A 54,841-nucleotide genomic window follows, 5' to 3' on the forward strand; every position below is an offset into this window, starting at 1 on the left:
CCATTGAGGCGATTGCCTCCTAATAGTCCACCGGATTACAGGTGGCCTTCTCAAACACCATCTCCCTGGGCGCGGCCAAAGCAGCGATCATCGACGAATACGACTGCCTCTTCCGTAGATCCGAATAATGCATGGAGATCCGGTGTGCAGCCCGTACCGGTTCAATCGCCGGATGCCACGCATAAATGACACGGCGGCGTTCCGCATTCCATCCGGTTCGCCACCAGAAGCGCTGGCCATCGCACCACACCACCACGCCGACCCACACCGACACGAGCGCGAGCCCGTAACCGTGGTGCACATCGGCGACCACCCCATGCCGTTCCAACGCCTGCCGAAGCATTTCAGCGGCATGATACGGATTAATCCTGATCACCATTGGGGAGCTCATCCGGCCACCCGCTCGAACCGCACCGAGCCTGCCGGGTCGAGGTGCGCCCGGAAGACCTCGCACCGAGACGCCTCGTCTGGCACCGCCCCAGGACCGTAGACGCTGTGCGTGATCCGGCCCCGAACGGACGCGCCTACCGGCATGCCGCGCATCGCCTTGCGCAGCTCGTCCATCGCGGTGGCCTGGAACGGGCTCGACCCGCACGCCCCCAGCTCCTCACCTCGCCCGGCGCTAACCCGGACCTCCCACTCGAACACCTCGCCTGCCGAACAGGCCCGCTCAGGCCCCTCGCAGCGAAGGCACTCGATGACGGCGGACGAGGCCATGCCGAGCACGACCGCCGCCGCATTCCCGCGCCGGGTGACGATCTTCCATCCCCGCCCGTCGCATTCTGTGCACCTGACTGGAGTTGTCATGCGGCAGAGCATGATCTGGCCAACCGTTTATACATATCCCACGGTTATATGTAGCCAAGGCATATAGAGTCCGCAGCAAAGCAGTGCACCACCTCGGAGCCAAAATCCGGAGGTTCACATGCGCCCGAGCGCTTTCGATCTTATCGAAATACCAGAAGCCATCTGGGATCGCGACGAAAGCCGGGAAATCCTCAAGAAACGCGACATCGCCGGACTATTCCGGCTCGCGGTCAAATACGCCGGAGCAAGTCAAGTCCGCATCGGAACAGCAACCGGCCTCTCCCAGCCTCGCGTCAACAAGATCCTCAACGGCACCGCCGGCCCCATCCAAGAACTGGCCGTATTCGAGCGCATAGCCACCGGCCTCGGCCTGCCCGACCACGCCCGCATGCTCCTCGGCCTCGCCCCACTCGACATCGCATCACCCACAGGCGACATCGACGACGAGCACCAGGAGCAGACCGACGAACTCACCGCCCGCCTGGACGCCGCCGCAGCCGTCGACGACACCATGGTCATGATCCTGCGAACGGACACCAACAACCTCCGCCTCCAGGACCGCCGACTCGGCAGCATCGCCATCGCCGACAAGATGCACGCCCAGATGGCCCAGATCGAACGAGCCCACCGCCACGCGGTACGGCCACGCATCCGAGCCCAACTCGCCCATCTCATTGCCGAAACAGCGTCACTGGCCGGATGGCAGGCCATCAACACCGTCGCTCTCAACGACGCCTGGAACCACTACGAACACGCCAAAGCCGCCGCCCGCGAAGCCAACGACCCCGCCGTCCTCGCGTACGTCTCCGGCGAACAGGCATACGTCCTCATGGACCTCGGCCGCCCCGCCGAGGCAGCAGAGCTGCTTCAACACATCCACGCCACCCACCGCGACCACGTTCCAGCCCGCCTCAGAACATGGCTCGCATCAGCCGAAGCGGAAGCCGCAGCCGTCCTTGGCCATGAGGCCGCTTGTCGCCGTGCCCTCGATCAAGCCGCCGCAGTGTTGCCGGAAGGAGACGGCGACCCGGACATGCCCTACCTGTCCATCAACGTCCACCACTTCGCCCGCTGGCGCGGAAGCTGTCTCCTGCGCTTCGGCGACCCCGGCACCGTTGAGGATCTTCGTTCCTCACTTGCCGGAATGGACGGCACCTACAACCGCGCCGAGGCAGGCGTTCGCTGCGACCTCGGTCACGCTCTCCTCGCGGCCGGCGACCCCGAAGCAGCCCAGCCCCACATCCACCGAGCCAAGCAACTGGCCACCATGACCGGCTCCCGCCGCCAACGGCGCCGCATCGAAGAACTCTCGCAGGCGGTCAACCGCGCCCTTGGCCGTTGAGCCGTTCCCGAGCCTGAAGCAGCCCGATCAACGTCCCCGACGTCCAGATGTCACCGCGGGCAATCATGCCGGGGATCTCCGCCATCGGAACCCACTCGATCCGGTCGGCCTCCACCTCACCCTCCGGCTTGCCGACCAACTCGGCACCACGCGCCAGGAACAAGATGTGCTCAGAGTCGACCATGCCGGCCATCGGCTGATAGCTCACCAGGCGCTCGACCTGCTTCGGCCGATACCCGGTCTCCTCCTCCACCTCCCGCACGGCCGTGGCCATGGGGTCCTCCCCAGCCTCGATCAACCCGCCGGGAAGCTCCCACCCCCACCGATCAAACACGAACCGATGCCGCCACATCAGCAACACCCGATCCCGCTCATCCACGACCACGGCGATAGCAGCACGGTCCAGATGCACCACGTGATGCTCGAACCGCTCCCCGCCCGGAATCTCCACGTCGGCTATCCCCAACCGGATCCACCGGTCGTCGTAGACCAGCCGTTCGCCATGCACCGTCCAGCGCGTCAGCTCAGCGTCATCAGCCACACCGCGAAGCTACCGGCCCACAACCCCGACGTACACGCACTTCCAAGTGACAGCCGAGATCGTTGCCGAATAACTCCTATGAAGATCAAGGCGGCGGCGCACGCGCCGCGCGCGGCCCGAGCTTGCGGGCCGCGCGCTGCGCGTGCGGCCTGGAGGCCGTTCTCGCGCGCGCCCGCCGCTCGGGCCGCCCTGACAGTCGTATCTCGAAGCGCGAGACACGCTTTTAGCTCTGCGTCAAGTCCTTGTCCGGCTATACACGAGGATGGTTTTAGACCAGTCGGCCATTCTGTCTAGATAAGACCGAAGAAATGATCGGCCGCCTCGCGTGAACGGAAGAACAACCAGAGCAGGAATCGTGAACAGTATCACTGTGACGAGGGGGACAAGCGCAAGCGCTACCACCAGGACCCTGACCGCACTAGCACCAGTGGCCAGCGCAGAAAACGAAAACACCTGCATGGACGTGATCCTTTCTGCCGCGTTCAACTCTGTGGGTCCCAGCTTCGTTGGTGCGGTGAGTGTTGCACTCCGACAACGTCCTGTTGCATCGAGATTGGCAACGCCCGAGAGATGTGCAACCGTAGAGCGTGTCGGATCGCCCTTCCTCCAAGCTTGATCCACTCAGCTCCGAGTTGGAGCCCGAAGTGCGGGCGTTCGCCGAGCTGATGCGTGAGTATCTCGACATGATGGGCACGAGTCTTGGTGCCGCCAGCAAGATGTGCTACCTGGATAAAGGCACGATCTCGCGCATCCTAAGTGGAGCGCGTGTCCCAGATTGGCGCATTGTCGAGCAGTTCTTGAGTGTTGCAGCTCAGCAACGGGGACGTGAGCTCACCCATGAGGATCAGATGCAAGCTCGTGAACTGCTCGGATCCGCGTTGCGGGTGCGCAACGCAACCAAGTGGGAGATCGAGCGGCTTGAGCGAGAGCTTGAAGAAGCTCGAGAAGAACAACGCTACTCCGCCGCGCGAGAGAAGCTAGTGACGAGGGAGCTAGAGGCACGTGACAAACGGATCGGTCAACTAGAGGAACAGATTAGGGAGATACAAGTACAGACTCGCATGCTGGAAGGATCAGATCATGCCAAAGCGCAGCGAGCTATTGAACATAATAAGGCCGACTATAGCCAGATCCTCAAAGAACATGATGAGCTTAAGCAGCACAGAAACGAGCTAATCATTGAGCTCGGCAAAGCGCGCGCCACAAAAGAGGCCACGGAACTTCGCTGCTCGCAACTGACACAAGAACTTGAAGAGGCCAAAGCTAAGCTCGCCGCCGCCGAAACCTTCAATGACTATTCACAAGAAGAGGGCGGCGCAAAGGAAAAAGGCGAGGATGGCACGCCTCCGGCACTCAACACTGAGCAGCCATTAACCTTGCGCGAAAAAAAGGCGATAGAGCGCGCGCTGGATCAAAAAACACTTCAGGTCAACACCGTTTTTGTCTATCTACTCTCCTTTGCGATGTCCGCCTATCTCGGGTGGGTTTTCTCGTCGGTGGCCCGTAGTTCTATGTTGAGCGGTGCGACACTATGGGGCATCCTTGTTCCTGTCGTCCTAGCCCTTGCGGCTACACGCGTGAGGCGTCCCCAAGGTTCGTGGTCAAGGCATCTGTTCGTTACCGCAGCAATAGTCGCCATATGCTTCTTTTTGGGTAATCGAATTTAGCCCTGAAGACCCCTTCGGACTTGAATGCAACCGTTGGGATGGCACTGGATGAGCCCTTCAGCACATGACCCCCCGGCGGTGGCGCTCCGACTCCGGGATGATCACCGCTCAGGCCGGAGGGGACGGGATGATTAAGCAGCGGAGTACTGGCCGACGTGGGACGAAGATCATTAAGGGTTGCAGTTTGAGTTGCAGTTCCGCGTCGTGCGGCCGAGTTCCAGAACGTCCGTCAAGCCGTATCGGTCCACGTTGAACGTCCTGGAACGACGACTCTCCTAGCTGCTAATGCGGTTTGGTTCCTGACTGGCGCTGGGACCGCCGCACCGATACCACCCTCACGATCGCCCTTCTGTGGCCGGCCGCCGTAGGTGGCTGGGGGCGATCGACGGCCCAGGGCTTCGTTCCTCAGCCCCGGCCCACCGGACACGATGGTTCTCTTTGGAGGTGGCGGTGCACCACGGAACCGTCTCGTCGACCGACCTGTGCGTCGTGCGGACCGCTGGTGGTGATTGATCGCTGGGCCATCAGCGGGCCATTAAGAGGGGTCAACAGCGGTCACTCATGGGTACGCACGGAGAGTCGAACGCCCAGGTCGCCGCTCCTCGCCCGCCATGATCGGTCAGTTTGCAGGCAGGATGTCAGGAGTTCGAATCTCCTAGGCTCCACCTCGGAGAACGCACCCTCGCTGGTGATCGCCCAGTGAGGGTGCGTGACTAACTGAGTGACTATGGCGTGTCCTCTGTAGTGCTGCTACCCCCAGCCTCGTTGAGATGCTCCCCGTCACTGCGGGCTCTTCCGCCTCCATCGATGACGAAACGATCCGACGCCGAGAGCGCGCTATAGAGACGCTCAAGGGAATCGATGGACTCCCAAAGGTGGTGGCCAGGGTACTGGTGAGCTATCTCATGGTACATAGTGATCGCTTCGCCCAGGACTGGGATGATGTCGGCGGAATAGCCAGATTTGCCAAGATGAGAAGCAAGGTTGATCAAACTCGAAACAAGCTCGATCTTGTAGCGCTCAGGGTAGCGCTCCACGAGCTGTCGGCGAATTAAGACGGCTTCCTGCTCGGCTGACAGCCCTTCAATGATATGGCCCACCTGTGAAAGCTGGATCCCAAGGTTAGAGAGGGCCCCGGCGAGATCGGGACGGTAGCGCTCGGGATGCTGTGCGACTAGATCGCGGTAGATGGCCACCACTTCCTCTGCCACAGGAAGTGCGTCCGTGTAACGGCCCAGCATCGCGAGCGAATTCCAGAGGTTAGTTAGAGCCTTGGCAAGGTTGGGTTGGTGGCGCTCAGAATGCTCGTCCGCTAGATCGCGATAATGCGCGACGACTTCTTTGGCAACCGCAAGGGCTTTGTCGGTCCGGTCGAGCATTAGGAGCCGGGCTGAAAGATTAACTAAGGCAAAGCCGTGGTCGGGCTCGTGCTTAAAGGAGTGGCGTTCAGCCAATGTGCGATAGATTTTGGCCGATTCTTCAGCGACTGATAGAGCCCGGTCGTGATATCCGAGTGCCGAAAGTGTATTGCTAATATTAGTCAGCGAGCGGCCGAGGTCAGGGGCGTGACGATCGAAACAGCCTTCGGCTAGTTCGCGGCGAATGTCGATAGCCTTCTGTTCGACTGACAATGCGTCGGCATGTCGGCCTAGCTGCATTAGACAAACACCGAGGTTGGAGAGAGCAGTTGCGAGCCCCGACCGAGCCCTATCAGGATGTCGTTCGGCTATCCCATAGCGGATAGCTAAGGCTTCCTCAGCGATGGGGAGTGCTTCGTCAGGACAGCCCAACTCAACGTACCATACGCCTAGGTTAGATAGAGCGGTGGCGAGATCGAAGCAATACCGGTCAGGATATCGATCGGCCAGTTGTCGGTAGATGGTGACGGCTTCCTCTGTCACAGCGAGCGCTTCGGGGGAGCGGCCCAGAAGGGAAAGGCGAACACCGAGCGTACTTAGCGACCGGCCCAAATCAGGACGATACTGTTCTGGATATTGTCCGGCAAGCTGCCGATAGATAGCGACTGCTTCTTCACCTACAGCGAGGGCTTCGGCTAAATTGTTAACGGCCGAGAGGCGAATGCCGAGGTTGTTCAGCGCCCGGCCAAGACCGGGGAGACTGTCTTCGAGGTACTGTTCAGCAAGTTGTCGATAGATCAGAACGGCTTCTCTCGCTGTCGCTAGAGCATCGGAATACTGGCCTAGCTCTGAAAGATAGATGCCGAGGTTAGACAGTGCGATCGCAAGCGCTGGCCGGTACCTGTCGCCGAGTTGACGAAGGAGAGCAACTGCCTCTTCGGCGAAGGGTATGGCTTCTGCGAAGCGGTCTAGATCTCCTAAATGCAGACTTGCAGCAGCTAGCCATCTGGCACGCTCACCCATATCCGAATTACTCGTGGTGCTTGCCAAGATTTGCTGCGCCAAAAGGGCGCTACCCTCAGCCAAGGTTGTGGAGGGGTGCGGCAAGGCTTCATGTATCGCTGCCAATATATCTCGCGACGCGGCTGCCGGGCCTACGATATTACTGATATCGGGCAGTAGTTGACGCAAGATTTCAGCGGCATCGGTTAGCTCATGTGCAGCTCGTGCCAAAGTGACCAAAGCTCGCTTCAACTGCCGAGGCTCTAGGTCCTTCATGCAAGAAGCCAATAGCTCGGGAGAGCTGGCCAGCTGTCTCGTTATATGCAACTCAGCCAACCGGTCAGGCTGTATTTTTCCTAGCCATTCACGATTGTCAGATTGATCAGCGGGATAAAGCTCACGCAGCCAGTCCGCGACGAGTACCGTAGCTGCACCATCTGGAACTCGGCCTACGACCTCGCCCGCCTGTATACGATCCTTGGCACCCAGCAATGTTCCCACTGCTACCGTTTGTTCTACGGTGGTGAAACTCAAACCGTATGGACCCGACAATAGCCCGCGAACTTGTGCGCTTTGTATCCAGTAACGCCTTTCATGACCCAGCAATTCCTCAAGCACATCCGATATTTCCAGCGAAATTCCTTCGGGTTCTACCTTCGCTAGAGAGTCGGATTGAAGGACTGCTACGAGCGCTGCGGCATGCAAATCGAGGATTCTTTGGGGGCCTTTCCTTAGGACCATCGTCACCTTGTCAGGGATCGGCCTACTTAGTGCGGTCGCAAAATGCGGGATCGCCTGAGCGAGCACGTGATGAGCAGTAATGTTGTGCTGTACCTCTCTTTTGAGCAGCATCCCATCACCTGCCGCCGTAACCATCTGCCGCACTCTTGCTGACTGAGCTCCCAGATATCTCCACCACTCCCCGGCGCTGCGCGCGAGGAGAAGCATTCGTACATGTCGATTGGCATCGCCGGCCACTTCGTGCAGGAGTGCCGCCAAGTCGGTTCGAGTCTCGGCATAATCGACCAGGATCAGGACGTGCTCTGTGCTAACTTCTCTCCATTTTGATAGCGCATGCATTTCAGCATCATCGCGGATCTGCACGAATCCCCATGCGTCCCCTAGACGTGCTGCTAACTCAAACGCCAGCCGAGATTTTCCTACTCCACCTGAACCAACTAATAGTTTCAATCGCTCCGCATGTGGATCAGAGCACCATTCTAGGAGCTCCGTTAGTTCTCGCTCGCGTCCAATGAATGGAACAATGGCTCGCGATGGGTGCAATAGGGTTGCCGGGCCTTCTGGAAGGATCTCTGTGATACCTAGGACAGCTTCTAGCGCTGCTTGCTTGCCTTTCCAGTGCTCCCACAGGGTTGGAGCAAAGGCGGTTCCCAATCCGCCGATGCTGGCACCAATAACTGTTATCCAAGGCTTGGCGTCGGTTATTGCTGCCAGTCCTGCTGCCAATGCGGCCACTCCGCAGGAGGCGAGGATCCGCCACAGCACACTCATGACTGATGTCTAGATCAGACCAGAAGGTCATGTTGGTGCCGTTACCCAATCGATGCACACACCCCCGCTCGCCTCAGGGGCGGGTGTTGTCAACGACGCTCGAATCCTGACCCCCTATGCCGTCCCAAAGAGCGCGGCCCGTCCTCGCCATCGCGTCGGCGGCGAGAGTCTCGGAAATGATGTGACTCACGCTCCCTCAGCGGTCATCGGTCGCGGAAATCCGTACGACGCGAGCTCGGGTTGTCGAGACAATGCTCAGCATGACCTCCGAGACCCCAGGCGCGAGGGCCAAGCGTCGGACTCAACTGATCGCCGCTCAGCTCGGCGTTGCCGACTTCGTATACACACAACCGATCGTCCACGAGAGGTCGTCCACCAACGAGGTGGGAGATGGCCTCCTCATCGCCGGGGATCGCGGAGCCGTGCTGCTGGGCAGGGCTCGATTTTGCAAGATCCGGAATATGCCCGGAAGGCGGTTCACTGGGGACGCGCCAAACGCAGCATCTTCGCAGCTCAAGAGCGGTGCCTGGCCGGAACCGCGACGCCCTGTAAAACCGTCGGCTCAGCCTACGCAAGTTCGAACCTTGCACCTGCCACACCAGCTAGAAGAGGCTCGTCACCAGCGGAAACGCGGTGACGGGCCTCTCTCGTTGATCGCCCGTGTGTGCCCGTAGTTCCCCCTGTTTTCCCGTGGCATCTGGCACGGATCTGGCACGGCGATCACCCGCGTTCGGTTGCCCGTGCGGACGCACGCATCTCTCCCGCCGGATCTTCCCGTAACCGTCGTCCCACCCGTCAGGGGAGCGGGCCAAGGGCTGGAGGTGAAGGTGGAGCTCCCCACTGGAAGAACGACCTTCGCCTCCAGCCCTTAGTCTGCTCGGCTTGTCCTGGGACGACGGTGACGGGAAGAGCCGGCCCACCTCAGCCACTGACAACGCGGCATGTCGAGATCATCCCGGAGCCTGAGGCCCCCGCCGGAGGCTCTTTGGGTCTTAGACAGTCAGGACGTCATGCGCGTACGTCGCAGCCGGGTCGTGGCCAGAGTTGACATCTTGCTTGCCAAGACGCGTGCCGATCTTGGCAACCAAGGGAGACGCAGCTCATGGTGCTGATCTCGTTCCCCGTGACTCTCCGCCATTCCCCCTTGTTCCCCTTTCCAACGGGCACGCCACGGGCACGGCTGCAACGGCAGACTCCTGTCTCAGCGGCGCGGTTCAGATGGCCGTGTCACCAATGCGATAGACAGTCGACCAGGTCGATGCCCGTCACCAAGGGAGGATCTGGTGCGAATCTTGTTGGGCTGCTTAGTCGTGGTCGTGATAGCGCCGTTGGTCGGGCTGTTCCTGCTGTTCATGATGCCGATGTGGCGTGACGATGCCCGGCTCGACGACTTTCACGAGAGAGTGGTCGCCCATCCGCTGCCACCCGAGACGCACAGCCGGAGTGACAGCGTCGCCACTTTTGGCAAGAACTCGAGCGGGAACGGCGATTACTGCGAGTACCGGGTTCGATTGAAGCTGCGCACCGGCTTGTCGCCTATAGAGCTCTATGCGTACTACGACAAGGCCGCGATCGCGGGAGTGGACGTCGGGATGGCGCAGGTGTCTGTGGACGTGGATGACGCCGGAGACGGGGGAGCCGTCATCGTGGAGTTCCGCGACATCAGCTCCAGCGATTGGGACATCCGCTGCGCATAGACGGCAGCCTGATCACGTGATGGGGTATGCGTCTGCCAGTTCGTGCCGGTCGGGGTCCACCGCCGGTGAGATCCGTACCTCTGGAGAGATCCAGTGGCAGCCAGAGCGACACCAACTCGGTCGGTTCGCCATCGCGCACGATGAGCCGTCGGCGAAACGAAATTGGCGAGGTTCGACGGAGGTAGTGCAAGTCGACGGGCAGGACCAGGGTGTACAGATGTGGTCTGGCCCACGGCGGTAAGCCGATGAGAGCTTGTTGAAGTCGCCGGCGGGGTGCGTCTCCCGTGCACTCCTCGCAGTGGCACCTGAAGAAGACGCGGTCAGCGGTCCCTATCAGGGCCGCCTCCTGCCAAGCAACCAGGGCCGTCGCCACCGCCCCCGGCCACATGCGAACGTGTTCGAGGGCGATCACCGCGGCCATGGGACGACGGCCAAGCCCGGGAACATGGTGGATCACAGCTCTGTGGGGTCCAACACGCTGATCCTCGCGTACGGACCTCGGAAGGGCGCCTACGCGGCATGGCCCTTTCTGATCGATGACATGGCCAGGATGATCGCATGCAATGAGCGTGCCGTCCAAGCCCCTACAGCCCAAGGCAAAGCACGCCTCACGGCGGGGCACTCCGGCTCCGGGATGATCAGGCGGGGCACGGTGTGCGCGTCGCGAGAAAACACCAGGCGGGGGCTGATGGCCGACTGTTAGGAGACCATCTCGTCTAGCAAGGAGGGTCGAGGCGATCGCACTGACTGCCCGCACGGATGAACCGGAGACTCAGCGTTGACAGCGGGGCCTCTTGGGTGTCAGCGCGGCCTGCGCCAATAAGCGAGCTGTCCGCTGGTGCTCTTGATCGTGCGCGGTGTCGACTCGCCCTGAGGCGGTACCGCGACCGGTACCAGCCCGGGCCCACGGGCAGCGTGGGGAGTCCCTCCGGACCCATGGCGTCGTCGGTGTCGTCGACGAGATGTGCCCAACGGTCACGAGCTGTGAAACCGTCGGCTCTGCCCATGGGCGGGTCTGGGGTTTGATCTTGTACGGGCTCGGTCTCGCTGCCGCGCCAGATTCGTACCAGAACCTTGGCAGCACGTAGTCTCGCTGTATGGAGTCTCGATCACCGCTGATCACACACATCTCCTGGGGCCGGATGGTGGTCGAGGGGCTTGGCGAAGGTAAGGATTTCAAGCTCTACCCCGGTGGTGGACGCCCCTGGGACTGGAACGAGACCGGCACACGGCACACTCCTGGCATCCAGCCTGCCGATGTCCAGGAGCTCCTCGACAACGGCAGCCAGGCGATCGTCCTTTCCCGTGGCATGCGGTTGGTCCTGCAGACGTGTCCCGAGACGCTGGACATCTTGATGCGGAAAGGCGTCGAGGTCTACGTGGAGGAGACGTCGGCCGCCGTCGAACGTTACAACGCCCTGGCTGCGACCATCCCCGTGGGCGGATTGATCCACTCCACGTGTTGATCAGCCGCACACCGTCGTCGAACGGCAGGCGGTCGTTCAGGTCGACCACGTCCAGGGCCGTTTCGCGCTGATCGGGGAGCAGGCCCATCAGCCAGATCAGGCCATGCAGCGCGCGCAGGGTGTGGGGGTCGACATAGTGGGTGCCGCAGTAGCGAAGCATCAGCGTCCTGGGCCGCCCGACCAGGTGCGATGCGTCCGGCCGCGCCGACCCCGACCTGTTCGGGCAGGGCCCGGCCTGCACGTCCGTGGACGTGACCTGCCAACGTCACGACTTGGCCGGTGCTGGGACGACGCCCCACCTGAACGCGGAGTCCTTCAGCAGTCGCTCCGTCGCCCTGATCCCGGTCAGGTGCTCGACGAGCAGGAAGGCCGGCCCTTTGTAGAGATAGGAAAATCGCGGGTAGAGCGTCGATGCCCTTGATGGTGAGTGCGGCTTGAGAGACGAGGCGGGTGCCCTTGGAGAGCTCAGTGATCACGCCTTCGCAGGTACTGAGCCAGTCAGGGTCGAGGACGAACGTCCAATCGCCGATGGAGGTGGCGCCGATGGCTCCGGTCGGGCGGCGCGGGACCCACCATCGCAGGGATCGATAAGCCACTCACATGTCGACCTATGATCTTTTCATCTGGTATCTGCCCTGTTGTCGGAAGGCCTTCATGACCCACCTTCTCAGTCGGCGGTCCGCCCTGCTGAGCGCCGCGGCAGTGGCCGGTCTCGCCGTGTGGGACGGAACGGCCGAGGCGGCCGGCACCGCCGCGTTCGACGCCGCGCGTGAGCGGTGGGTGAGCCTGCTGACCGGCGGGTCGCACAACTCCTCCTATACCGACAGGACGCAGGCCATCGAGGGCTCGGCCAATGCGGTGCTGCGCAAGCTGAAGCCCGCTTCCGATCGCCCGAGCCTGTGGCCTGACCTGCCGCTGTCGGACCCCCGCACGGGCAACTTCAACCGCGCATTCAACCGCATGCGCACCCTGGCGCTGGGCTGGGCCACACCGGGCACCGCCATGCACGGGGACGGTCGGGTCGCCGAGACCGCCGTCAGGGCGCTGGACTTCCTGTACGAGCACGCCTACCACGAGGGGCTCGACCGGCGGGGCAGCAACTGGTTCTGGTGGGAGATCGGCGTTCCCCGCGCGCTTACCGACACCTGCGCCCTGCTGTACGACGGCCTGCCCAAGGACCGCCTTGAGCGCTGGTTGCGCCCTTTGCGCCGCTGGTGCCCCGACCCGGAGCGCCGCGTCAGCCACCCCGGTGTCGTCGAGACCGGTGCCAACCGCGCGGGCAAGGCGATGGCGGTGGCGATGCGCGGACTGCTCACCCACGACGCACGCCTCGTCAAGCGGGCCAGGGACGCGGTCCCCGATCTGCTGCGGCCGACCCGAGGCCCAGGCGACGGCTTCTACCGGGACGGATCGTTCATCCAGCACGACGTGTACCCCTACACCGGCAGCTACGGCGTGGACTACCTGGAGAGCGTGGCCAAACTGATCGCCATGCTCTCCAGGTCACCGTGGAAGATCACCGGAATCGGCAACATCTACGACCTCGTGGATCGCTCGTTCGTGCCGTTCGTCTTCGACGGGCTGATGATGGACTGCGTACGCGGCCGGCAGATCTCGGTGCAGGGCCATCGTGACCACCACTCGGGACACAAGACGGTCGAGGCCATCCTCACCCTGCTGGAGACGGCCCCCGAGCGCCACGCCGAGCGTTGGCGACCGCTGGTCAAAGGGTGGCTCACCCGCGACCAGGCCATCCCCTACGGCACGCTCGCACCGCCGGCGAGCATCGCGAAGGCCACGGCCCTGCTGGAGGACCCGTCGGTGCCGGTCGGCCCTCGCACGACGGGCACGTACGTCTTCGCCGACATGGACCGGGTCGTGCACCGCCGTCCCACCTGGGCGTACGCGATCGCGATGAGCTCGGAGCGCATCGGCGCGGCTGAGGCCATGAACCGGGAGAATCTGCACGGCTGGCACACCGGCGACGGCATGACCTACCTCTACACGGGCGACCTCACCCACTGGAACGACGACCTGTGGCCCACGATCGACCCGTACCGGCTGCCCGGCACGACGGTCGACACCCGTAGACGCGCCGATCTCCCGCACGACCACCGTCGCCTGCCACCCACCCCGTGGGCGGGTGGCGTGGCACTCGACGGCGAGTACGGCGTGGCCGCCATGAAGCTGATCGCCGGCGGCTCCTCGCTGCGGGCCAAGAAGGCGTGGTTCCTGCTCGATGACGCGGTGATCGCCCTCGGCGCCGGCATCACCGCCTCCGACGACCGCCGGATCGAGACCATCGTGGAGAACCGCAACACCCACGACCGGCATCCGCCACTGACCCGGGGCGGTGGCTGGATCCACCTGTCCGGGGTGGCCGGCTACGTGCTGCTCGACGGCGCCGACGCGAAGGTGATGCGCAAGAAGCGCACCGGCCGCTGGCGGGACATCGACAAGGGCGCCACCACCGGAGGCGACACGTCGCCGGTCACCAGGCACTACACGACGATCCTCATCGACCACGGCGTCGATCCCCGCAAGGCGCGCTACGCCTACGCCGTACTGCCTGACGCCTCCATCACGCAGACGGCGGCTTACCACGGGCGAATCGAGATCCTCGCCAACTCCGGAGCGGTGCAGGCCATCACGCGCGACGGCGTGCTCGCCGCCGTTTTCTGGCGCGCTGGGACCGTAGAGACCGCGGATGGACCGCTCGCCGCCGACGGCCCCTGCACGCTGCTGGTCCGCCGCGACGGTAAACGGGTACGGCTCGCGGTCTCCGACCCGTCCAGGACCACCGACGAGGTGAAGATCGCGTTGCCCTGGCCGGTGAAATCGCTCAAGGAAAGGGACCGCAGCGTGCGCAAGGCCAGGACCGCGCTCAAGGTGGAAGTGGGTGGCAGCCGCGGGTACGCCCACACCGCGGAGGTGTGCGTCTGACTCCGGGGCGCTCGAAGCTGATGAGGTACGAGATCGACGAGCGAGTCTCGCTCGTGTGGTTGACCTGGGAGGTCGCCTGCTCGCCGTTCTCAGCCCGGGTGATGATCTCGACCAGGCCGCTGAGGATGAGATGGACGAGCATGCCGCACCCGGCGGTACGTCAGTCGGCGCAGTGCCGTCTCAGCGGGCCCGCGGCGGCCCGTGCGGGACAGCAGGGCCGCGAGCACCACGGTGCCCAGCCAGGTGAGCACCGCGATGCCCGACGCGGCGGCGTCGCCGACGCGGGTGGACAGGCCGCCCAGGTATGGGGCGAACAGCGCGACGAACACCACCGACTGCAGCAGGTAGCACGTCAGCGACCACTGCCCGCAGGCGGCCAGCGCCTGGGTCACCGCCCCGGACCGCCGCCCGGCGCGCTCTCGCCGGGCCACGACGAGCCCGACCAGCGCCGCGTACGCCAGGCCGCCGGCGATCCCGGTGACGCTGTGCAGCGCGTACGCGGACACCGAGAGCTCGTCGCCGGGTGTCCAGAGCCGCGTGTCGGCCAGCGTCAGCGGCAGTCCGCCGACGACGGAGATCGCCGTGCCCGCGACGGCGATCCGGGTGAGTGGCGCTCGGTGCGCCTCCGGCTCCTCCAGCAGGCGACGGCGGGCCGCCCAGATGCCGAGCATGAAGGGCGGTACGACGCTCACCAGGAAGAACGTGGGCGTCATCCCCGACCAGCCGATCAGCCGCATCACCATGGCCGCGACCGGGTCGGCCATGGCCGCGGGCGTGTCGCCTTTGCCCGCGCTCAGAGTGAGCATCCCGAGGAGAGCGACCACGACGACGTGCAGAACGGCTCCCACTCCGGCCGCCCAGGCCAGTGCCCGGTCGCTACGCCGGATGAACCCGATGAACACCAGCCCGGCCAGGCCGTACGCGCCGAGGATGTCGCCGAAGAACAGCAGGAGCGCGTGGCAGAACCCGAAGGCCAGCAGCCACAGACTCCGGCGGCGCAGCACCCGCCGGACCTCGGGCCAGCCTTCGCCGCTGGCGAGCCGCCGGTGGGCGAGCCGGACGAGGCCGTAGCCGAACAGGGCGGCGAACATCGGCAGCGCCCGACCGTCCACGAGGAGGATCTGGACCCCGGCCACGAGCCGGTCGAGGGCCGTGCCGTCGAGGGTGTAGCCGCGCCAGCCCACGGGGTGGCCCGACAGGTACATGTGCGCGTGCGCCACCGCGATGAGCAGCAGCATGAAGCCGCGCGCCAGGTCGGGAGCGGGGGACCGCTGGGTGAGCGGCACGGCCCCCTGGGCGGGGGCCGGTGCGGAGATGGACATGGATCACCTCAGAATTAGATACACGACTGTAGCTTAGTTACGTCGATAAGATACATGTCTGGCGCTAAAAGGGGAGGCGTTGTGAGTGACGGGGACGGCCGGACCCGGCGGCGCGGCGAAGAGCTGATCCGGGCCATTCACGCCGCGGCGCTGGCGGAGGTTCGGGAGGTCGGCGTTGGACGGCTGACCATGGACGGCATCGCCAGGCGGGCGGCGACCCCTCGCTCGACGCTGTACCGCCGCTGGTCCGACCCCGTCGAGGTGCTCCTGGACGCGCTCTACCACTCCCATCCCGTCGAGGAGCCGACGCCCGGAGCGGACGATCTGCGCGGCGACTTGATCCAGGCGCTGCGGCTCATGGTCGAGTGGGCGTTCAGTCCGGCGGGACTCGCGGTCGCCGGCATCCTCACCGACCCCGGGAGCGCCGCGCGGATGTCCGAGGCGCTGCAGGAGAAGGTCTTCGCCGTCCGTGGCGGCACCTTCACCGCTACCGTGCTGCGGCACTACGCCGAACGCGGCCATTTTCCCGCCGAACGGCTCACGTGGGTCGTGCTCCACCTCGGCGAGGCGCTCGTCACCAAGTGGATGATCGACAAGGGCTGTCCGCCTGGCGAGGCGGAGTTGGCCGACATCATCGACCAGGCGATCCTGCCGGCGATCGGGCTCTCCGGAGGCTGACGGGATCGCCCAGACGCCCAGACGCCGCCCAGACGCCCAGACGCCGAGGCGCCGAGGCGGCCGAGCGCACCGTGCGTCGTCGAGCGGCTCGCCTGAGCGGCGTAAATCCGCGGCAGGGGAAAACCAGTACGGCGGGCGGGATTACCGTCACCCCAAGCCGAGAACTTCGACTTCGTGACCGCAATGGCCGCCCCAGCACGGGACGGCGGCACGAGGAGAGGGACTCGACCATGCCCAAGTACCTGATTCAGGCGACCTACACCGCGGACGGCCTCAAGGGAGTGTTGCGAGATGGCGGCACCGGACGCCGGCAGGCGGTGGAGCGCATGGCGGAGAGCGTCGGCGGCCGGGTCGAGCAGATGTATTTCGCGTTCGGCGAGACGGACACGTACGTGATCGTCGACCTGCCGAGCAACGCGGCCTCGGCCGCTGTGGGTCTCACGATCTCGGCGTCCGGGGCGGTACGCACGAAGACGGCTGTCCTGCTGACGCCAGAGGAGATCGACGAGGCCACGCGGACGGAGGTGGCCTACCAGGCTCCTGGCGCGTGACAGCCGGGTGAATGCAAGCGCCTGGACCGCGGCTTTTGTGGCTTAGGCGGGGCTGTTATCGATCGCGGTGATAATCAGGTCGGCGATTACTTGTTTCCTGTTCTCAGTCGGGAAGAGCACCCTGGGGCCAAGTCGCGTTGCGACTGTAGACGCCGGCCGGGCATTATGCCCCGGCGACGGCGGATCCACGGCTCTACGGGACCGACGCCCGGAGAGCCGCTGAAGGGAAACGCTGTGAACCTGACAAGGAAGATCAAGTCCAAGACGCGGGCCATCCAGGGCTGGATCATGCTCTACTTCGGCCGTGCCACCGGAAACCAGCACCTGGAGTCGAAAGGCGCAGCCAGCCGCGCTGGAAACAGTCTGAGGCAGCGCAGCGAAAAGATCAAAGGCATGTTCAAGCGCTGACCGCGGCCACCGTCAATGACATCGACGGTAAACGACCGATATGCCGGGCCGTGGGCCGGTATATCGGCGCTTCGGGGCCATGAGCAAATAGCTGGCACAAATCTGGAGAAGCCATGAATCGTGTCATTGTCGTGGGAGCAGACGGCTCGGACGCCGCGACCGCGGCGGTCGAGTGGGCGGCCGACGACGCCGCACGCGCGGCCACCCGGCTCCACATCGTCCACGCCGTGGACCGCTCGCCATATGAGATCGCCAAGTTCTCCACCCCGGACCAAGGTGATGCCGTCACGCTCAACGCGCAGAGCGTTCTGACCGACGCCGAGGCGATCGCGCGCAAGCGGCAGCCCGGCATCGACGTCACCAGCCAGCTCTATGAGGGCGCCGCCGCGGCGGTGTTGCGCGGTCAAGCCGGCAACTCCGCCGAGGTCGTGATCGGCGGCAGGGGCCTTGGCGGCTTCCCCGGAGCCGTGCTCGGCTCGGTGAGCGCCCACGTAGCCGGGCACGCGCACGGCCCGGTGGTCGTCGTCCGCTCCGACCCTGACACCCCCAACGGGGAGATCGTCATCGGGCTCGACGACTATCACGCCGGCGAACCCGCCCTCGCCTACGCCTTCGAGCAGGCGATGCTCCGCGCGAGCACGCTGCGCGCCGTGTACGCGTGGCAGCCGCCGGCGCACGCCCACATCCCCGAAAGCGCCCATGACCTGGACGAGATCCACACCGCCCAGTGCCAGGTCGCGGCCGGCATCCTCCAGGGATGGCGGCAGCGATATCCGCAGGTTCAGGTGATCGAGGACGTCCAGCGAATTCACCCCGTCGCCGCCCTCGCCCGGGCTTCCGAAAAGGCGGATCTGGTCGTCGTGGGCTCCCAGGGCCGAGGGGCGATCGGCACCGTGATGCTCGGATCCGTCACCCTCGGCGTTCTGTACCACGCGCCCAGCTCGGTCGCGGTGGTACGGCCGTAAAGGCGCCCTGCTCGCCCTGGCCGGAGACGTGACAACCGAGCCGGCGGCCATCGGGCTGGATCAGTCGGCGGGATCGATGTCGTGCAGCGGCTCGGACGGCGCCGGCGCCGCGTCGAGACAGACTGCCGGGCCGAAAACGAGCTTGTCAGCCGGGGGCGGCAGCCTGACCTTGCCGTCGTAATCGCGCCGCAGCATGGACTTGAGCGGGAGCGGCGGCGAGTCGGCGGTTTCGTCGCGGCATTCGTCGTTGTTGTGCATATTTACGTCACGTCACCTTTTCGGGATTCGCCCTGGGATGTCGGTTGGCCGGTGCGGTCGGCGAGTAGGCGCTGCCCTCACCTTCTGGCCGGGGCCTGGAAGGTGAGGGCAGCGGTTTGAGTTCGGCTTGGCCCTTCGCTGATGAGGCGCCGGTCAGGGCCGGCGGTTGCCGGGAGGCCTGAGGCCGCGGCTTCGCCTGGCGTCGTGGCCGGACGGATCAGCCGGGCCGGACGGTGGCCGGTCATCGATGGCGTCCTGCCGGCTGCGGGCAGTTGACTGGCTCCAGCGTGACCTGGTGCGGAGCAGGAGCAGCGACAGCCCGAGGACGCCGCCGAGCATCAGGATGACGCCCGCGATGCGCAAGTCGAATTCGCCCACCGACCTGTCGGGCAGGGCGAAGGTGAAGATGGCGCCGAAGGCGACGACCGCGATGGCTCCGGCGACGGGCATGACGTACCCCCCGCCGCCTCCGGAGCCCGAACTCCGGAGGACGCTGAGCGGACTCATCGGCGACCGGCCCGGTTATCCGAGCGCCGCCCGGTGATGAGCTTGTAGGCGAGCAGCAGGACTGCCGCGCCGACGATGGCGCACAGCCAGGTGGACAGGTTGAAGAACCCCTGGATGCCGGAGAGGTGGAACACCTGGGTGGCCACGAACCCGCCCAGCAGCGCCCCGGCGACGCCGAGTACGAACGTGATGATCAAACCTTGCGGATCCTTGCCGGGGACCAGCAATCTGGCCACCGCCCCGGCGACCAGTCCGAGGATGATCCAAGCGATGATGCCCATGGCCGAGCTCCTTTGGCGGTGCATCGATGGCTGCATGGGATCGGTCTTCCGGACCGGTCGAAGCAGGGGCCGACCGTCGTCTGGTTGTCGGCGCCGTCGGTCGAACGTGTTCATCTCCAGTCGACATCCACGCGTGTCGTACGGAAACAGGCGATCCGGAAAAAGTTCATCTCCAGCACCGATCGCCAGGGTGTTCGTGGTGGACGCCAGGTTGGAGCCGGTGCGTCAGACAGGCTCATCGTTGTGGCCGGCGGCACTGGCCGGGCGCCGGTTCGGTGGCGGGGCTGATGGTTCCAGCCAACCGAGTCGCTCGGCCAGTCGCCGGGCGCTGTTGATGGCGGTGGCGATGTGGGGGGAGGGGTTGATGTCGTGCCACAACAGTGACCAGGGGTAGTGGGTGGCAGGTGCGATCAGGGGCCGCCAGGTCGTGCCCGGCCGGTTGGAGGTGCGGAATGAGGATGGCACGCAGTGCACGCAGCGGTGCTGAAAGACAAGGTCGGCCGCGGCTCGGGAGCTCTCGACGGTGCCCTCGTAGAGGGTGGGCGCGAACCCGGCCGCACGGCACAGATCGATGACGAACCTGTTGAGCTCCGGCGTCTGGGACTCCTCACCGAACAACAGGAGTTCGTCGGCGAGGGCGTCCACGGGTACGCCTTCCATGTCGGCGAAGCGGTGGTCGTCTGGCACCAGCACGCCGAGCGGATCGAGCCTGATCAGCTTGGACGCCACCTCGGTCGGGGCTTGGAGGGCGGGGCCGATGGCGATGTCCAGGCGGCCGTCGGCCAGTTGCCGGTACTGCTCGGGGGAGCCCGCTTCGACCTGGTGGATCGTGATGTCAGGGTGGCTGCGCTGGAGTTCGCGCAGGATCTGCGGCATGGTGTCGTAGCCCGCGTCAATGATGCCGGCACGCAGTGTGGGCGCCGACGTGACGGCGTTGCGCGCGGCCTGCCCTGCCCGGCCCACATGGTTGAGGATCTGACGCGCCTCGATGAGGAAGGCGGCGCCCGCCGGCGTCAGATCGACGTGGTGGGTGCTGCGATCAAGCAGTCGCACGCCCAGCTCGCGTTCCAGCCGCTGGATCTGCTGGCTCAGCGCGGACTGCACGATGTGCTCGCGGGCAGCCGCGCGGCCGAAATGCAACTCTTCGGCCAGCGTCACGAAATAGCGCAACTGACGCAACTCCATGCCCGCCACCCCTTCCCGCCTGGGCGGCGCCCATCCGGGCCATTGCCCCCACTCTAGGTGCCATCTGGGGGTGTGGACCCGCAGAGGAGGGCTGACGCTGGTCGACTGGGCGTCAGTCTCCGGCCGGGGCGTGAACTTGTGATGGCGGGCCGGCGCGGCGGCGTTGGATGCGTTCGCGGTCGGGCCAGTGCACGTTGCTCGCCCAGCCGAGCCGTTCGAACAGGCCGATCATGCCGGCGGACGGGTCGATCTGGCCGCGATCGAGGCCGTGACGGGCGCAGGTGGGCTCGCTGTGATGGCCGTTGTGCCAGCTTTCGCCGAAGGACAGCAGGGCCAGCGGCCACAGGTTCGTCGCCCGGTCGTGGCGGCGGGTCTTGAAGGGCCTGCTGCCGACGACGTGGCACAGGGAGTTGACGCTCCAGGTGACGTGCTGGAGCAGCGCGACACGGAGCAACCCGGCCCACAGGAAAGCGGTCAGGCCGCCGTACAGGGTGGTGGTGATCGCCCACCCGGCCAGGAACGGCAGCACCAGCGACAGCGCGCACAGCGCGGGGAAGGCGCGAGCTACGCGCGTCATGGCCGCGTCGGCCAGCAGATCCGGAGCGTAACGCGCGGCCGGGGTTTTGTCGTCGGCGAACAGCCAGCCCAGATGGGCGTGGGCAAGCCCCCGAAGCTGCCCGCGCAGGCCGGTGCCGTACCGGTAGGGAGAGTGCGGATCACCTGGCCGGTCGGTGAACGCGTGGTGGCGGCGATGCACCGCCACCCAGTCGATCACGTTGCCCTGAAAGCCCATCGACCCGGCGACGGCCAACGCCACGCGCAACCATGGCCGGGCGGTGAAGGAGGTGTGGGTGAGCAGCCGATGGAAGCCGACCGTCACCCCCAGACCGGTCACCACATAGAGAACCGCGGCAAGCAGCAGATCGGTGAGTGTGACTCCCTGCCCCCAGGCCAGGAAGATCGCGACGCCGAGCGCGATGAACGGCAGGACCACGATCGCGGCTGTCAGCCCCACCTGGACCCGGCCGGCCGGCGCGTGCTCCTCTGCCCCGGGGAAGGGCGATGCGCCGTCGTAGTCCTGACGGCGTTCCACCGTCTGTTCGGAGATGGTCATGAAGTGCCTTTCGTCTCGTTCATACGGTCCGCTGGTGTACGTAGCACCAACGCCAGGCCGACCGGGGCTCCATGACGGCCACCACCGGATGGTCGGTTTCCCGGTAGTGAGCCTTGGCGTGGCCGCCCCGCGAATCGTCGGAGCAGGCCACCCACCCACAGGTCAGGCAGACCAGCAGGCGTGTCCAGGTCTGGCCGAGGGCCAGACACTCCTTGCATTCGGGTGGTCCGTACTCCACCGCCGGGAGTTGGTCGATGTGATCGCAGCGCGGGGCCTGACCGTTCAGACCTGCGCGGGCGGTCGCGTTCGTTCCTTGTGCGTCCAGGGTCATGACGACCCCCTCACGGTGACAGCGACGCAAGCTGCGCCGACTGGTCACCTACCATTCACGGAGATCGGCGAGCCGCCGGAAACACGCAATCCCAGCTAGGCTCATCAGCTGCGGCGATAGCGAGCCTCGTCGGTCGGCTGAGACGGGGCAACGGGCTGCTGACCGGCGCTGGACTGCTCACCGGCACTGGCGCCGCGCCGGCCGAACAGATGCAGATGCTGCCGGCCGTGGCCGGATTGCCAGTCGCCGCCGCTGCTGCGGACGCTGAGCACCCGTCATGCTGGCGCACCCACGGGAGGGACCCCGAAGCCGGGATGCGCTGTACTACCTGCCATGACGATCGTTCGCTCCCTGGTGTTGTTCGCCGTGGCCGCACTCGCCGAGATCGGCGGTGCGTGGCTGGTCTGGCAGGGTGTACGCGAGCAGCGCGGCCTGCTCTGGATCGGTGCCGGCGTCATCGCGCTGGGCCTGTACGGGTTCGTCGCCACACTGCAGCCGGATGCGAACTTCGGCCGCATCCTGGCCGCCTACGGCGGCGTCTTCGTCGCCGGTTCGCTGGCCTGGGGCATGGTCGTCGACGGGTTCCGGCCCGATCGCTGGGACGTCATCGGCGCGCTGGTCTGCCTGGTCGGCGTCGCCGTGATCATGTACGCGCCGCGCGGGTGAGCCATGGTCGTCCTCGGAGTGCCGTCAGGGCGATGATGAATCGAATGGAAGGTTTCGAGTTCGCCGCTGATCAGGTGGCGGCGGGTCACCACCCATGGGATCTACTCGAGCCACCTGGCTCAGGCCGGTAAGGGGCAGAGCTCCGCGTACGACGTGTCAGGCGCGACGGTTACCGAGCACGCGGTCTGGTGGCTGTGGCCCAACACCTGCCTGCTGCGCTATCCCGGCCGAGGCAACTTCATGGTGTTGCAGATCATCCCGGACGGCCCCGAAGTGACGCGCGAGGTCTGGGATTTCTATCTGGAGACCGCGGAGCCGAACGACGCCGAGCTGGACAGCATCCGGTACATCGACGAGGTGCTCCAGGTGGAGGACATCGCCCTGGTGGAAAGCGTCCAGCGCGGAATGCGCACCCCGGCGTTCACCCAGGGGAAGATCGTTTACGATCCCGGCGGGTCCGGGTTGTCGGAGCACGCGGTTCATCACTTCCACGGCCTCGTCCTGGACGCGTACCGACGCGAGCTCGAACGGTCCCGCTCGTCCCGCGGGTGATGGAAGCGTCGCCTCGATCGACGCTCAGTTCGGCGCCAAGCACGTCGCGGGCTGGATCCCGGTCGTCGGGGCGATCGCCTTGAGCAGCGCGCTGTCGCGAACGATCGGCATGACTGGGGACGTACGGGGCGGGCGGCTCATGCGGTGAGTCTCCGGAGGTGACTTCGGAGGGCCGGGTTCTGCCGTACGACAGGGGAATCGGGCCGCCTGGCGAGCGGACCTGTTTCGTGGATTTGGCCGGGGTAGTTGTCCTTGGGTCTCAGAGTTCTGATGAGTCTGATGAGGAGGAGACATGCCTCGCGGATCGAGTCCGAAGCGGGAACGCCAGTACGAGCACATCAAGGACAGCGCCAAGCAGCGTGGCGAAAGCGACAAGCGCGCGACCGAGATCGCCGCCCGTACGGTGAACAAGGAGCGGGCCAGGGCCGGCGAGTCCCGGACCGCGAGCCGTACGTCCACCAAGGACATCTCGTCGAGCCGGCGAGGCGGGCTGCGCTCGCATTCCGGCGCGGGCGGCCGTACCAGGGATCAGCTGTACGCCGAGGCCAAGCGCCAGGGCATCAAGGGCCGCTCCAAGATGAGCAAGGCGCAGCTGGAGAAGGCCGTCGGCTGACCGGGCCGGCGAACTGTCAGAGCGCGGCCCGTGCCGCGACGCGACCACTCTCGCGACATCTGCCCTGGCTCCCCGGCGGGTTCCACCTTCCCGGCCGGAGAACCAGGGCAGATCGAGCGATCACCGCTTCAGCGCGGCGGCGAGTTCGTCCTTGGTCATGGACGAGTAGCCTTCGATGCCCTTGGCCTTGGCCCGGTCCTGTAGCTCCTGCTTGGTACGACTCACCGGCTTGGGCGGGGCGGCCAGCAGGTCCGCCTTGGCGGCGCTGAAGGCGCGAGCCAGCTCGGTCAGCCTGCCGGCGGGCACGGCCTTCCGCAGGGCCGGGAGGATCTCGCTCTCCTCTTCCTCGACATGGTGCGTGACCGCCTTGACCAGGTCAGCGAGGACCTGGTCGAAAGCCGGTCCGTCCGGGTCCGTGTCGAGCAGCCGGACCAGCTCCTCCTCGGCCTCGTGATGTTCTTCGGTGCCGTGGTGCACCTCGCCTCGCTCGCTGGGAGCGGCCTTGGCCAGCGCGGGGTAGACCTCGTGTTCCTCGGCACGGGCATGCGCGGTGAACTTCGCGGCGAGCTCGGCCAACAGCGCGGGCCGGTTCTCCCGTTCGGTGCGCAGCCTGTCGAAGAGGGCCTCGACGTCGCGGTGGTCGGCCGTGATCAGGTCGATGACGTTCTGTGTCATGTCGAACTCCTTGTAGGGGTCGCCAGGTCGGCGCTGCTACCCCGGCAAAGCCGTCGCACGCGGGTTTCACCCAGTGACCGACGACACCCCTGGACACGGCGTTGTCGCGGCTGCCTCGACGAATCATCTTCTGGCGGGATCCGGAGTCGACGTTCGAGGCGTGGAAGGCGGGCTCCCGCGAATCCTGCCCGGCGGACGAACGTGCGCCCGGCTGCCGTTGCCCGCTGATCGAGGTGGCAGCCTAAGGAGTGGTTCTGGCGGAGTTGCACAGCAGGGACAGCACGGCGCGCTCGACCGGCCCGTGGGTGGCCAACTGGCCCTCCTCGGTTTCGGAGCCGAGCTTGCTCAGCGAACGGCCGATGGTGCGGCCCCGCTGGTAGGCGTCGATCACGCGGGGGTCCACGTACGAGGCGCGGGCCACGGCGGGCGTGTTGTCCAGATAGGCGGCGACCTCGCGCATCACCCTGGTCACCGCCCGCCGACGTCCGGTCTTGCTCCTGGCCCGGACGGAGACGGCGAGGCCGACGGCCGCCAGCACGGTGGCGTGCCAGGTGCGGAAGTCCTTGGCCGTCACCTCGAAGTCCATGGTCTCCCGCAGGTAGTCGTTGATGTCGTCGCTCCGCACGTCCACCCACTGGCCATCGGCCTGGTAGCGGAGCAGGTCGCCCTTCTCGCCGGTGCGGTGCAGAGCGGTGACCACCTTGCACACGTCGGCGTCGTGGATCTCCACCTCGCGCGCCTTGCCGCCCTTGGCGGGGTAGGAGCACACCACCCGCCCTCTGTCGCAGGTGACGTGTTCCATCCGCAGCGTGGCCAGGCCGAAGGTGTCATAGGACTCACCCCCTACGCGGAAGAACCCGATGTCGAGCATCCGGGCCGCCGCCGCGAGCACGCGCTCACGCGACATGCCGCGCTGAGTGAGATGATCAGCCACGCGCTCGCGGAACTCCGGCAGCCGCTCCGCCATTTTGGCCACCCGGTCGAACTTGATCCGGTCCTGCTCGACCCGCCAGGCGTCGTGGTAGCGATACTGCCGCCGCCCCGCGCTGTCGGTGCCGACCGCCTGGATGTGGCCGTGGGGATCGCGGCAGATCCACACGTCGCTCCAGGCCGGAGGCAGCACCAACGCTCTGATCCGGGCCAGGGTGCGCCGGTCGCGCACCGGCTGTCCGCTCGGATGGAGATAGCGGAACCCGCGTCCCTTGCGCCGCCGGGTGATCCCCGGCTCGGCGGGATCACTCTGCCGCAGCTCGGTCACGTCCGCTCCGGTCGACCGTCGGTCAGCGGTCCCACGGTGGCGTGTCGCCCATCTTTTCGTAGTAGCGGGCGAGATGGGCCTTGACCCTGCCGACCTCCTCCTTGGGGAGGTCGATGCCGCCACGGGCGCCCTGCATGATGTTGCCCGCGGCCATGATGGCGCGGGGCACGGCCTTGAGCCTGTTGTCGATGACGTCCGCGATCAGCAGCTTGTAGCTGGTGAAGTTCTTCGGCTTGTCGCCGTCGTACCAGATGTGGGCGTCGCGGTAGGCGGCGTCCGGTTCGTCCTCGGCATCGGCCCAGTCCCGTACCCGCTTGTCGGCGGCGTCACCGTCCCATGCGCGGTCACGGTCGGCGAGCGGCAGATCCTGAAATCTCGTTACCGTCATGTCGCGTCAGCTACCCCGCCCCACCCCGGTAAACGGCGGCCGTCGTACGGTCACTTGGCGACAAACCCCCTCATTCCCCCATCAATTGTCAACCCGCTCTCACCTGGAAGGACACGGTTTGCTGTCCGCCGGAACCTGCCTTCGACGTTGATCGTTCAGGCGGATGGCTGACACATGCCAACAACCGTCGACAGGGAGAACAAAGTCGTGGTCTTCAAACGGATGCTGGGTGCCTTCGGTGTGGGCGCCCCCTCGGTGGACACCGTCCTGGCCACTCCGCGGATCCAGCCGGGAGGGATGCTCACCGGTGAGGTACGACTCACCGGCGGCGACTTCGACGCCGAGATCGAGCACATCACCCTCGGTCTGGTCGCCCGGGTCGAGGTCGAGCACGGTGACGGAGAGGGATCCGGAGTGGGCGAGTTCTCCCGCGCTCAGGTCTCCGGCCCGTTCACCCTCCGCAAGGGCGAGAACCGCACCATCGACTTCAGCGTCTCCGTGCCGTGGGAGACCCCCATCAGCGAGATCGGCGGCCAGCACCTCAACGGAATGGCGCTGGGCGTACGCACGGAGCTCGCCATCGCCAAGGCCGTCGACAAGGGCGACCTCGACATGGTCGCGGTCGAGCCGCTGCCCTCCCAACTGCGCATCCTGCAGGCGTTCCTGCAACTCGGCTTCCAGTTCAAGTCAGCGGACCTGGAGGTGGGGCAGATCTACGGCTCCGGTCAGCAGCTGCCGTTCTACCAGGAGATCGAGTTCTACCCGCCGCCCCAGCACGCGGGGAGCGTCGGCGAGGTCGAGCTGACCTTCATCGCCAACCCAGGTGGGCTGGAGGTCATCCTGGAGGCCGACAAGCGGGCCGGCCGCTACGGCGACGACGCCATCGGCCGCTTCACCATCGGTCACGACGACGCCATGCACACCGATTGGCCGGGCGAGCTCGACCGCTGGCTGGCCGGCCTCAGCCAGTACGGCGGCCACCAGGGCGGCTTCGGTCACGACGGCTACGGCCACGGTGACCACCACGGCGGCTACGGCCATCCGCAGCACCATGGCCATCACGAGCACCGGAGCGGCCCCGGCATGGGCGCGGTGGTGGCGGCCGGCGCCGCCGGCGTGGTCGGCGGGCTGGTGGCGGGGGAGATCGTCGAGGAGATCTTCGAGGACGAAGAGGAAGAGGGATAGGACGCCCGCCGGGGGCCTGTTCGCCGCTGAACAAGGCGGCGAACAGGCCCCCGGCGCGTCACCACCAAGACCTGGTGCGGGGCTACCCGGGTGCGCGGCCGGGCCGGTCCAGTCCGGCCGCGAGCTGAGTGATCGCCGTGTCGACCTGCCGGCCGAGCAGTGTCGTGTCCAGCGGCCGGTCCGAGCCCGCTGTCTGCTGGAGCCACTGGTTCATGACGACGCGCAGCGCCGTCAGGACGGCCGCCGCGCACAGCAGCGGATAGAGGGCGTCTCCGGATCGTTCGGTTGTACGGTCCGCGGCGGGCGGCGTCGCCGGGTGATCGATGTGCTCGGCGATCGCTTCGGCCAGCGCCTTCTCCTGGGCGGCGAGCACGGCCAGTTGCTGGGGCACCAGCGTCGGAGAGGCGCGGATCAGTCGCAGGGCGCGGATGTGGTCGCGGCTGGCGACGTCGCTCTGGTTCATGACGATCAGCACCGCCTCGCGGAACGCCTGGAGCACCGTCTCCGTCCGCGGCCGGGCCCTGAACTGCGCGATGAGCTCCTGCGAGCCCGCCGACAGGGAGGCCGCGACCGCTTCCTCCTTGCTGGAGAAGTAGTTGAAGAAGGTGCGCAGCGCGATGTCGGCCTCGTCGGCGATCTGCTCGACGGTGACGTTCTCGACGCCGTGGCGCAGGGACAGGCGGAGCGCCGCCTCGCGGAGCGCGGCGCGGGTGGCCTGTTTCTTGCGTTCGCGGCGGCCGATGACCGGCTCGGCGTCACCGTCCACGTCAGGACCAGGCGACCGGGAGGGCGTGCACGCCGAAGATGAGCATCTCGTCGCGCAGCGGCACCTGCTCCGCGGGCACCGTCAGGCGCAGGTTGGGCAGGCGGGTGATCAGCTCCCTGAGGCCGACCTGCATCTCGATGCGGGCCAGCTGCTGGCCCAGGCACTGGTGGACGCCATGCCCGAAGGCCAGGTGCGGCGTGCGGGGGCGCTTCACGTCGAGCCGGTCGGCATCGGGCCACTGCTGGGGGTCGCGGTTGACCTCGGGGGTGGCGATCACGACCGTGGCGCCGGCGGGGATGTCCGCGCCGCCCAGGGTGACGGGCTCGGTCGTGACGCGGCTGACGCCGAGCTGGATGATGGACAGGTAGCGCAGCAGCTCCTCGACCGCGTTGTCGATCAGGTCTGGGTCGGAGCACAGCGCGGCGAGCTGGTCGGGGTGTTGGAGCAGGGCGAAGGCGCCCAGGCCCAGCATGTTGGCGGTGGTCTCGTGGCCGGCGCCGAGCAGGACGAGGGCGACGTCGACCAACTGGGCATCGGTCAGCGGCGGGTCGGCGTCGTGGACGAGCCCGGACAGCAGGTCGTCAGCCGGGTTGGCGCGCTTGTCGGCCACGAGGCGCTGGATGAACGCGTACAGCTCGGCGCTCGCGACGGCTCGTTCCTCGGCGGTGGCGTTGGCGTTCAGCCCGATGGCGGTGCGTTCCTGGAACTCGCCCCGGTCGGCATAGTCGACGCCGAGCAGCTCGCAGATGACCAGCGAGGGCAGCGGCAGCGCGAACGCCGGCACCAGGTCGGCCTCGGTGCCGGCCGCCTTCATGGCCTCGATGTGCTCGGCGGCGATCTCGGTGACCCGGTCCTCCAGCGCCCGCATCCGCCGCACGGTGAACTGGCCGGTCAGCAGCCGCCGGATGCGGGTGTGCTCGGGCGGGTCCATGAAGACGAAGAAGCCGTCCTCGCGGCTCTCGACGGCCGGGCCCGGCGGCAGGGTCCCGGCCTCGAACTCGGCCACCTCGTGCGGCTGCAGTGACGTGGCCTCGCGATGGCGGACCCGGTCGGCGCTGAAGCGCGGGTCCGACAGCACGGTACGGGCCTCTTCGAAGCCGGTCACCAGCCAGGCCCGCGCGCCGTTGAGCAGTCGCAGGGGCTGGACCGCGCCCTGACCGCGCCGCTCCCGCAGGCCAGGCGGCGGGTCGAACGGGCAACGGCCGCGCTCGACCATGTCCGCGGGGATGATCCGGCGCATCGCCGTGGGGTTGGCCTTGGGGGAGTCCTCGGTCAGGCCGGCGTTGTCCACGGGCACATCCTGTTCTCGGGCGGAGCCGTTCACCGGCCGCCCGCAGCGAAAGACGGACCCACACCATAAAAGATGCACGGCGCGCATCGATGCATGCCACGCACGAATGTCGCCGGCAGTCGCGCCGGCGGACACCTGCGGCTCAGGAATCAAGTACGGCGGCGACGGCTTCGATCTCGACGAGCTGGTTGGCGTAACCGAGCACGGTGACGCCCATCAGGGTGCTCGGCACATCATGATCGCCGAACGAGTCCCGGACCACTCGCCAGACGCTCCCCAGGTCCTCCTGCCGCGTGGACGCGACGAGGACCCTGGTGTTGATGACGTCGCGCAGCGATGCGCCGGAGGCGGCGAGCGCAGCCCGCATGTTCTCGACGGCCTTGACCGCCTGACCCGTGTAGTCCCCGATGGCCGCCGTCGAACCGTCCTCGTTCAGCGGGCAGGCTCCGGCCAAGAAGATCAGCCGCGACTCGGCGGGCGCGGTGGCCGCGTACGCGTACTCGGCGACGTCGGACAGGGCGGTGGAGCGGATCAACGTGATGGCGCGAGGCACGGTCGTTCCTTTCGCATTCAACTGCAAAGCGACCAATCTGGCACAGTCGTTCTGGCTGCCGCCTCCCCTTTTATCCGCCCGCCGTCACCCGGATGGCCCGGGTCGCCGGCCAACTGGTGCGCGCCCGCGGCTGGGACAACCTCGCGGCCGCCGTCGACCAGCAGGCCGGGCTGGAGGTGTTGGAGGGCTTCGAGAGCGAGCGCACGGCCGCCTACGAGCGATCGAGCGTCCACCGACACCGAATTCCCGAGAGTTCGACCAGAAGGCGTCGGCGTCCAATTGACCGCCATTCTCGATCACTGATCAATCGAATGACATTTCACGGCCGAAAGCGTGGGGAAGAGGTGCCGATGGACGTCGCCGGTCAGTCGGTGCCGGCCTCCATCGCGGCGCGGTCGAGCATCTGGTCCTCGTCGGAGACCTCGCCGCGCGAGGCGATGGCCTCGGCGCCGCCCTCCGGCATCTCGCCGATCAGCTCGGTCGGGGGCGCCGGCGGGGCGCCGATGAGCGCGGGGTGGGTGGTGCCGACCATGCCGAGGGTGGCGTACTGCTCAAGCCTGGAACGCGAGTCGGCGATGTCGAGGTTGCGCATGGTGAGCTGGCCGATCCGGTCCACCGGGCCGAACGCGGAGTCCTCGGTGCGCTCCATGGACAGCTTGTCCGGGTGGTAGCTGAACGCCGGGCCCGAGGTGTCGAGGATCGAGTAGTCCTCGCCGCGCCGCAGCCGCAGCGTCACCTCGCCGATGACCGCCGTGCCGACCCAGCGCTGCAGCGACTCGCGCAGCATCAGCGCCTGCGGGTCGAGCCAGCGGCCCTCGTACATCAGCCGGCCCAGCCGCCGGCCCTCGGTGTGGTAGTACGCCAGCGTGTCCTCGTTGTGGATGGCGTTGACCAGACGTTCGTACGCCGCGTACAGCAACGCCATCCCCGGCGCCTCGTAGATGCCGCGGCTCTTGGCCTCGATGACCCGGTTCTCGATCTGGTCGGACATGCCGAGGCCGTGCCGTCCGCCGATCGCGTTGGCCTCCATCACCAGGTCGACCGGGGTGGCGAACTCCTTGCCGTTGATCGTCACCGGCCGGCCCTGGTCGAAGCCGATGGTCACGTCCTCGGTGGCGATCTCGACCTCGGGGTCCCAGAAGCGCACCCCCATGATCGGATCGACGGTCTCGATGCCGGTGTCCAGGTGCTCCAGGGTCTTGGCCTCGTGGGTGGCGCCCCAGATGTTGGCGTCGGTCGAGTAGGCCTTCTCGGTGCTGTCACGGTAGGGCAGGTCGTGGGCGAGCAGCCACTCCGACATCTCCTTGCGCCCGCCGAGCTCGGAGACGAAGTCGGCGTCGAGCCAGGGCTTGTAGATGCGCAGGTGGGGGTTGGCCAGCAGGCCGTACCGGTAGAACCGCTCGATGTCGTTGCCCTTGAAGGTCGAGCCGTCGCCCCAGATCTGCACGTCGTCCTCGAGCATCGCCCGGACCAGCAGGGTCCCCGTCACGGCGCGACCGATCGGCGTGGTGTTGAAGTACGCCCGCCCGCCCGACCGGATGTGGAACGCGCCGCAGGCGAGCGCGGCCAGGCCCTCCTCGACCAGCACCGTCCGGCAGTCGACCAGGCGCGCGACCTCGGCTCCGTAGGCCAGCGCGCGGCCGGGCACCGAGGCGATGTCGGGCTCGTCGTACTGGCCGATGTCGGCGGTGTAGGTGCACGGAACGGCACCCTTGTCGCGCATCCAGGCGACGGCGACAGAGGTGTCGAGCCCACCCGAGAAGGCGATGCCGACGCGCTCGCCGGTGGGCAGGGAGGTGAGAACCTTGGACATGGAACAAGAGTATGCATGGTGGCGCATGGTCATGCAACATCCGGCGCGGTCCAGCATCGGAGGTCGCGTATCGAGGTCACCGCAGGTCGCGGTCTACGAGAGGTCGAGGACGAGTCCGGGGGTGGCGACGCCGATCGGGCCGTCGTACTCGGACTCGGCGGCGGTGCGGGCGGCCACGGGGTCCGTGCCGGGCTGCAGATGCGTCAGGAGCAGGCGCCGGGCTCCGGCCTCCCGGGCCTGCCGGCCTGCCTGGCGGGCGCTCGACAGGTGGCGGCGCGAGTCCTCCGGGACCCGGTCCGCGTAGGTGGCCTCGGCCAGAAGCAGGTCGGCGTCACGGGCCAGGGCCACCACCTCAGGGCTGGGGCCGGTGTCGCCGGTGTAGGCGAGCACCCGCCCGCCCGCCGCCAGCCGTACACCGGCGTTGGGGACCGAGTGCGGCAGCAGGCGGGTCCGCGCCTGGAACGGGCCGAGGTCGAGCGGGTCGCCGGCGGCGAACTCGCGCAGGACGTAGGCGCCGGCCAGCGCCCTCGGGCGGTCCAGCGCGAGCACTGCGTCCAGCGCTCCGGGCAGTGAGTACACGGGCAACGGTGACGAGGGGTCGTCACGGAACGTCCGGGCACGCAGGAGCGGGTTCAGATCGGCGCAGTGATCGGGATGCCCATGGGTGACGAACACGGCGTCGACCTGGTCGGCGGTGATCCGTTCCAGCAGTCGCGGCACCGTCGCGTAGCCGGGGTCGAGGAGAAGCCTGAACCCGTCGTGCTCCACGAGGTAGCCGCCGCAGGACTGGCCCGCGCCCGGCCACGCGCCGCATCCGCCCAGGATCGTCAACAGCATCCATGAACCCTAGTCCGGCGGCCGGCGGCGTCGGGAGGCGTTTCATCTGGGAGAGCCGCTCCCTCCTGCCGACTGGTCAGACCTGGTGCCCGGACGTGAAGTGGGAGCGCGCGGAGTCCCGGTCGAGCGGATCTGAGGGAGACGGCGGAGAATGGGCGGATGGACGCGCGGCGGGCTCGCGAGAGGTTCCGCGGCGAGCGGATCGCCCGCCTCGCCACGGTGAGCGGCGACGGCGAGCCGCATCTGGTGCCCGTCACGTTCGCCGTGACCGGCGACCAGATCATGATCGCGATCGACCGCAAACCCAAGACGACGACGAACCTGAGGCGGCTGCGCAACATCCGGGCGCACCCCCGGGTGACGCTCCTGGCCGACCACTACGAGGACGACTGGGCGCGCCTGTGGTGGGTACGCGCCGACGGCTCCGCCCGCGTCGTCGAGAGCGGGACGGCCTGGGCGTCGGCGATCGACGCCCTGGCCGAGAAGTACGACCAGTACCGGACGGGCCGGCCGGACGGGCCGGTGATCCTGGTGGACGTGTCCCGCTGGTCCGGCTGGTCCTCGTCGGAATAGGGCCGGCCCGGAGCGTCAGAGAGCCGGTCCGAAGCGTCGGGCGGGATAGGGCCGGCCCGGAGGGTCAGGCGGGAGCCGTGGTGCCCGGCAGGGTCGCCGTGGCGGGCGCACCGGCCAGGCGTCCGGCCAGGCGTCTCGCCACGAACTGCGCGAACACCCCGTGGGCGACCACGGTCGCGCCGAAGGCCACGACGATCACCACGATGAGCGACATGCGGGAGTCGGGGGCCAGGATGACGGCCGCGCCGTCGGCGAAGCCGTTGGTCGCCATGCCCCAGCCCGTGACCGCCGCGGTCACCCAGCGGCCGGCCACCCGCACCACGGTCGGCGCGACCGCCGTCACGGCGGCGGGCACGGCGAGGACGGCGAAGACGACGATGACCCCCGCGGTCCCGGCGGCGGTGAAGGTGCTCTCCTCGGCGGCGGCCACCGTGATCGCGCTCATCAGCAGGCGAGCCGTCATGCCGATGACGACACCGGCGGCCAGCGCTCCGCCGGCCGCCGCGGCTGCCGTGGCCGCCACGCGCATCAGGCGGCCTCCCCGCTCGAACAGTTTCCCCATGCCTCACCTTCCATGTTTGAGAAGGTTTTGTATCGGTCCAAAGAGCCCAGAGCAATGCCCGATAGATTCCGTAATGTGGCCGTTACTCTTGATAAATAGCGTTACAAGAAGTTTGGGGCAGGCGAACAAGACGTCCGATGGCCGCCAGCCTCCGTCGCCCGCCTGGGACGACAGTGGATCGCGTGACGCACACGCCCATAGAGTCCAACATCCTCTACTTCGGCACCCCGGTCGTGCTGATCTCCACGATGAACGAGGACGACACCCCCAACCTGGCCCCCATGTCGTCGGCGTTCTGGCTCGGCTGGCGGAGCATGCTGGGCCTGGGCGCGAGGTCCCAGACGGCACGGAACCTGCTCCGAGCCCGCGAATGCGTCCTCAACCTGCCCTCCGACCGGCTGGCCGCGGCCGTCGACCGGCTCGCGCTGACCACCGGCCGCGATCCGGTCCCCGAGCGCAAGCACGAGCGGGGCTACCGCTACGTGCGTGACAAGTTCGGCCGCGCCGGGCTCACCCCGGTGGAGTCGGAGACGGTCCGGCCGCCGCGCGTGGCCGAATGCCCGGTGGCCATGGAGGGCGTGGTCGAGGCGGTTCATCCGGTGGCCGACGAGGACGAGGCGCAGCGCGGCGGCATCATGGCGTTCGAGGTGCGGGTGTGCCGCCTCTGGGTGCACGACGAGATCCGGCTGGCGGGCACCGACGATCACATCGACCCCGACGCCTGGCGGCCGTTGATCATGAGCTTCCAGAAGCTGTACGGCCTCGGGCCGCAGGCGCACCCGTCCACGCTGGCCCGGATCCCCGAGCGGTTCTACCGCGGTCCCGACCTCGACCGGGTGCGACAGGTGACCGGATCCTAGGCGGCGGGTGGGAGGCTCGCCCGCTGCCGGGCATGGTGAGAAGGAGATGGAAGAGGCCGCACACCGTTCAGAGGCCGGCACGGGAGGGTTCGCGTGGTCGGCGCCTGACGCGGCCGGCGTCCACACCGAAGGAGAAGTCCCATGCCGTTGGTCAATGTGAAGGTCATCGAAGGGGTGTTCACCGAGGCCCAGAAGGCCGAGATGGTCACGGCGCTCACCGACGCGATGGTCGGCGTCGAGGGGGAGGCCATGCGCCCGGTGACGCTGGTCGTCATCGAGGAGGTCAAGAGCGGCGACTGGGCGATCGGCGGCAAGCGGCTGACCACCCAGGACGTGAAGGACTTGGCCGCGGGGGCGCCGGCCGGCTGACCGGGACCCGGCCGGCGCCGTGGGCCGAAGCCCATGATCACCGGCAGCCGGCCTGGTCGCCCTTCGGCTGCTACACGCCTCCTACACGCCCTGACGCATGGCCCGGTTGCCGAGCACGAGGCCGACGACGGCGACCACCAGCGTGGCGGCGGTGCCGTACAGGACGGAGGGGTCGGTGAGGTCGCCGGCGAACAGCGCGCGCTGGGCGTCGACGATGTAGGTGATCGGGTTGAGATGGCCGATCACCCGCAGCCAGCCGGGCCCGGCGTCGATCGGCAGGAGCACACCCGAGAGCAGCAACAGGGGGAACAACAGGACCTGGGTCACGATGTAGAACAGGGTGCCGTCCGGGGCCGACTTGATGGCCAGCACGAACGACAGGGCGCCGAGGCCGACCCCGAAGGCGACCAGCATGGTCAGGCCGGCCAGCACGCCCGCCGGGTGCAGCCGGAAGCCGAGTGGCAACGCCAGCGCGATGATCAGCACGGCCTGGGCCAGCAGGATCACCATCGTCTTCATCGTCCTGCCGACCAGCATGGCCGTCCGGTTCATCGGGGTGACCAGCATGCGCTCCATCGAGCCGCCGATCAGGTCGACCAGCAGCGTGTAGCCGGCGGCCATCGGCCCCGACAGGCACATCATCACCAGGATGCCCGGCACGAACCACTGCCAGGAAGAGCCCACCGCCCCGTCCAGCAGCGAGCCGAACAGGAACAGGAACAGCAGCGGCTGCCCCATGTCGAAGAGCAGGCCGACCGGCTCGCGGACGGCGGGTGTGATCTCGCGGGTGAAGACCGTCGCGGTGTCACGCAGGAATGTCGTCATCGGTGAGGCTCCTTCCGGTGAGCGTCAGGAACACGTCGTCGAGCGTGGGACGGGTGGTCTCGGCGGTGGCGGCCTTGACGCCGGCCGCCTCCAGCGCGCGCAGGTACTCCGGCAGGGCCGCCGCCGCGTTGCCCACCCGGAGCCGGACGGTCGTGCCTTCGGCGGTGCCGTCACCGATCCGCGCCGCCGTCTCCGCCTCCTGCTCGGTGTCCGTGGTGATCGTGATCTGGTCGCCGGCCAGGTCGTTCTTGAGCTGCGCGGCGGTGCCGTCCGCGATGATCCGGCCGTTGTCGATGATCACCACCCGCTCGGCCATGCTGTCGGCCTCCTCCAGGTAGTGGGTGGTCAGGAAGAGCGTCGTGCCGTACGCCTCGCGCAGCCGCATGATGTGCGTCCAGATGTCGGCGCGGCTCTGCGGGTCGAGGCCGGTGGAGGGTTCGTCGAGGAAGAGCAGGTCGGGGCGGTGGATGAGGCCGAGCGCGATGTCGAGGCGGCGTCGCTGGCCGCCGGAGAGCGTGCCGGGCTTGCGCTGGGCGAGCGGGCCGAGGTCGAGCAGGTCGAGCAGCTCGTCGGCGCGCTCACGGGCCTGGGACGTGCCGAGGCCGTAGGCGCGGCCCTGGATGACCAGCTCGTCGCGGGCGCGGAAGTTCTCGCCGGCGCTGCTCTTCTGGCCGACGTAGCCGATGCGGGCGCGGACCTTGGCCGGCTCGCGCGCCACGTCGTGACCGGCCACGGTGGCGGTGCCGCCGGTGGGGGGTAGCAGGGTGGTGAGCATGCGCAGCGTGGTGGACTTGCCGGCGCCGTTCGGGCCGAGGAAGGCGACCAGCTGTCCGCTCTCGACGTCGAGGTCGATGCCGCGGACGGCTTCGACGGTCTGTTTTTTCACCTTGAACACTCGGGTCAGTCCCCGGGTGTGAATCATGGTCGTGCTCCTCCGGGCATGGCAAAGAAACCCCTGGTCGGGGGCCGTTTGGGATCGGAATCATCTTGGGGCGCGGAAACCGGATTTGGCAAACGTGAATGTGACGTACACATACGGCTCTGACCTGCGAAAACAGCGACATGGGCGGCGGTCCTGTCAGCGCGATTTCAGGGCCGCTGACATGCGGTTATCCGGTGTCCGTGAAAGTTTTTCCGGCGAACGGGCGGGGTGACTCCTGCAGAACTCCTTCTGCGCGACTTTTAACGCCATAAGGCAGGATCAAGGAGGGGGGAGTTCGGGCGGGCGAGGGGAGTTCGGGGTGTCGGGGAGGCGCCGGCTGGCACTGGTGACCGTCCTCGTCCTGGTGACCGCCACGGGGGCGGTGCCGTTCCGGACGAACGTCTTACCGGAGATCGTGCGGATCGCGTTCGCGATCGAGAAGCGGGAGATCGTCTACGCGTGGGGCGGGGGACACGCCGAGGATCCGGGTCCGTCGAAGGGCACCTGCCTGGGCTACACCGGCAGGATCAAACCCTGCCCGGCGGCCGACACGCGGGGGCTCGACTGCTCGGGTTTCACTCGGTGGGTGTACGCGCTGGCGCACGGGGCGGACGTGCTGGGCCCGGGTAACACCGATGACCATGTACAGAAGATGCGCCGGGTGCGGATCGCTAGACCCGGCGACTTAGTCTTCTTCGGGAAAATCACGAAAAAGCGAGTCAAAACCCACCACGTCGGCATCTATCTGGGTGACGGAAAGATGATCAACGCCCCCGAGACGGGAGCCGTCGTCCGGGTCGATCCGATCGGCCGGATCAGGGACTTCGCCGGCTTCTACCGCCTCTGAGGCCGTCTTGGTATGGCTGTAACGCGTGTCACGTCTCGGAAATTGAGAGACCCGAGGGCTACTGTGTGCCGCTATGGACAGGCGATGGGTGGGCACGGGTGGCATCGAGGTGATCCCGGTGGTGCGCGCGGGGCGGCAGGTGCTGCGCGTACGCCGTGACGGGTGGCTCGTCGCCGACTGCGTCTCCGTCGCCGAGGTGGCCCGGCACGTCGACCTCGCCGATCTCTGCGAGGTCGTCGAGCTGCCCCGGCAGCGGGGCTACGAGGCCGTCGGATAGTCGTCCCGACAAGTTCGCATCATGGCTGGACCCCGTGTATGGTTACACCTGTCCGCAGCGCGGACAGGCCCCTATAGCTCAGTCGGCAGAGCGTCTCCATGGTAAGGAGAAGGTCAACGGTTCGATTCCGTTTGGGGGCTCCAGCTTGGACGAGCCTCACCGGGAATCTCAGGTGGGGCTCTTGTTGTTGATTTCAGTGGTCGGGTGTTCTTGGGGCATACTAGGAGCACCTCACCTGACCAGGCGGAGTTCGTATGCGCTCCCCAGGTCGGGTATCCTCTACGGGCCGGGGGTTTCGTCCGGCTCAAAGGCGGAGTAGCTCAGTCAGGCAGAGCAAACGGCTCATAATCGTTGTGTCGCCGGTTCAAGTCCGGCCTCCGCTACTGCCCTTTCTCAGGTCGTCGACCTGAGTTGGGGCATGTCCTAATCCCGAACGTAGAAAGGCACTCCCACGTGGCTGCCACCGACGTTAGGCCGAAGATCACGCTGGCCTGCCAGGAGTGCAAGCACCGCAACTACATCACGCGGAAGAACCGGCGAAACGACCCGGATCGGCTTGAGCTGAAGAAGTACTGCCCCAACTGCCGCTGCCACCGCGCGCACCGCGAGACCCGCTAGCTCTTCCCGAGCGCGGTCTTGCCGGGCAGCACCTGCCTGGTTCACATCGCACAACCGGCGTCCCGACCGTGGGCGCCGGTTTGTCGTGTCCGAACTCCGTTCCGGCGGCTCGTCTCCCCATCCCGCTGCCGTGTGTCCACCTTCCCGGCGCGGGCAAAATCGCGGAGGTCCCCGGCGACAGCCGAACCTTGTTCTGTTAGCGTCTGCTCCAACGTCGGCGGACCTGCGAGGGAGCACAGATGGCCTTGAACCGTGACTTCGTTGGAAGGACGTACGCGTCCACGACCCCGTACGAGGTCAGCCGGGTGAAGATCAGGGAGTTCGCCGCGGCGATCGGTGATCACAACCCGATCTACCGCGACAAGGAGGCCGCCCAGGCCGCCGGGCACCCCGACGTGGTCGCACCACCGACCTTCCCCATCGCGTTCAGCCTGCAGAGCGGTGGCGAGGCGCTGGCCGACCCCGACCTCGGCCTCAACTTCGCCATGGTGGTCCACGGCGAGCAGCGGTTCGAGTACCACCGGCCGATCTACGCGGGAGACGAGCTGGTCACCAGTTCGACGATCACCGACATCCGCAGCGCTGGCCGCAACGAGTTGCTCACGGTCAGGAGCGACATCACGACCGTGGCCGGCGAGCCGGTCTGCGTCAGCTACAACACGATCGTCGAGCGCGGAGGAGCGGCCTGATGACAGCCACGGTGAAGTACGACGAGGTCGAGGTCGGCCAGCAGATCCCGGCCGCCGACTACACGGTGCGCAGGCTCGACCTGGTGATGTACGCGGGAGCCTCCGGCGACTTCAACCAGATTCACTGGAACGAGCGGTTCGCCAAGGCCGTGGGGCTGCCCGACGTGATCGCTCACGGGATGTTCACCATGGCGCAGGGCGGCCGGTTCGTCACCGACTGGGCGGGCGACCCCGGCGCCGTCGTCGACTACGGGGTGCGGTTCTCGTCGATGGTGGTCGTACCCGACGACGACCAGGGGGCCGTGATCACGGTCAGCGGCGTGATCGAGGAGAAGCTGGACGACAAGCGCGTGGTCGTCGCCCTGACGGCCAGGTCGGGCGACGCCCGGGTGCTGTCGAAGGCCCGGGCCGTGGTGCGGCTCGCCTGACCGCGCCGCACTGGATGTCGCGCTGGATGCCTGCCGTGCTGGGTGTCGTGCTCGGTGTCGTGCTGATGCCGTGATGATAGGGCCGGCGGCTCCAGGGTAGGCGGGTCCCTATGACTGAAGCCCCACATCATGTCAAGGTCTGGCCCACGGTCAGCTCGATCCCGGTCTCGGCGGTGACCGACGACTCACCGCCGGGCCGGCTGCTCCCGCCGCGGATCGAGGAGGTGGCCGGCGCCAGCGGCACCGGCCGTGACTCCACGGGTGGCGCGGCCGGCGGGGGCGCGGGTCGTGACTCCACGGACGACTCCAGGGGCGGCGCCGCGACGGGCGTGGGCACGGGCCGGGCCAGATCCGCCACCGGGGGCGCGCGGGTCAACCCGGCCGCCGAGTTCGGCTTCTCGGGCGACCCGGGCCAGCACGGCACCCCCGACGACGACATGCTGCACGCCCAGCGCGTCTGGGACGGCACCCTGGCCACCAACCGCCTCGACGACCTGGGCGTCAACACCGAGCGGCAACGGGTGGTGACCGCCGACGTCACCACCACCGTGGGCGTGCTCGTCGACGGCCGCCCCGACGACGTACGCCGGTCGCTGCGTTCGGTCCTGGACCACACCGGCGCCGCCGTCCTCGCTCTTGACCTGGGCGACGTGGACGGCGCCGGGCGGGTGCTGCGCGAGCTGGCCGAGGAGTATCCGGAGCGCGTCATCGCCTGGCACGTGGCCGAGCGGCCCGCCTGGCACGGCGGCACGGCGTCGTGGGGCGAGAGCCGTACGAAGCTGTTGCGGCTCGACACCTCAGAAGTGCACGTACTGCTGGAGACCCTTGTGACGCTGGACGGAGACGCGATCACCCCGCTCGTCGCGGCGGTCTACGAGGGCGCGGTGGCCGCCGGATGGATGGGGTACGAGCGCGACGGCGACAACTGGCGAGAGGCCGCTCCCGGCCGGGTGGCCGCGCTGAGCGGCGACCTGATGGCGGTGCGGAGGTCGGTGGCGCTGGGCGCCTCTCCCGAGGACGCCCGTGACGGGTTCGAGCTGTCGCGCGCCCTGCGTGGCGAGCTGGTCGTCCCCCGCGACCGGCTGGAGGTGCGCCGCACACAGGCTTACTAGGGCTGGAAGTGCGCCGCACACAGGCTCTCCAGGGCTGAAGGTGCGCCGCACACAGGCTCTCCGGGGCCGGTGCGCATCTCCTAAGCTGGGGCGCATGCAGAAGCTCGCCCCGTACACCACGCTGGGCCTCGGCGGGCCCGCCCGCCGATTCGCCGAGGCCGTCACGGCCGAGCAACTCGTCTCTCTGGTGGCCGACGCCGATCGGCGGGCCGAGCCGACCCTGGTGCTCGGCGGCGGCAGCAACCTGGTGGTGGCCGACGAGGGCTTCGACGGCCTGGTCGTCCGGGTCGCGACCGAAGGCGTGTCGGTCTCCCGTGACGGCGAGGAGGTGCTGGTCACGGTCGAGGCCGGCGAAGACTGGGACGCGCTGGTCGTCCGCGCCGTGGCCGAGGGGTGGTCCGGCATCGAGTGCATGTCGGGCATTCCCGGGCTGGTCGGGTCGACGCCGATCCAGAACGTCGGCGCCTACGGCCAGGAGGTGGCCCAGACGATCAGGTGCGTGCGGGCCTACGACCGCAAGACCCGGCAGGTCGTCGACCTGGAGGCGAGGCAGTGCGGGTTCGCCTACCGCACCAGCGCGTTCAAGCGTGACCTCGCGCGTCACGTGGTGCTCGCCGTGACCTACGCGCTGGACACCTCGTCGGTGTCGGCTCCGATCGCCTACCAGGAGCTGGCCGGAAAGCTCGGCGTCGAGCTGGGCGAGCGGGTCCCACCGGCCCGCGCCCGCGAGGCGGTGCTGGAGCTGCGCCGCGGCAAGGGCATGGTGCTCGACCCCGACGATCCCGACACCCGCAGCGCCGGGTCGTTCTTCACCAACCCGATCCTGAGCGCCGAGGAGGCCGTCGACCTGGAGAGCCGCGCGCCCGGTCACCCTCGCTGGGACATGCCCGGCGGCGCCGTCAAGGTGCCCGCGGCCTGGCTGATCGAGCAGGCCGGCTACCCCAAGGGCTACACCCTCGGCCCGGTCCGCATCTCCACCAAGCACACGCTGGCCCTGACCAACCCGTTCGGCCAGGCCGCCACGGCCGACCTGATGGCGCTGGCCGGCCAGGTGCGCGACGGCGTCCGCGAGAAGTTCGGGGTGACGCTGGTCAACGAGCCGGTTCTGGTCAACTGCGCGCTCGCGGAATAAGGCGCGGGTAATGCGCTGTTAAGGTTGTTCGGAAACACCGAAGGGGAGTAGTCCCAATCGCGTGATCGACACACTGGCGCCTCACCGCGCCCGGTCACGCGGGCCTTCGCGGGCGGACGAGACCTTCGGCCTGGCAGTCATGCGAACAAGTCGCTGCCGGGCCGAAGACGTGCCCGCACCTCTCCCCGGGCGCCACGGTCCGGTCGCGCGGAAGAGGACCGTTGGAAGCGTTCTGGATCAGCCTCGTCGTCATCTTCGTCGCCGAGCTCGGCGACAAGAGCCAGCTCATGGCGATGACGTTCGCGACCCGTTTCAAGATCTGGCCGGTGCTGGCGGGCATCACGATCGCGACCACCGCCGTACACCTCTTCAGTGTCGCCGCCGGCGGCCTGATCGGTGACGCGCTTCCCACCACCGCCATCTCGGTCGTGGCCGGTCTCGCCTTCCTCGGCTTCGCCCTGTGGACGCTGCGTGGCGACGAGCTCACCGACGAGGAGTCGAGTAAGGCCCAGCGCACCACCAGGAACGCCGTCATCGCCGTGACCGTCGCCTTCTTCCTGAGCGAGCTGGGCGACAAGACCATGCTCGCCACGATCACCCTGGCGACGCAGCACGGCTGGCTGGGCACCTGGATCGGCTCCACGGTCGGCATGGTCGCCGCCGACGCGCTGGCCATCCTGGTGGGCCGCTTGCTCGGCAGGCACCTGCCGGAGAAGGTCATCAGGTACGGGGCCGCCGCCGCGTTCGCGGTGTTCGGCGTCGTGCTCCTGGTCGACGCGATCCTCTGACCAGGCCACCGCGCCGGCTACCTCGTCAGCAGTGAGAGCCGGTGCGCCGCGGCGGCCGCCTCGCCCCGGGTGGTGACCCCCATCTTGGCCAGGATGTTCGAGACGTGCACGCTGACCGTCTTGGCCGAGATGAACAGCTCCGCGGCGATGTCGCGGTTGGTGCGGCCGAGCGCCACGAGCCGGAGCACCTCCAGCTCCCGCGGCGTGAGCAGCTCGGAGCCCTCCTGCTGGTGCGTGCCGCCGCCGACGCGGCGCGAGAGCGCCTCGATCTCGTCGATGAGCGGCACGGCCCGCAGTGCCGCGGCCAGCGGGCCGGCCACCGCGAGCCGGGACGCCGCGCCCTCCCGGTCACCCGAGCGGGCCGACTCGCCGGCGGCCCGCAGCAGCGCCTTGGCCTGGTTGTGCGGGCGGCTGAGCCGCTCCCAGGCGGCGGCCGCGGCGTCGAAGTCGCCCGAATAGGACAGCCGGTACGCCTCGGCGACCGGCCCGCTGGCCTTGAGCTTCGCCGCCACCTCGGCCGCCTGCCGCCTGACCGCGCGGGCGCGGACCGGCTCGGTGCCATCGGACGCGTCGCAGACCGTCTTGAGCAGCGACAGCAGCCGCCAGCCCAGCATGGCCTTGGGCGACTGGGCCGGGCGGGACAGGATGCGCTCGGCCACCGCCAGCGCCTGGTCGGGCTCGCCCCTGGACAGGTGCCAGCCGATGCGCAGCCGGGTGCTGTTGGTGATGTCCTGGACGAAGTCCTCCGGCCGATCCTTGAGCACGCCGATCTCGGCCAGGATGCTCTCCACCAGAGCCAGGTCGCCTCTGCCCAGGGCGACGTCGGCGCGCACGCGGAGCAGATGGTGACGCTTGCGCAGCGCCGGCCCCAGGTTGAGGGCCCGCTCGACGGTCTCGACGGCCTCGTCCCAGCGGCCGATCGCCTCCAGGGTCTCGGCCCGGTTGTTGAGCACGAACAGCCCGTTGACCCGTAGCCGGCCGTACTTCTTGGACAGCCGCCAGCCCTCCTCGCTCAGGTCGAGGGCCTCCTGCCAGCGGCCGAGCTCATTCAGCGCGTCGATGTTGTTGCCGATCGCCCGGGCGATCAGGCGGCCGGAGCCCTCCTGGTGGCCCAGCTCCAGAGCCTCCAAGTTGGTGGCGAGCGTGGCCTCGGTCTCTCCCGCGATCGAGTGGCCTAGCGCCTGGTTGAGCAGCAGGTCGCCTTCGAGGCACTTGTCACCGAGTTCCCGGGCCAGCCGGAGCCCTTCCTCGACGAGCGCGAAGCCCTCGTCGAGGTCGCCGCTGAGCATGAGGTGCCGGCTGATCGTCATCACCACCTCGACGCGGTCGAGTGTGGGCTCGGGCACCAGCCGCAGGGCGTGGCGCAGGTCGTCGAGGACGGAGGTCTTGCCCTTGTCGACCTTGATGTTGGCCCAGCGGACGATCAGTTTGGCGACCCGGTCCGGCTCGCACGTCTCGTCCAGCTGCGACAGGGCGGCCTTGACGAACTTGATGCCCCGGTCGAGCTCGCCACCGGCGAGCGCGGCCTCGCTGGCCCGTTCGAGCACCGCCGTGTGGTCGGCGCCGATCCGCTCGGCCGCGTCGGGCACCCGGTCCCAGAGCATGAGCACGCGTTCGAGCAGCGGGATCGCCTCGGTGTAGGCGAACGCGCGGAACGACTTCTGCGCCGCCTCCCAGGCGGAGATCAGCGCCCAGAGGTCGTCCCGCGCGCCGTACCAGTGGTGGGCCAGCTCGACCGCGGCGCGGCCGGGCGGGACCAGCTTGCGGTCGCGGGAGATCTCCTCGGCGTAGCGCGCGTGCAGCCGCTGGTACTCGCCGGGCAGTAACTCCTCGTGTACGGCTTCGCGGATCAGGGCGTGGCGGAAGACGTAGGCCCGGTTGTCGGCGATCTGCAGCACGTTGCCGGCGATGGCCGGGCGCAGCGCGGTCTCCAGCTCGATGTCGGACAGGCCGCTCACCGCGGCGAGCAGCGCGTGGCCGACCCGGGTGCCGCCCGCGGCGGCCACGCGCAGCACCCGCTGGGTCTCCTCGGGCAGGCGCTCGACCGAGCTGAGGATCAGGTCCTGCATCGACTCGGGGAAGGTGCAGTCGGCGCCGCAGTCGAGCAGCGCCTCGACGAACAGCGGGATGCCCTCGCTGCGGTCGTAGACCTTCTGCACCGTGGAGTATTCCGGGGCGTTGCCGAGGATGCCGGCCATCTGCTGGGCCACCTCGTCCCGCGACAGGCGGGGCAGGTCCATCCGGTAGACGCCGTCGACCCGGCCCAGCTCGGCGAGCACCGGGCGCAGCGGGTGCTGGCGGTGCAGGTCGTCGGATCGGTAGGTCATGACGATCAGCACCTGCGGGGCGCGCAGGTTGCGGCTGAGGAAGGCGATGAGGTCGCGGCTGGACCGGTCGGCCCAGTGGATGTCCTCGATCAGCAGGATGGTGGGGCGGCTGTCGGCCAGTCGTTCGAGGAGGGTGAGGAACTGCTCGAAGAGCCGGGCGCGGCCGGTGTCGGTCTCGCCGTCGGCGTTCGGCTCGCCGAACTCGGGCAGCAGCCGGGCCAGATCGCGCTCGGCCCCTTCAGGCAGCAGCGCGGCGATCTGGCCGGGGCCCTGCTCTCTGACGAGCTGTCTGAGCGCCGCGGTGAACGGCGCGTAGGCCAGGCCCTCGCTGGAGAGCTCGACGCAGCCGCCGTACAGCACTCGGGCGCCGTCTTCGGCGGCCTTCTCGACGAACCGCTGGACCAGCCGGGTCTTGCCGACTCCGGCCTCGCCGCCGAGTAGCACCGCCGTCGCGGCGCCCTTGCGGGCCTCGTCGAAGACTTCGGAGAGGGACGCCAACTGCTCTTCACGTCCGACGAAGACGGGGCTCACCGAACGTCCCAGCATGTCATCCAGCATGTCATGCCTCACGTAGCGCTTTCGACCGGTTTATGGGGTTTACGGGGGTACGGAAGCCCGGCCGCGAGGGAGGTTGCGGCCGGGCTCTCGTGCGGGGGTCATGCGGGGCGGCGCTTGCCGAAGACCGAGCGACGCTCGGACTTGTTGGCACGCTGGGCCTCTCGTACCTGGCGGTGCCGGGCGGCGGCCTTCCGCAGTTCGCTCGCCTGGCTCTTCATGAGCTGGTACTCAAGCTCGGGGTTCACGGTGTCTCCTGAAATGTCGTGCTTCTTCCTGACATCCTTAAGACTCCCGCTAAGGCCCACCCCGCCACATCGGGCGGATGCCCTATCTCCGGCGGATCATCGGCTGAGATGTACCTAGAACCCCGCCTCGGCCTGCCTTAATCACCTGTGATGGGCGTCGGGTATCGCCCACCACGGCATCGGGAACCGCCCTGGTCGCGTGTCACTCGCTCCCGGTGGTGAGGCTGGGGCCGCCGTCGTCGTGCTTCGAGGTGACGGTGCCCTGGGGGTCGGGCTCACCGGGAGCCGGATCCGCGGGCAGCGGCATCGGGACGGCCTCGCAAGGAGCCACCGCGCCGTCGACCACCGTCAACGACATCGCCCCGGCGACCCTGCCGGGATCGTCGCCGTCCACGGAGATGGCCAGGACCAGCGTGTCGTCGCTGCCCAGCCGTCCCTTCTCGATCGTGAAGTCGATCCCCTTGCCGTCGCCGCCCATGGCCACCCGTATCGATCCCCTGGAGGTGGCCGCCGCGCCTCTGGGCTCCTTACAGGTCTGCCCCTGGGGCAGGTAGTCCACCACGGCCTTGATCCCCGCCGCGGAGAGCTCGGCCTCCAGGTCGGAGGGATCACGGAACTCACTGATCCGTACGCTGACCGAGCCGTCGGACAGGCGGTCCACCGCGAAGGCCGGGGTGGCGCCGCCGAGCACGGTCACCGCGGCCATGGCGGCCGCCGCGACCCCCGCGAGCGCGGCGGCCGCCCCCAGGACGCGGCGTGGGGTACGGCGCGCCGGCGTCCCGGCGGTCACGCGGTCCGTGACCGGTGTTCTGGCGAGGTCGTCCTTGAGCGCGTTGAGCAGGCGCTCCTCGAAATTGCTCATGCCTTTCCCTCCATCTGTACGGTCGACGGCGAAGCGCTGTCTTGAAGGGCCCGTCTGGCCCGGTGCAACCTGACTCGGGCGGTGACCTTGCCGATGTTCAGGGCCGAGGCCGCCTCGGTGACGGTGAGCTGGTCGATCGCGACGAGTTCCAGCACCGCCCGCTCGCCCTCGGGCAGGTCCCGCATCGCCTCCAGGGCGTGCCGCATCCGGCGCTCGGCGTCGATCCGCTCCTCCATCCGGACGAGGTCGTCGTCGTCCATCAACCGCCGGCCGGCGATCCGGCGGTTCACCTCCGCCTCACGAGCCGTCCGGCGGTACTGCGCGGCCACGACGTTGCGCGCCACGCCGTACAGCCAGCCGAGCTCGCTGCCCCGTCCGGCGCGGTAGGTGTGGGCCGAGTCCACGGCCGCCAGGAAGACGTCGGCGGTCAGGTCGGCGGCCAGGTGCGAATCACTCACCCGGCGTGCCACGAACCGCAGGACGGCATCGATATGGCGGCGATAGAAGGCCTCTAAGGCCGCGGGGTCATCATGGAGGCGCACTGGCCTCGCTCCCTTCGTCGTTCGCCCTTACACCTGTGTTTGGCACGAGCGCGGCCAGGCGTTTCCCGCCCACGTCAGACGGGTGGCGACGGGTCCGGTTTGGAGGTAGCCCGGCTGGTCGGCGATGCTGTGGAGGTGTCAACTGTGACTACCTCGATCGCGGACGTCGCCGCGTCCAACGCGACGCTGCGAGCATTCCTGCACGGCCTGCCCGGTGTCGACCGGGTCGGCGCCGACCAGCGGGCCGCGATGCTCGGCACCCGTTCCATCAAGACGACGGCCAAGGCTCAGGCCATCGACCTGGCCATCTCCATGGTCGACCTCACGACGCTCGAAGGCGCCGACACCCGGGGCAAGGTCCGGGCGATGTGCGCCAAGGCGACGCACCCGGGCGACGGCGCTCCCACCGTGGCCGCCGTCTGCGTCTATCCCGACCTGGTGGCGGTGGCCGCCGAGGCCGTGGCCGGCTCAGGGGTCAAGGTCGCCTCGGTCGCCACCGCGTTCCCCAGCGGGCGCACCTCTCTTGAGGTGAAGGTGACCGACACCGCGCTCGCCGTCGGCGCGGGCGCCGACGAGATCGACATGGTGATCGACCGCGGCGCCTTCCTGTCGGGTGACTACCTGAAGGTGTTCGAGGAGATCGTCGCGGTGAAGGCGGCCTGCGGCGAGGCCCACCTGAAGGTGATCCTCGAGACCGGCGAGCTGTCCACCTACGACAACGTACGGCGCGCGTCCTGGCTGGCCATGCTGGCGGGCGCCGACTTCATCAAGACCTCCACCGGCAAGGTCTCCCCGGCGGCCACGCCCCCGGTGACGCTGATCATGCTGGAGGCGGTGCGCGACTTCCGCGACCAGACAGGCAGGCAGGTGGGGGTGAAGCCGGCGGGCGGCATCCGCACCACCAAGGACGCCATCAAGAACCTGGTCCTGGTCCACGAGACCGCAGGCGACGACTGGCTCACGCCCGACTGGTTCCGGCTGGGCGCGTCGTCGGTGCTCAACGACCTGCTGATGCAGCGCCAGAAGCTGTCCACCGGCCGCTACGCGGGCCCCGACTACTTCACCCTGGACTGACGAGCGGGGACGCAGGCGGAGGTCACCGTGGATCTGGCCGAGTGGCCAGGTCGGTGACATCGCCGGTGGCGCTGGTGGCCGTCAGCGCGGTGGCGAACAGGATGAGCTGGTTGAGCATCTTGAGGAAGAGCAGCATCGCCACTGCTCCGGCGACCACCTGGTAGGCGGGGTTGGCGGCGGTGAGGTTGAGCAGGGCTTGGCCGAGGGTCTTGAGGATCTCCAGGCCGATCGTGATGACGAGCGCCGGGCCGATCACCCGGCGCAGCGGCACACGCAGCCGCGGTGGCGCGGTCAGCAGCGCCATGGCCAGCAAGGTGTTGACCCCGATTCCCAGCACGAACGCCGCCACCGACAGGACCCCCCGGGCGGGGGTGGCGTCCACACCTACTGTGTTCACCGCAAGCCAGGTCAGCACCCACTCGGCGGCGAAGGCGACAGTGAGCGACAGGGAGAGCAGCACTCCGAGCCCGGCCACCACGCCCAGGTCGATGATCTGGCGCAGGAAGAAGTTGCCCGGATACTCGTCGAGCCGCCAGATCGCCCTGGTCGCCGAGCGCAGCGTGTCCATCCAGAACAGGCCCGTCAGCGGCAGGACCACGCAGGCCACCAGCCCGGCCGTTCCTCCGGCATCGCGAAGCGCTTGGACGTCCAGGCGCGGGAAGGTGTCGCTCAGGTAGCGCTGCACCTCGGCCAGCGCCGCCGGATAGTCCAAAATGCGGCTGAGGAAGGCGAACCCCAGCAGGCCCAAGGCGAAGGTGGCGAAGAAGGCGTAGTAGGTGAGGGCGGCCGACAGCCGACCGGCGTCGGCCTTGTCATAGCGGATCAGGGCGCGCACCGTGTGATCCAACCAGCCGTGCCGGCTCCTCGCTCGCTTCCAGCCTGTCGCCATCCGGCCGGTCCAATGCCGGGCGGTGCTCATGGGCGGAGTCGGCACGTCGGCGCAATGCGGCCGTGAGCGCGCGCCGCGGTCGTTTCACAGAAGATGACTCACCATGCCGTCGTGAGAAAGCTGGTAGGGCGGAATGCCCCCTACCCACGATGCAAAAATTTACCTCTCCAACATTTTCTTGACTCAATACCTGAGAGCGTGCCTATCCCCGACCGGTGGGGCAGTTGCCCGTCCATGGATTCACCCCAGGAGCGCCTGTTGCGGTTAGTGCCACCGACCTTGGCGAAGATGGCCGCCTGGTGCGCGTGTCTGATCGTCATCGGCATCGTGGCCAACTACGTGTTCGGCTTCGTGGCGACGATGCGCATCGTCGCTCTGCCGGTGGCGGTCGCCCTGCTGCTGACCGCGCTGCTGTTCCCGCTCACCCGGCAACTGCGCGCGTCGGGCCTGCGGGCGATCTACGCCACCTGGGTCACCATGCTCGTCGCCTTCACCGTGCTGGCCGGGACGGGGTGGATCATCGGCGTCCGGGCCAACGAGGAGTTCCCCGGCCTGGTGACACAGGTCAGGCAGACGGCCAAGACGGTGGAGGGCTGGCTCTACACCGGCCCTCTGAACCTGGAGCCCATGCAGCTCAGCGGCTGGGTGGACGAGATCGGCAAGCTGGTGACCGAGCGGCAGCAGCAGATCACCTCGACGGTCCTCGCGGGCACCGTGGTGGTGGTTGAGGTGCTGGCCTCGATCGTGCTCCTGCTGTTCGTGACGTTCTTCCTGCTCAAGGATGGCGACCAGATCTGGTCCTGGTTCCTCAAGGGGTTCGGCCGGATGGCGCCGCGGGTCGACCGGGCCGGACGGACCGCTTGGACCACGCTGTCCCACTACGTGCAGGGCACGGTGGCCGTGGCCGCGGTGCACGGCGTGCTCATGGGTCTGGCGCTGGCCATCCTGGGCGTCCCGCTCTGGGCGGCGCTCGCCGTACTGATCTTCCTGGCCAGCTTCATCCCCATCGTCGGCATCCTCTTCGCCGGTGTGGTCGCGACGCTGGTCACGCTCGGCGCGAAGGGCCCGATCTACGCGCTGATCTTCATCGGCATCCTGATCGTCGAGCAGCAACTGGAGAACCACGTGCTCCAACCGCTGATCGTCGGCCGGGTGCTGCACTTCCACCCGCTGGCGATCATCATCGTGCTGGCCGTCGGCGGCATCCTGGCCGGAATCGCGGGCGCGGTCGTGGCCGTGCCGATCACCGCCATCCTCTACCGGGCCGTGCCCGAGCTCTTCAAGGACGATCCGATCCCCCTCCCGCCAGGACGGGCCCCGGAGCCACCGGCGCAGGCCGTACCTGCTGGGAAGGAACCCGAGCAGAAGGACTGACAGGCTCGGAGGCGGCCGAATTCCTGCGTCGGTGATCACGACACGCCATGAGCGGCGCAGCAGTCGAACCGGCCTGGTCGCCATACCGGCGTCAGGCCGGTGTTCACACCTGGCGATAAGCAGGGCGCAGATCGCTGCTTTCCACCTGGTCGAGCCCATTGGACGATCACGTCACCGCACCTGACTGCTCCGCTCACGCCCGCCCCGGCGATCGCGTTCCTGACCGCCTCACCCTCCCGGGCACGTTGCCCGTACTTCCCACCCGCAGGAGCCAGCATGAACACCGCAGACCCGCCCGGCGATCTCACACCCATCAGGACCACCGGCCCACTCCTGCGTATCACGCCGCTCGTCGACCTCGCGGGCCTGCGGATCGAGGGCGAACTCGACCGCGCCACGCTGCCCGCACTGCCCCTCGCGCTGGCCTCGATGTCGGGCCGTGGCAGCTTCTCCGTCGATCTCAGTGGCCTGGTCTTCTGCGACGTCGGGGGCCTACGCACCCTGGTCGTCGCCGCCGTCGGTCTCCGCGGCGGCCACATCCTGACCATGCGGTCGCCCTCCCCGCAGGTACGACGCCTGCTCAAGCTCACCGGCTGGCACGAGACGGCCGGCCTTCGCCTACAGGCGCAGTCGCTGACTCCGCCCGACCCGCCCGGGCCGAGCCCATGATCCACCTGCCCGATAGATGCCGTCCCGCAGTGAGTGAACGCGCCGAGTCAGCGGGCCTGGCCGGTGTCCGCGCGCGGCATCGCCGGGCGTCTCACTGAAGCTCTCAGCGACCTCATCACCGCCCCGACGTGTGCCAGTGGCCGCCCTCTGGCGATCACCGTACGAGATGAGCTCTTCTCCCCTTCACGATTGCCCGGAGAGGAGGCCCGGACTTGACTGTCTCAGGGGCGGCGACCTTTTCCGAAGGGGGGCCGCCAGGGTGCTCGGGCCGGAGTCGCGTGATCGTCGGCGTGTCACGCTGACCCCGTCGGCTCCGCCGAGTGCCCTGGTCGGACAAGAACGGCGGGCCCGCCCGGCGGCGCTGACGTCGCCTTGACATCGTGGGCGCCTGAGGTGCCCTCGAAGCAGTCGATATGACCGTCTAGGCTGACAGGCGTGACGCCTAGCTACTTCACCCTGGACTGATGGCGATGTTCAATAACGCACCGGCGTTCGAATACGCACCGGCGCCCGAGTCACGCGACATCGTCGATCTCAGTCCTTCGTACGGGCTGTTCATCGACGGTGAGTTCGTGGACGGCTCCGCGACCTCCTTCAAGACCGTCAACCCCGCGACCGAGGAGAAGCTGGCCGACATCGCGGGCGCGTCCTCCGACGACGTCGACCGGGCGGTCCAGGCGGCCAGGAAGGCCTTCGGCGGCTGGAGCGCGCTGCCCGGCTCCGAGCGGGCCAAGTACCTGTTCCGCGTCGCCCGGCTCATCCAGGAGCGGGCCCGCGAGCTGGCCGTGCTCGAGACCCTGGACAACGGCAAGCCCATCCGCGAGTCGCGTGACGTCGACCTGCCGCTGGTCGCGGCCCACTTCTTCTATTACGCGGGCTGGGCCGACAAGCTGGGCCACGCCGGGTTCGGGGCCGATCCCCGGCCGCTCGGCGTGGCGGGGCAGGTCATCCCGTGGAACTTCCCGCTGCTCATGCTGGCCTGGAAGATCGCGCCCGCGCTGGCCTGCGGCAACACGGTCGTGCTCAAGCCGGCCGAGACCACGCCGCTGACCGCGCTGCTGTTCGCCGAGATCTGCGTGCAGGCCGGCCTGCCGCCCGGCGTGGTCAACATCGTCACCGGCGCCGGCGAGACCGGGGCCGCCCTGGTGGCCCATCCCGACGTCAACAAGGTGGCCTTCACCGGCTCCACCGAGGTGGGCCGCGTCATCGCCCGCACCGTCGCCGGCACCGACAAGAAGCTCACCCTGGAGCTGGGCGGCAAGGCCGCGAACATCGTGTTCGAGGACGCCGCCATCGACCAGGCCGTCGAGGGCATCGTCAACGGCATCTTCTTCAACCAGGGGCACGTGTGCTGCGCGGGCTCCCGGCTGCTGGTGCAGGAGTCGATCCAGGACGAGCTGCTGACCGCGCTGAAGCGCAGGCTCGGCACCCTGCGGCTCGGCGACCCGCTCGACAAGAACACCGACATCGGCGCGATCAACTCGGCCGAGCAACTGGCCAAGATCCGCGCACTCAGCGAGATCGGCGAGCAGGAGGGCGCCGAGCGCTGGTCGCCCGCCTGCGAGCTGCCCGGCAAGGGCTACTGGTTCCCGCCGACCCTGTTCACCGGCGTGGCGCTGTCGCACCGGATCGCGCGCGAGGAGATCTTCGGTCCCGTGCTGTCCGTGCTGACCTTCCGCACTCCCGCCGAGGCCGTGGAGAAGGCCAACAACACCCCGTACGGCCTGTCCGCCGGGATCTGGACCGAGAAGGGCTCCCGGATCCTGTGGATGGCCGACCGGCTCCGGGCCGGAGTCGTCTGGGCCAACACCTTCAACCGGTTCGATCCCGCGTCGCCGTTCGGCGGTTACAAGGAGTCGGGGTACGGCCGTGAAGGCGGGCTGCTCGGGTTGGAGGCCTACCTTGACGTGTGACCACAGACGCGGCCGTCGCCGGACCCGCCGCCACCAGGCCACCCGGGGTCACGCCTTCGCCCGTGCCGGCCGGCCCGTACGCACCGGCTGGTACGCCCACCGCTGCGGCGTGAGCCGGTGCGGCCAGGTGTTCGTGCCGGTGCAGATGTCGCAGGAGATCATGTGGAGGGGGCGCGGCGATGAGTAGGTTGGCCGTTCGCAAGACCTACAAGCTGTTCATCGGCGGGGCCTTCCCCCGCTCCGAGAGTGGGAGGTCCTACACCGTGACCTCGCCTAAGGGAGACTTCCTCGCCAACGCCTCGCGGGCCTCGCGCAAGGATGCCCGCGACGCCGTGGTGGCCGCCCGCAAGGCGTTCCCCGGCTGGTCGGGCGCCACGGCCTACAACCGGGGTCAGATCCTCTACCGCGTCGCCGAGATGCTGGAGGGCCGCCGGGCGCAGTTCGCCGAGGAGCTGGGCACGGGCCGCAAGGCGGCGCTGGAGGCGGTCGACGCCTCGGTCGACCGGCTGGTCTGGTACGCGGGCTGGTCCGACAAGATCGCCTCCGTGCGCGGCACCGCCAACCCGGTCGCGGGCCCCTACTTCAACCTCTCCTCGCCGGAGCCCACCGGCGTGGTGGCCGTCGTCGCCCCCGCCGATCCGCTGCTGGGGCTGATCTCGGTCGTCGCGCCCGTGATCGTGACGGGCAACACGTGCGTGGTCATCGCCTCCGAGCCGTCGCCCCTGGCGGCGATCACCCTGGCGGAGGTGCTGGCCACCTCCGACCTGCCCGGCGGCGTCGTCAACGTGCTCACCGGCCGGCAGGAAGAGCTGGCGCCCTGGCTCGCGGCCCACATGGACGTCAACGGGCTCGACCTGACCGGGGTCGAGGACACCGACCTGGCGTTGCGGTGCGAGCAGTCGGCGGCCGAGAACCTCAAGCGGGTCCTGCGGCCCGCCTCGCCCGACTGGGCGGCCGATCCGGGCCTCACCCGGATGACCCGCTTCCTGGAGACCAAGACCGTCTGGCACCCACAGGGCACCTGACACCGAAACCGGCCGGCCTCCATGGGGCGGCCCGATGAGGGCGGCTCGGCAGGTCAGTAGGCGAAGCCGGGCGGGTGGACGAGGGGGTGGGCCGCCTCCAGTTGGGCGGCCAGGCCCAGCAGGTGCGGCTCGCCGCCGGGCGGGGCGACGAGCTGCACCCCGATCGGCAGCCCGCTGGAGTGGGTGGCGATCGGTACGGCCAGCGCGGGCCAGCCGCACATGTTCCACGGCCCGGTGGCGGGGGCGTACCTGACGTTGGCCAGCAGGTTGCGCGCCAGGCCGCGGCGGCCCCAGCCGTCGGCCTTCGGCGGCACGGCGGCCAGGGCGGGAGTGATGAGCACGTCGGCGTCGCCGAACCACTGGTCGGCGCCGTAGCTCCGCCAGCGTTCGCGGCTCCGCTCGCCGTCGAGACTCAGCCTGGACAGCACCCGGCCACCACGGGCGAGGGCGCGCGTGCGGCGTTCGAGGCGCCCGCGGTCGAGCCCGTCGGCCGCCTCGGCGGCCCGCGTGAGCCAGGTGGCGACCGTGGCGGGGCCCAGCCAGAACGGCAGCCGGCTGTCGTGCTCGACGATCGTGTGCCCGGCGACGCGGAGCGTCTCGGCGGCGCCTCGGACGGCCGCCTGGAACTCTCCGTCCATCGGCAGCCCGGCGGGCAGCGGCTGCGGGGCGTAGGCCACTCGCAGGTCGAACGGCTCAGGGCCGGACGGCGGCGGCTGGGGCTCCCACATCTCGTCGTCGTCGGCCCAGACCGACCGCAGCATCCAGGGCGCCGGCTCGATCCGCGCGCCGCCGCGCCACGCCTCGGCCAGCGTCGGGTCGGCGGCCAGCA

General features: G+C 68.0%; 59 protein-coding genes and 2 tRNA genes (1 of these 61 cut by a window edge). 32 read left to right on the forward strand and 29 right to left on the reverse strand.

What is annotated here, in order from left to right:
• Positions 1-19: 19 nt before the first annotated feature.
• Both AC5L3X_RS32375 and AC5L3X_RS32380 read right to left on the reverse strand, forming a co-directional pair.
• Positions 20-379: a hypothetical protein gene (locus AC5L3X_RS32375; protein WP_494862091.1), complete on the reverse strand. Its 360-nt coding sequence runs from the start codon at positions 377-379 to the stop codon at positions 20-22.
• Between the two features lie 8 nt (positions 380-387).
• The gene (locus tag AC5L3X_RS32380) at positions 388-807 is read right to left on the reverse strand and encodes a hypothetical protein (RefSeq protein ID WP_494862092.1); all 420 of its coding nucleotides are present in this window, start codon (positions 805-807) and stop codon (positions 388-390) included.
• 118 nt (positions 808-925) lie between these two features.
• Here AC5L3X_RS32380 and AC5L3X_RS32385 point away from each other — a divergent pair, with 118 nt between their 5' ends.
• Positions 926-2,149 (forward strand): NsdA family TPR-like regulatory protein, encoded by a 1,224-nt coding sequence (locus tag AC5L3X_RS32385; RefSeq protein WP_494862093.1) that lies wholly within the window; start codon positions 926-928, stop codon positions 2,147-2,149.
• Here AC5L3X_RS32385 and AC5L3X_RS32390 read toward each other — a convergent pair.
• Entirely contained in the window at positions 2,127-2,690 is a 564-nt protein-coding gene (locus AC5L3X_RS32390; protein WP_494862094.1) for an NUDIX hydrolase, read from the reverse strand. The two genes, AC5L3X_RS32385 and AC5L3X_RS32390, sit on opposite strands and share 23 nt — an antisense overlap.
• A gap of 644 nt (positions 2,691-3,334) precedes the next feature.
• Here AC5L3X_RS32390 and AC5L3X_RS32395 point away from each other — a divergent pair.
• Positions 3,335-4,357 (forward strand): hypothetical protein, encoded by a 1,023-nt coding sequence (locus AC5L3X_RS32395; protein WP_494862095.1) that lies wholly within the window; start codon positions 3,335-3,337, stop codon positions 4,355-4,357.
• Positions 4,358-5,082: 725 nt separating this feature from the next.
• Here AC5L3X_RS32395 and AC5L3X_RS32400 read toward each other — a convergent pair.
• The gene (locus AC5L3X_RS32400; protein ID WP_494862096.1) at positions 5,083-8,229 is read right to left on the reverse strand and encodes a tetratricopeptide repeat protein; all 3,147 of its coding nucleotides are present in this window, start codon (positions 8,227-8,229) and stop codon (positions 5,083-5,085) included.
• Positions 8,230-9,512: 1,283 nt separating this feature from the next.
• Here AC5L3X_RS32400 and AC5L3X_RS32405 point away from each other — a divergent pair.
• Both AC5L3X_RS32405 and AC5L3X_RS32410 read left to right on the forward strand, forming a co-directional pair.
• Positions 9,513-9,926: a hypothetical protein gene (locus AC5L3X_RS32405; RefSeq protein ID WP_494862097.1), complete on the forward strand. Its 414-nt coding sequence runs from the start codon at positions 9,513-9,515 to the stop codon at positions 9,924-9,926.
• 1,097 nt (positions 9,927-11,023) lie between these two features.
• Complete coding sequence (locus AC5L3X_RS32410) at positions 11,024-11,392, forward strand: Mth938-like domain-containing protein (protein ID WP_494862099.1); 369 nt, start codon at positions 11,024-11,026, stop codon at positions 11,390-11,392.
• Positions 11,393-11,657: 265 nt separating this feature from the next.
• On the opposite strand, the gene AC5L3X_RS32415 is transcribed toward AC5L3X_RS32410, so the two are convergent.
• The gene (locus AC5L3X_RS32415; protein WP_494862222.1) at positions 11,658-11,861 is read right to left on the reverse strand and encodes a DUF6461 domain-containing protein; all 204 of its coding nucleotides are present in this window, start codon (positions 11,859-11,861) and stop codon (positions 11,658-11,660) included.
• Positions 11,862-12,046: 185 nt separating this feature from the next.
• Here AC5L3X_RS32415 and AC5L3X_RS32420 point away from each other — a divergent pair, with 185 nt between their 5' ends.
• A complete protein-coding gene (locus AC5L3X_RS32420; RefSeq protein ID WP_494862100.1) occupies positions 12,047-14,335 on the forward strand; it encodes a polysaccharide lyase 8 family protein in 2,289 nt (762 codons plus the stop codon).
• An 89-nt stretch (positions 14,336-14,424) separates the two neighbouring features.
• On the opposite strand, the gene AC5L3X_RS32425 is transcribed toward AC5L3X_RS32420, so the two are convergent.
• Entirely contained in the window at positions 14,425-15,657 is a 1,233-nt protein-coding gene (locus AC5L3X_RS32425; protein WP_494862102.1) for a DUF418 domain-containing protein, read from the reverse strand.
• An 81-nt stretch (positions 15,658-15,738) separates the two neighbouring features.
• On the opposite strand from AC5L3X_RS32425, the gene AC5L3X_RS32430 reads away from it, so the two are divergent.
• The 4 genes from AC5L3X_RS32430 to AC5L3X_RS32445 all read left to right on the forward strand — a co-directional run bounded on the left by AC5L3X_RS32430 (position 15,739) and on the right by AC5L3X_RS32445 (position 18,259).
• Positions 15,739-16,335 (forward strand): TetR/AcrR family transcriptional regulator, encoded by a 597-nt coding sequence (locus AC5L3X_RS32430; RefSeq protein ID WP_494862103.1) that lies wholly within the window; start codon positions 15,739-15,741, stop codon positions 16,333-16,335.
• A 230-nt stretch (positions 16,336-16,565) separates the two neighbouring features.
• Positions 16,566-16,886 (forward strand): GYD domain-containing protein, encoded by a 321-nt coding sequence (locus tag AC5L3X_RS32435; RefSeq protein WP_494862105.1) that lies wholly within the window; start codon positions 16,566-16,568, stop codon positions 16,884-16,886.
• Between the two features lie 234 nt (positions 16,887-17,120).
• Positions 17,121-17,294 (forward strand): hypothetical protein, encoded by a 174-nt coding sequence (locus AC5L3X_RS32440; RefSeq protein WP_494862107.1) that lies wholly within the window; start codon positions 17,121-17,123, stop codon positions 17,292-17,294.
• A 113-nt stretch (positions 17,295-17,407) separates the two neighbouring features.
• Entirely contained in the window at positions 17,408-18,259 is an 852-nt protein-coding gene (locus AC5L3X_RS32445) for a universal stress protein (protein ID WP_494862108.1), read from the forward strand.
• Between the two features lie 60 nt (positions 18,260-18,319).
• Here the strand turns inward: AC5L3X_RS32445 and AC5L3X_RS32450 are convergent, their stop codons facing one another.
• From AC5L3X_RS32450 to AC5L3X_RS32475, 6 genes are all read right to left on the reverse strand, one after another.
• Positions 18,320-18,517 (reverse strand): hypothetical protein, encoded by a 198-nt coding sequence (locus tag AC5L3X_RS32450; protein WP_494862110.1) that lies wholly within the window; start codon positions 18,515-18,517, stop codon positions 18,320-18,322.
• Between the two features lie 153 nt (positions 18,518-18,670).
• Positions 18,671-18,967 carry a hypothetical protein gene (locus tag AC5L3X_RS32455; protein ID WP_494862112.1) on the reverse strand — a complete coding sequence of 99 codons (297 nt, stop codon included), beginning with the start codon at positions 18,965-18,967 and terminating at the stop codon, positions 18,671-18,673.
• 53 nt (positions 18,968-19,020) lie between these two features.
• Entirely contained in the window at positions 19,021-19,305 is a 285-nt protein-coding gene (locus tag AC5L3X_RS32460) for a GlsB/YeaQ/YmgE family stress response membrane protein (protein ID WP_494862113.1), read from the reverse strand.
• 225 nt (positions 19,306-19,530) lie between these two features.
• Positions 19,531-20,490, reverse strand: a complete 960-nt coding sequence (locus AC5L3X_RS32465; RefSeq protein WP_494862224.1) for a LysR family transcriptional regulator — start codon at positions 20,488-20,490, stop codon at positions 19,531-19,533.
• 112 nt (positions 20,491-20,602) lie between these two features.
• On the reverse strand, positions 20,603-21,604 hold the full coding sequence (locus AC5L3X_RS32470) for an acyl-CoA desaturase (RefSeq protein WP_494862115.1): 1,002 nt from the start codon (positions 21,602-21,604) through the stop codon (positions 20,603-20,605).
• A gap of 19 nt (positions 21,605-21,623) precedes the next feature.
• On the reverse strand, positions 21,624-21,935 hold the full coding sequence (locus tag AC5L3X_RS32475) for a UBP-type zinc finger domain-containing protein (RefSeq protein WP_494862116.1): 312 nt from the start codon (positions 21,933-21,935) through the stop codon (positions 21,624-21,626).
• Between the two features lie 333 nt (positions 21,936-22,268).
• On the opposite strand from AC5L3X_RS32475, the gene AC5L3X_RS32480 reads away from it, so the two are divergent.
• From AC5L3X_RS32480 to AC5L3X_RS32490, 3 genes are all read left to right on the forward strand, one after another.
• On the forward strand, positions 22,269-22,601 hold the full coding sequence (locus AC5L3X_RS32480; protein WP_494862117.1) for a YnfA family protein: 333 nt from the start codon (positions 22,269-22,271) through the stop codon (positions 22,599-22,601).
• Positions 22,602-22,700: 99 nt separating this feature from the next.
• Positions 22,701-23,153 carry an SRPBCC family protein gene (locus AC5L3X_RS32485; RefSeq protein WP_494862226.1) on the forward strand — a complete coding sequence of 151 codons (453 nt, stop codon included), beginning with the start codon at positions 22,701-22,703 and terminating at the stop codon, positions 23,151-23,153.
• A 292-nt stretch (positions 23,154-23,445) separates the two neighbouring features.
• A complete protein-coding gene (locus tag AC5L3X_RS32490; protein ID WP_189124528.1) occupies positions 23,446-23,766 on the forward strand; it encodes a plasmid stabilization protein in 321 nt (106 codons plus the stop codon).
• A 120-nt stretch (positions 23,767-23,886) separates the two neighbouring features.
• On the opposite strand, the gene AC5L3X_RS32495 is transcribed toward AC5L3X_RS32490, so the two are convergent.
• From AC5L3X_RS32495 to AC5L3X_RS32505, 3 genes are all read right to left on the reverse strand, one after another.
• Complete coding sequence (locus tag AC5L3X_RS32495; protein ID WP_494862118.1) at positions 23,887-24,441, reverse strand: hemerythrin domain-containing protein; 555 nt, start codon at positions 24,439-24,441, stop codon at positions 23,887-23,889.
• A 241-nt stretch (positions 24,442-24,682) separates the two neighbouring features.
• Positions 24,683-25,699 (reverse strand): DNA topoisomerase IB, encoded by a 1,017-nt coding sequence (locus AC5L3X_RS32500; protein ID WP_494862120.1) that lies wholly within the window; start codon positions 25,697-25,699, stop codon positions 24,683-24,685.
• A gap of 22 nt (positions 25,700-25,721) precedes the next feature.
• Positions 25,722-26,087 (reverse strand): hypothetical protein, encoded by a 366-nt coding sequence (locus AC5L3X_RS32505; RefSeq protein WP_494862121.1) that lies wholly within the window; start codon positions 26,085-26,087, stop codon positions 25,722-25,724.
• A gap of 207 nt (positions 26,088-26,294) precedes the next feature.
• Here AC5L3X_RS32505 and AC5L3X_RS32510 point away from each other — a divergent pair, with 207 nt between their 5' ends.
• Positions 26,295-27,272 (forward strand): sporulation protein, encoded by a 978-nt coding sequence (locus AC5L3X_RS32510; protein WP_494862122.1) that lies wholly within the window; start codon positions 26,295-26,297, stop codon positions 27,270-27,272.
• Positions 27,273-27,354: 82 nt separating this feature from the next.
• Here the strand turns inward: AC5L3X_RS32510 and AC5L3X_RS32515 are convergent, their stop codons facing one another.
• From AC5L3X_RS32515 to AC5L3X_RS32535, 5 genes are all read right to left on the reverse strand, one after another.
• Complete coding sequence (locus AC5L3X_RS32515) at positions 27,355-28,038, reverse strand: TetR/AcrR family transcriptional regulator (RefSeq protein WP_494862124.1); 684 nt, start codon at positions 28,036-28,038, stop codon at positions 27,355-27,357.
• Between the two features lies 1 nt (position 28,039).
• Positions 28,040-29,254 (reverse strand): cytochrome P450, encoded by a 1,215-nt coding sequence (locus AC5L3X_RS32520; RefSeq protein WP_494862228.1) that lies wholly within the window; start codon positions 29,252-29,254, stop codon positions 28,040-28,042.
• Between the two features lie 217 nt (positions 29,255-29,471).
• Positions 29,472-29,882, reverse strand: a complete 411-nt coding sequence (locus AC5L3X_RS32525; RefSeq protein ID WP_494862126.1) for a RidA family protein — start codon at positions 29,880-29,882, stop codon at positions 29,472-29,474.
• 364 nt (positions 29,883-30,246) lie between these two features.
• Entirely contained in the window at positions 30,247-31,695 is a 1,449-nt protein-coding gene (gene argG / locus AC5L3X_RS32530; RefSeq protein WP_494862128.1) for an argininosuccinate synthase, read from the reverse strand.
• Between the two features lie 93 nt (positions 31,696-31,788).
• Positions 31,789-32,532 carry an MBL fold metallo-hydrolase gene (locus tag AC5L3X_RS32535; RefSeq protein ID WP_494862130.1) on the reverse strand — a complete coding sequence of 248 codons (744 nt, stop codon included), beginning with the start codon at positions 32,530-32,532 and terminating at the stop codon, positions 31,789-31,791.
• A gap of 159 nt (positions 32,533-32,691) precedes the next feature.
• Here AC5L3X_RS32535 and AC5L3X_RS32540 point away from each other — a divergent pair, with 159 nt between their 5' ends.
• The gene (locus AC5L3X_RS32540; RefSeq protein ID WP_494862132.1) at positions 32,692-33,105 is read left to right on the forward strand and encodes a TIGR03668 family PPOX class F420-dependent oxidoreductase; all 414 of its coding nucleotides are present in this window, start codon (positions 32,692-32,694) and stop codon (positions 33,103-33,105) included.
• A gap of 64 nt (positions 33,106-33,169) precedes the next feature.
• On the opposite strand, the gene AC5L3X_RS32545 is transcribed toward AC5L3X_RS32540, so the two are convergent.
• Positions 33,170-33,667, reverse strand: a complete 498-nt coding sequence (locus tag AC5L3X_RS32545) for a hypothetical protein (RefSeq protein ID WP_494862134.1) — start codon at positions 33,665-33,667, stop codon at positions 33,170-33,172.
• Between the two features lie 182 nt (positions 33,668-33,849).
• Here AC5L3X_RS32545 and AC5L3X_RS32550 point away from each other — a divergent pair, with 182 nt between their 5' ends.
• Both AC5L3X_RS32550 and AC5L3X_RS32555 read left to right on the forward strand, forming a co-directional pair.
• Positions 33,850-34,527: a flavin reductase family protein gene (locus AC5L3X_RS32550; RefSeq protein WP_494862136.1), complete on the forward strand. Its 678-nt coding sequence runs from the start codon at positions 33,850-33,852 to the stop codon at positions 34,525-34,527.
• 141 nt (positions 34,528-34,668) lie between these two features.
• Positions 34,669-34,896 carry a tautomerase family protein gene (locus AC5L3X_RS32555; protein WP_494862138.1) on the forward strand — a complete coding sequence of 76 codons (228 nt, stop codon included), beginning with the start codon at positions 34,669-34,671 and terminating at the stop codon, positions 34,894-34,896.
• 81 nt (positions 34,897-34,977) lie between these two features.
• On the opposite strand, the gene AC5L3X_RS32560 is transcribed toward AC5L3X_RS32555, so the two are convergent.
• Positions 34,978-35,721 (reverse strand): ABC transporter permease, encoded by a 744-nt coding sequence (locus AC5L3X_RS32560; RefSeq protein ID WP_494862139.1) that lies wholly within the window; start codon positions 35,719-35,721, stop codon positions 34,978-34,980.
• Positions 35,702-36,643, reverse strand: coding sequence for an ATP-binding cassette domain-containing protein (locus AC5L3X_RS32565; RefSeq protein ID WP_494862140.1), 942 nt, complete (start codon positions 36,641-36,643; stop codon positions 35,702-35,704). Before AC5L3X_RS32565 ends, AC5L3X_RS32560 begins: the two co-directional genes overlap by 20 nt.
• 319 nt (positions 36,644-36,962) lie before the next feature.
• On the opposite strand from AC5L3X_RS32565, the gene AC5L3X_RS32570 reads away from it, so the two are divergent.
• The 10 genes from AC5L3X_RS32570 to AC5L3X_RS32615 all read left to right on the forward strand — a co-directional run bounded on the left by AC5L3X_RS32570 (position 36,963) and on the right by AC5L3X_RS32615 (position 42,534).
• On the forward strand, positions 36,963-37,490 hold the full coding sequence (locus AC5L3X_RS32570) for a C40 family peptidase (RefSeq protein WP_189124516.1): 528 nt from the start codon (positions 36,963-36,965) through the stop codon (positions 37,488-37,490).
• Positions 37,491-37,563: 73 nt separating this feature from the next.
• Entirely contained in the window at positions 37,564-37,767 is a 204-nt protein-coding gene (locus AC5L3X_RS32575; protein ID WP_189124515.1) for a transposase, read from the forward strand.
• Between the two features lie 67 nt (positions 37,768-37,834).
• Positions 37,835-37,910 (forward strand) — tRNA-Thr (locus AC5L3X_RS32580).
• Positions 37,911-38,076: 166 nt separating this feature from the next.
• Positions 38,077-38,150 (forward strand) — tRNA-Met (locus AC5L3X_RS32585).
• 70 nt (positions 38,151-38,220) lie between these two features.
• Complete coding sequence (gene rpmG / locus AC5L3X_RS32590; RefSeq protein WP_019632658.1) at positions 38,221-38,385, forward strand: 50S ribosomal protein L33; 165 nt, start codon at positions 38,221-38,223, stop codon at positions 38,383-38,385.
• A gap of 239 nt (positions 38,386-38,624) precedes the next feature.
• Positions 38,625-39,074: a MaoC family dehydratase N-terminal domain-containing protein gene (locus AC5L3X_RS32595; RefSeq protein WP_189124514.1), complete on the forward strand. Its 450-nt coding sequence runs from the start codon at positions 38,625-38,627 to the stop codon at positions 39,072-39,074.
• Positions 39,074-39,502: a MaoC family dehydratase gene (locus AC5L3X_RS32600; RefSeq protein WP_189124513.1), complete on the forward strand. Its 429-nt coding sequence runs from the start codon at positions 39,074-39,076 to the stop codon at positions 39,500-39,502. Before AC5L3X_RS32595 ends, AC5L3X_RS32600 begins: the two co-directional genes overlap by 1 nt.
• 110 nt (positions 39,503-39,612) lie before the next feature.
• Positions 39,613-40,614 (forward strand): hypothetical protein, encoded by a 1,002-nt coding sequence (locus tag AC5L3X_RS32605; RefSeq protein ID WP_494862142.1) that lies wholly within the window; start codon positions 39,613-39,615, stop codon positions 40,612-40,614.
• A 94-nt stretch (positions 40,615-40,708) separates the two neighbouring features.
• Positions 40,709-41,746, forward strand: coding sequence for a UDP-N-acetylmuramate dehydrogenase (locus tag AC5L3X_RS32610; RefSeq protein WP_494862144.1), 1,038 nt, complete (start codon positions 40,709-40,711; stop codon positions 41,744-41,746).
• 221 nt (positions 41,747-41,967) lie between these two features.
• Positions 41,968-42,534 (forward strand): TMEM165/GDT1 family protein, encoded by a 567-nt coding sequence (locus tag AC5L3X_RS32615; protein WP_494862146.1) that lies wholly within the window; start codon positions 41,968-41,970, stop codon positions 42,532-42,534.
• 17 nt (positions 42,535-42,551) lie between these two features.
• Here the strand turns inward: AC5L3X_RS32615 and AC5L3X_RS32620 are convergent, their stop codons facing one another.
• The 4 genes from AC5L3X_RS32620 to AC5L3X_RS32635 form a co-directional block, all read right to left on the reverse strand.
• Positions 42,552-45,407 carry an ATP-binding protein gene (locus AC5L3X_RS32620; RefSeq protein WP_494862148.1) on the reverse strand — a complete coding sequence of 952 codons (2,856 nt, stop codon included), beginning with the start codon at positions 45,405-45,407 and terminating at the stop codon, positions 42,552-42,554.
• A 110-nt stretch (positions 45,408-45,517) separates the two neighbouring features.
• On the reverse strand, positions 45,518-45,664 hold the full coding sequence (locus AC5L3X_RS32625) for a hypothetical protein (RefSeq protein ID WP_494862149.1): 147 nt from the start codon (positions 45,662-45,664) through the stop codon (positions 45,518-45,520).
• A 202-nt stretch (positions 45,665-45,866) separates the two neighbouring features.
• On the reverse strand, positions 45,867-46,526 hold the full coding sequence (locus AC5L3X_RS32630; protein WP_494862151.1) for a hypothetical protein: 660 nt from the start codon (positions 46,524-46,526) through the stop codon (positions 45,867-45,869).
• Positions 46,523-47,068, reverse strand: coding sequence for an RNA polymerase sigma factor (locus AC5L3X_RS32635; RefSeq protein ID WP_494862153.1), 546 nt, complete (start codon positions 47,066-47,068; stop codon positions 46,523-46,525). The genes AC5L3X_RS32630 and AC5L3X_RS32635 overlap by 4 nt, the downstream gene beginning before the upstream one ends.
• A 144-nt stretch (positions 47,069-47,212) precedes the next feature.
• On the opposite strand from AC5L3X_RS32635, the gene deoC reads away from it, so the two are divergent.
• Entirely contained in the window at positions 47,213-48,142 is a 930-nt protein-coding gene (deoC, locus tag AC5L3X_RS32640) for a deoxyribose-phosphate aldolase (protein ID WP_494862155.1), read from the forward strand.
• Between the two features lie 22 nt (positions 48,143-48,164).
• Here deoC and AC5L3X_RS32645 read toward each other — a convergent pair whose 3' ends face one another.
• On the reverse strand, positions 48,165-48,977 hold the full coding sequence (locus tag AC5L3X_RS32645; protein WP_494862157.1) for a YihY/virulence factor BrkB family protein: 813 nt from the start codon (positions 48,975-48,977) through the stop codon (positions 48,165-48,167).
• A gap of 321 nt (positions 48,978-49,298) precedes the next feature.
• On the opposite strand from AC5L3X_RS32645, the gene AC5L3X_RS32650 reads away from it, so the two are divergent.
• The 5 genes from AC5L3X_RS32650 to AC5L3X_RS32670 all read left to right on the forward strand — a co-directional run bounded on the left by AC5L3X_RS32650 (position 49,299) and on the right by AC5L3X_RS32670 (position 54,012).
• Entirely contained in the window at positions 49,299-50,405 is a 1,107-nt protein-coding gene (locus AC5L3X_RS32650; RefSeq protein WP_494862229.1) for an AI-2E family transporter, read from the forward strand.
• Positions 50,406-50,681: 276 nt separating this feature from the next.
• Entirely contained in the window at positions 50,682-51,074 is a 393-nt protein-coding gene (locus AC5L3X_RS32655; RefSeq protein ID WP_494862158.1) for an STAS domain-containing protein, read from the forward strand.
• Between the two features lie 470 nt (positions 51,075-51,544).
• Positions 51,545-52,987, forward strand: a complete 1,443-nt coding sequence (locus AC5L3X_RS32660; protein ID WP_494862231.1) for an aldehyde dehydrogenase family protein — start codon at positions 51,545-51,547, stop codon at positions 52,985-52,987.
• Positions 52,977-53,174: a hypothetical protein gene (locus AC5L3X_RS32665; protein WP_494862160.1), complete on the forward strand. Its 198-nt coding sequence runs from the start codon at positions 52,977-52,979 to the stop codon at positions 53,172-53,174. The genes AC5L3X_RS32660 and AC5L3X_RS32665 overlap by 11 nt, the downstream gene beginning before the upstream one ends.
• Positions 53,167-54,012, forward strand: a complete 846-nt coding sequence (locus tag AC5L3X_RS32670; RefSeq protein WP_494862162.1) for an aldehyde dehydrogenase family protein — start codon at positions 53,167-53,169, stop codon at positions 54,010-54,012. Before AC5L3X_RS32665 ends, AC5L3X_RS32670 begins: the two co-directional genes overlap by 8 nt.
• Positions 54,013-54,065: 53 nt before the next feature.
• Here AC5L3X_RS32670 and AC5L3X_RS32675 read toward each other — a convergent pair whose 3' ends face one another.
• On the reverse strand, positions 54,066-54,841 hold the 3' portion of the coding sequence (locus AC5L3X_RS32675) for an amidase (protein ID WP_494862164.1). It continues 667 nt past the right edge of the window; only the last 776 of its 1,443 coding nucleotides appear in the window; the start codon falls outside the window, past its right edge; its stop codon occupies positions 54,066-54,068.

This window comes from Nonomuraea sp. CX421, assembly GCF_059358955.1.

Bases quoted from the DNA above. Each gene is read 5' to 3' on its own strand.
- AC5L3X_RS32375 (WP_494862091.1), bottom strand. From the start codon at position 379: ATGGTGATCAGGATTAATCCGTATCATGCCGCTGAAATGCTTCGGCAG.
- AC5L3X_RS32380 (WP_494862092.1), bottom strand. From the start codon at position 807: ATGACAACTCCAGTCAGGTGCACAGAATGCGACGGGCGGGGATGGAAG.
- AC5L3X_RS32385 (WP_494862093.1), top strand. From the start codon at position 926: ATGCGCCCGAGCGCTTTCGATCTTATCGAAATACCAGAAGCCATCTGG.
- AC5L3X_RS32400 (WP_494862096.1), bottom strand. From the start codon at position 8,229: ATGAGTGTGCTGTGGCGGATCCTCGCCTCCTGCGGAGTGGCCGCATTG.
- AC5L3X_RS32410 (WP_494862099.1), top strand. From the start codon at position 11,024: ATGGAGTCTCGATCACCGCTGATCACACACATCTCCTGGGGCCGGATG.
- AC5L3X_RS32420 (WP_494862100.1), top strand. From the start codon at position 12,047: ATGACCCACCTTCTCAGTCGGCGGTCCGCCCTGCTGAGCGCCGCGGCA.
- AC5L3X_RS32425 (WP_494862102.1), bottom strand. From the start codon at position 15,657: ATGTCCATCTCCGCACCGGCCCCCGCCCAGGGGGCCGTGCCGCTCACC.
- AC5L3X_RS32435 (WP_494862105.1), top strand. From the start codon at position 16,566: ATGCCCAAGTACCTGATTCAGGCGACCTACACCGCGGACGGCCTCAAG.
- AC5L3X_RS32445 (WP_494862108.1), top strand. From the start codon at position 17,408: ATGAATCGTGTCATTGTCGTGGGAGCAGACGGCTCGGACGCCGCGACC.
- AC5L3X_RS32450 (WP_494862110.1), bottom strand. From the start codon at position 18,517: ATGCACAACAACGACGAATGCCGCGACGAAACCGCCGACTCGCCGCCG.
- AC5L3X_RS32455 (WP_494862112.1), bottom strand. From the start codon at position 18,967: ATGCCCGTCGCCGGAGCCATCGCGGTCGTCGCCTTCGGCGCCATCTTC.
- AC5L3X_RS32460 (WP_494862113.1), bottom strand. From the start codon at position 19,305: ATGGGCATCATCGCTTGGATCATCCTCGGACTGGTCGCCGGGGCGGTG.
- AC5L3X_RS32465 (WP_494862224.1), bottom strand. From the start codon at position 20,490: ATGGAGTTGCGTCAGTTGCGCTATTTCGTGACGCTGGCCGAAGAGTTG.
- AC5L3X_RS32470 (WP_494862115.1), bottom strand. From the start codon at position 21,604: ATGACCATCTCCGAACAGACGGTGGAACGCCGTCAGGACTACGACGGC.
- AC5L3X_RS32475 (WP_494862116.1), bottom strand. From the start codon at position 21,935: ATGACCCTGGACGCACAAGGAACGAACGCGACCGCCCGCGCAGGTCTG.
- AC5L3X_RS32480 (WP_494862117.1), top strand. From the start codon at position 22,269: ATGACGATCGTTCGCTCCCTGGTGTTGTTCGCCGTGGCCGCACTCGCC.
- AC5L3X_RS32490 (WP_189124528.1), top strand. From the start codon at position 23,446: ATGCCTCGCGGATCGAGTCCGAAGCGGGAACGCCAGTACGAGCACATC.
- AC5L3X_RS32495 (WP_494862118.1), bottom strand. From the start codon at position 24,441: ATGACACAGAACGTCATCGACCTGATCACGGCCGACCACCGCGACGTC.
- AC5L3X_RS32505 (WP_494862121.1), bottom strand. From the start codon at position 26,087: ATGACGGTAACGAGATTTCAGGATCTGCCGCTCGCCGACCGTGACCGC.
- AC5L3X_RS32520 (WP_494862228.1), bottom strand. From the start codon at position 29,254: ATGGTCGAGCGCGGCCGTTGCCCGTTCGACCCGCCGCCTGGCCTGCGG.
- argG (WP_494862128.1), bottom strand. From the start codon at position 31,695: ATGTCCAAGGTTCTCACCTCCCTGCCCACCGGCGAGCGCGTCGGCATC.
- AC5L3X_RS32535 (WP_494862130.1), bottom strand. From the start codon at position 32,532: ATGCTGTTGACGATCCTGGGCGGATGCGGCGCGTGGCCGGGCGCGGGC.
- AC5L3X_RS32540 (WP_494862132.1), top strand. From the start codon at position 32,692: ATGGACGCGCGGCGGGCTCGCGAGAGGTTCCGCGGCGAGCGGATCGCC.
- AC5L3X_RS32545 (WP_494862134.1), bottom strand. From the start codon at position 33,667: ATGGGGAAACTGTTCGAGCGGGGAGGCCGCCTGATGCGCGTGGCGGCC.
- AC5L3X_RS32555 (WP_494862138.1), top strand. From the start codon at position 34,669: ATGCCGTTGGTCAATGTGAAGGTCATCGAAGGGGTGTTCACCGAGGCC.
- AC5L3X_RS32560 (WP_494862139.1), bottom strand. From the start codon at position 35,721: ATGACGACATTCCTGCGTGACACCGCGACGGTCTTCACCCGCGAGATC.
- AC5L3X_RS32565 (WP_494862140.1), bottom strand. From the start codon at position 36,643: ATGATTCACACCCGGGGACTGACCCGAGTGTTCAAGGTGAAAAAACAG.
- AC5L3X_RS32575 (WP_189124515.1), top strand. From the start codon at position 37,564: ATGGACAGGCGATGGGTGGGCACGGGTGGCATCGAGGTGATCCCGGTG.
- AC5L3X_RS32595 (WP_189124514.1), top strand. From the start codon at position 38,625: ATGGCCTTGAACCGTGACTTCGTTGGAAGGACGTACGCGTCCACGACC.
- AC5L3X_RS32600 (WP_189124513.1), top strand. From the start codon at position 39,074: ATGACAGCCACGGTGAAGTACGACGAGGTCGAGGTCGGCCAGCAGATC.
- AC5L3X_RS32605 (WP_494862142.1), top strand. From the start codon at position 39,613: ATGACTGAAGCCCCACATCATGTCAAGGTCTGGCCCACGGTCAGCTCG.
- AC5L3X_RS32610 (WP_494862144.1), top strand. From the start codon at position 40,709: ATGCAGAAGCTCGCCCCGTACACCACGCTGGGCCTCGGCGGGCCCGCC.
- AC5L3X_RS32620 (WP_494862148.1), bottom strand. From the start codon at position 45,407: ATGCTGGGACGTTCGGTGAGCCCCGTCTTCGTCGGACGTGAAGAGCAG.
- AC5L3X_RS32630 (WP_494862151.1), bottom strand. From the start codon at position 46,526: ATGAGCAATTTCGAGGAGCGCCTGCTCAACGCGCTCAAGGACGACCTC.
- AC5L3X_RS32655 (WP_494862158.1), top strand. From the start codon at position 50,682: ATGAACACCGCAGACCCGCCCGGCGATCTCACACCCATCAGGACCACC.
- AC5L3X_RS32660 (WP_494862231.1), top strand. From the start codon at position 51,545: ATGTTCAATAACGCACCGGCGTTCGAATACGCACCGGCGCCCGAGTCA.
- AC5L3X_RS32670 (WP_494862162.1), top strand. From the start codon at position 53,167: ATGAGTAGGTTGGCCGTTCGCAAGACCTACAAGCTGTTCATCGGCGGG.